The sequence below is a fragment of the Pseudomonas sp. 44 R 15 genome (assembly GCF_900004965.1).
Taxonomy (GTDB): Bacteria; Pseudomonadota; Gammaproteobacteria; order Pseudomonadales; family Pseudomonadaceae; genus Aquipseudomonas; species Aquipseudomonas orientalis_A.
On the sequence record NZ_CVTU01000110.1, the window covers coordinates 79,275 to 135,395 of the forward strand.

The 56,121-nt window shown below is 60.4% G+C and carries 55 protein-coding genes (2 of these 55 running past the window's edge); 35 read left to right on the top strand and 20 right to left on the bottom strand.

The window, feature by feature from the left end; all coding sequences use genetic code 11:
* The 12 genes from ccmB to BFP93_RS21015 all read left to right on the top strand — a co-directional run.
* A protein-coding gene (gene ccmB, locus BFP93_RS20960; protein ID WP_065885198.1) for a heme exporter protein CcmB crosses the window boundary here: on the top strand, positions 1-77 show its final stretch. The gene continues 592 nt to the left of window position 1, outside the view; the window shows 77 of its 669 coding nt (coding positions 593-669); its start codon lies beyond the left edge, outside the window; it ends in the stop codon at positions 75-77.
* 84 nt (positions 78-161) lie between these two features.
* A complete protein-coding gene (locus BFP93_RS20965) occupies positions 162-917 on the top strand; it encodes a heme ABC transporter permease (RefSeq protein WP_065894755.1) in 756 nt (251 codons plus the stop codon).
* Positions 914-1,090 carry a heme exporter protein CcmD gene (ccmD, locus tag BFP93_RS20970; protein WP_065894756.1) on the top strand — a complete coding sequence of 59 codons (177 nt, stop codon included), beginning with the start codon at positions 914-916 and terminating at the stop codon, positions 1,088-1,090. The genes BFP93_RS20965 and ccmD overlap by 4 nt, the downstream gene beginning before the upstream one ends.
* The gene (gene ccmE / locus BFP93_RS20975) at positions 1,087-1,542 is read left to right on the top strand and encodes a cytochrome c maturation protein CcmE (RefSeq protein WP_065894757.1); all 456 of its coding nucleotides are present in this window, start codon (positions 1,087-1,089) and stop codon (positions 1,540-1,542) included. The genes ccmD and ccmE overlap by 4 nt, the downstream gene beginning before the upstream one ends.
* Before the next feature lie 3 nt (positions 1,543-1,545).
* Positions 1,546-3,531, top strand: coding sequence for a heme lyase CcmF/NrfE family subunit (locus BFP93_RS20980; RefSeq protein ID WP_065894758.1), 1,986 nt, complete (start codon positions 1,546-1,548; stop codon positions 3,529-3,531).
* Positions 3,528-4,064, top strand: coding sequence for a DsbE family thiol:disulfide interchange protein (locus BFP93_RS20985; protein ID WP_065885177.1), 537 nt, complete (start codon positions 3,528-3,530; stop codon positions 4,062-4,064). Before BFP93_RS20980 ends, BFP93_RS20985 begins: the two co-directional genes overlap by 4 nt.
* The gene (locus BFP93_RS20990) at positions 4,061-4,534 is read left to right on the top strand and encodes a cytochrome c-type biogenesis protein (protein WP_057722736.1); all 474 of its coding nucleotides are present in this window, start codon (positions 4,061-4,063) and stop codon (positions 4,532-4,534) included. The genes BFP93_RS20985 and BFP93_RS20990 overlap by 4 nt, the downstream gene beginning before the upstream one ends.
* Positions 4,527-5,711 carry a c-type cytochrome biogenesis protein CcmI gene (gene ccmI / locus BFP93_RS20995; RefSeq protein ID WP_065894760.1) on the top strand — a complete coding sequence of 395 codons (1,185 nt, stop codon included), beginning with the start codon at positions 4,527-4,529 and terminating at the stop codon, positions 5,709-5,711. The genes BFP93_RS20990 and ccmI overlap by 8 nt, the downstream gene beginning before the upstream one ends.
* A gap of 15 nt (positions 5,712-5,726) precedes the next feature.
* Positions 5,727-6,122 carry a hypothetical protein gene (locus tag BFP93_RS21000; RefSeq protein ID WP_065894762.1) on the top strand — a complete coding sequence of 132 codons (396 nt, stop codon included), beginning with the start codon at positions 5,727-5,729 and terminating at the stop codon, positions 6,120-6,122.
* A 357-nt stretch (positions 6,123-6,479) separates the two neighbouring features.
* Entirely contained in the window at positions 6,480-7,046 is a 567-nt protein-coding gene (gene phnN / locus BFP93_RS21005) for a phosphonate metabolism protein/1,5-bisphosphokinase (PRPP-forming) PhnN (RefSeq protein WP_065894763.1), read from the top strand.
* A 128-nt stretch (positions 7,047-7,174) separates the two neighbouring features.
* The gene (locus BFP93_RS21010) at positions 7,175-7,363 is read left to right on the top strand and encodes a type II toxin-antitoxin system HicA family toxin (protein ID WP_065894764.1); all 189 of its coding nucleotides are present in this window, start codon (positions 7,175-7,177) and stop codon (positions 7,361-7,363) included.
* 11 nt (positions 7,364-7,374) lie between these two features.
* Entirely contained in the window at positions 7,375-7,779 is a 405-nt protein-coding gene (locus BFP93_RS21015) for a type II toxin-antitoxin system HicB family antitoxin (RefSeq protein WP_065894766.1), read from the top strand.
* On the opposite strand, the gene BFP93_RS21020 is transcribed toward BFP93_RS21015, so the two are convergent.
* The 9 genes from BFP93_RS21020 to gcl form a co-directional block, all read right to left on the bottom strand.
* Positions 7,776-8,972, bottom strand: coding sequence for an MFS transporter (locus BFP93_RS21020; RefSeq protein ID WP_065894768.1), 1,197 nt, complete (start codon positions 8,970-8,972; stop codon positions 7,776-7,778). The genes BFP93_RS21015 and BFP93_RS21020 overlap by 4 nt on opposite strands.
* 174 nt (positions 8,973-9,146) lie before the next feature.
* Entirely contained in the window at positions 9,147-10,151 is a 1,005-nt protein-coding gene (locus tag BFP93_RS21025) for a sulfate ABC transporter substrate-binding protein (RefSeq protein WP_065894770.1), read from the bottom strand.
* A 96-nt stretch (positions 10,152-10,247) separates the two neighbouring features.
* Positions 10,248-11,072, bottom strand: coding sequence for an ion transporter (locus BFP93_RS21030; protein ID WP_065885187.1), 825 nt, complete (start codon positions 11,070-11,072; stop codon positions 10,248-10,250).
* A gap of 31 nt (positions 11,073-11,103) precedes the next feature.
* A complete protein-coding gene (locus BFP93_RS21035; RefSeq protein ID WP_065894772.1) occupies positions 11,104-11,979 on the bottom strand; it encodes an urea transporter in 876 nt (291 codons plus the stop codon).
* 105 nt (positions 11,980-12,084) lie between these two features.
* The gene (gene pyk, locus BFP93_RS21040; RefSeq protein WP_065894774.1) at positions 12,085-13,500 is read right to left on the bottom strand and encodes a pyruvate kinase; all 1,416 of its coding nucleotides are present in this window, start codon (positions 13,498-13,500) and stop codon (positions 12,085-12,087) included.
* Positions 13,490-14,770: a glycerate kinase type-2 family protein gene (locus tag BFP93_RS21045; RefSeq protein ID WP_065894776.1), complete on the bottom strand. Its 1,281-nt coding sequence runs from the start codon at positions 14,768-14,770 to the stop codon at positions 13,490-13,492. Before BFP93_RS21045 ends, pyk begins: the two co-directional genes overlap by 11 nt.
* A gap of 117 nt (positions 14,771-14,887) precedes the next feature.
* Positions 14,888-15,778, bottom strand: a complete 891-nt coding sequence (locus BFP93_RS21050; protein WP_065894777.1) for a 2-hydroxy-3-oxopropionate reductase — start codon at positions 15,776-15,778, stop codon at positions 14,888-14,890.
* A 170-nt stretch (positions 15,779-15,948) separates the two neighbouring features.
* Positions 15,949-16,731, bottom strand: coding sequence for a hydroxypyruvate isomerase (gene hyi / locus BFP93_RS21055; protein WP_065894778.1), 783 nt, complete (start codon positions 16,729-16,731; stop codon positions 15,949-15,951).
* 10 nt (positions 16,732-16,741) lie between these two features.
* Positions 16,742-18,517, bottom strand: a complete 1,776-nt coding sequence (gene gcl / locus BFP93_RS21060; RefSeq protein ID WP_065894779.1) for a glyoxylate carboligase — start codon at positions 18,515-18,517, stop codon at positions 16,742-16,744.
* Positions 18,518-18,774: 257 nt separating this feature from the next.
* Here gcl and BFP93_RS21065 point away from each other — a divergent pair, with 257 nt between their 5' ends.
* Positions 18,775-19,215, top strand: a complete 441-nt coding sequence (locus tag BFP93_RS21065; protein WP_065885193.1) for a GlcG/HbpS family heme-binding protein — start codon at positions 18,775-18,777, stop codon at positions 19,213-19,215.
* Positions 19,216-19,342: 127 nt separating this feature from the next.
* Here the strand turns inward: BFP93_RS21065 and BFP93_RS21070 are convergent, their stop codons facing one another.
* Complete coding sequence (locus BFP93_RS21070) at positions 19,343-19,948, bottom strand: TetR/AcrR family transcriptional regulator (protein WP_065894780.1); 606 nt, start codon at positions 19,946-19,948, stop codon at positions 19,343-19,345.
* Positions 19,949-20,083: 135 nt separating this feature from the next.
* Here BFP93_RS21070 and BFP93_RS21075 point away from each other — a divergent pair, with 135 nt between their 5' ends.
* Both BFP93_RS21075 and BFP93_RS21080 read left to right on the top strand, forming a co-directional pair.
* Positions 20,084-20,998 (top strand): DUF808 domain-containing protein, encoded by a 915-nt coding sequence (locus BFP93_RS21075; protein WP_065894781.1) that lies wholly within the window; start codon positions 20,084-20,086, stop codon positions 20,996-20,998.
* Positions 20,999-21,134: 136 nt separating this feature from the next.
* Positions 21,135-21,503, top strand: coding sequence for a DUF805 domain-containing protein (locus BFP93_RS21080; RefSeq protein WP_083203316.1), 369 nt, complete (start codon positions 21,135-21,137; stop codon positions 21,501-21,503).
* A 217-nt stretch (positions 21,504-21,720) separates the two neighbouring features.
* Here BFP93_RS21080 and BFP93_RS21085 read toward each other — a convergent pair whose 3' ends face one another.
* Both BFP93_RS21085 and BFP93_RS21090 read right to left on the bottom strand, forming a co-directional pair.
* Positions 21,721-22,509, bottom strand: coding sequence for an MlaA family lipoprotein (locus BFP93_RS21085; RefSeq protein WP_065884221.1), 789 nt, complete (start codon positions 22,507-22,509; stop codon positions 21,721-21,723).
* Entirely contained in the window at positions 22,502-23,800 is a 1,299-nt protein-coding gene (locus tag BFP93_RS21090) for a serine/threonine protein kinase (protein WP_057722697.1), read from the bottom strand. Before BFP93_RS21090 ends, BFP93_RS21085 begins: the two co-directional genes overlap by 8 nt.
* A gap of 235 nt (positions 23,801-24,035) precedes the next feature.
* On the opposite strand from BFP93_RS21090, the gene BFP93_RS21095 reads away from it, so the two are divergent.
* Positions 24,036-24,416 (top strand): hypothetical protein, encoded by a 381-nt coding sequence (locus tag BFP93_RS21095; RefSeq protein ID WP_065894782.1) that lies wholly within the window; start codon positions 24,036-24,038, stop codon positions 24,414-24,416.
* Between the two features lie 75 nt (positions 24,417-24,491).
* Here BFP93_RS21095 and BFP93_RS21100 read toward each other — a convergent pair whose 3' ends face one another.
* Positions 24,492-26,045 carry a glycoside hydrolase family 17 protein gene (locus BFP93_RS21100; protein ID WP_065894783.1) on the bottom strand — a complete coding sequence of 518 codons (1,554 nt, stop codon included), beginning with the start codon at positions 26,043-26,045 and terminating at the stop codon, positions 24,492-24,494.
* A gap of 332 nt (positions 26,046-26,377) precedes the next feature.
* Between BFP93_RS21100 and BFP93_RS21105 the strand changes: the two genes are divergently transcribed.
* From BFP93_RS21105 to BFP93_RS21115, 3 genes are all read left to right on the top strand, one after another.
* Positions 26,378-27,229, top strand: coding sequence for a glycine betaine ABC transporter substrate-binding protein (locus BFP93_RS21105; protein ID WP_065894784.1), 852 nt, complete (start codon positions 26,378-26,380; stop codon positions 27,227-27,229).
* Between the two features lie 254 nt (positions 27,230-27,483).
* On the top strand, positions 27,484-27,795 hold the full coding sequence (locus BFP93_RS21110; protein WP_057014105.1) for a DUF485 domain-containing protein: 312 nt from the start codon (positions 27,484-27,486) through the stop codon (positions 27,793-27,795).
* On the top strand, positions 27,792-29,450 hold the full coding sequence (locus tag BFP93_RS21115) for a cation acetate symporter (protein WP_065884227.1): 1,659 nt from the start codon (positions 27,792-27,794) through the stop codon (positions 29,448-29,450). The genes BFP93_RS21110 and BFP93_RS21115 overlap by 4 nt, the downstream gene beginning before the upstream one ends.
* A 251-nt stretch (positions 29,451-29,701) precedes the next feature.
* On the opposite strand, the gene gltA is transcribed toward BFP93_RS21115, so the two are convergent.
* On the bottom strand, positions 29,702-30,991 hold the full coding sequence (gene gltA, locus BFP93_RS21120; RefSeq protein WP_012723087.1) for a citrate synthase: 1,290 nt from the start codon (positions 30,989-30,991) through the stop codon (positions 29,702-29,704).
* Between the two features lie 365 nt (positions 30,992-31,356).
* Between gltA and sdhC the strand changes: the two genes are divergently transcribed.
* From sdhC to BFP93_RS21175, 11 genes are all read left to right on the top strand, one after another.
* The gene (gene sdhC, locus BFP93_RS21125) at positions 31,357-31,731 is read left to right on the top strand and encodes a succinate dehydrogenase, cytochrome b556 subunit (protein WP_065884229.1); all 375 of its coding nucleotides are present in this window, start codon (positions 31,357-31,359) and stop codon (positions 31,729-31,731) included.
* Positions 31,725-32,093, top strand: coding sequence for a succinate dehydrogenase, hydrophobic membrane anchor protein (gene sdhD, locus BFP93_RS21130; protein ID WP_065884231.1), 369 nt, complete (start codon positions 31,725-31,727; stop codon positions 32,091-32,093). Before sdhC ends, sdhD begins: the two co-directional genes overlap by 7 nt.
* Positions 32,094-32,096: 3 nt before the next feature.
* Positions 32,097-33,869, top strand: a complete 1,773-nt coding sequence (gene sdhA, locus BFP93_RS21135) for a succinate dehydrogenase flavoprotein subunit (RefSeq protein WP_065884233.1) — start codon at positions 32,097-32,099, stop codon at positions 33,867-33,869.
* Between the two features lie 11 nt (positions 33,870-33,880).
* Complete coding sequence (locus BFP93_RS21140; protein ID WP_003172807.1) at positions 33,881-34,585, top strand: succinate dehydrogenase iron-sulfur subunit; 705 nt, start codon at positions 33,881-33,883, stop codon at positions 34,583-34,585.
* A gap of 261 nt (positions 34,586-34,846) precedes the next feature.
* Positions 34,847-37,678: a 2-oxoglutarate dehydrogenase E1 component gene (locus BFP93_RS21145; protein WP_065894785.1), complete on the top strand. Its 2,832-nt coding sequence runs from the start codon at positions 34,847-34,849 to the stop codon at positions 37,676-37,678.
* A 44-nt stretch (positions 37,679-37,722) separates the two neighbouring features.
* Positions 37,723-38,949: a 2-oxoglutarate dehydrogenase complex dihydrolipoyllysine-residue succinyltransferase gene (gene odhB, locus BFP93_RS21150; protein WP_065894786.1), complete on the top strand. Its 1,227-nt coding sequence runs from the start codon at positions 37,723-37,725 to the stop codon at positions 38,947-38,949.
* 99 nt (positions 38,950-39,048) lie between these two features.
* Entirely contained in the window at positions 39,049-40,485 is a 1,437-nt protein-coding gene (gene lpdA, locus BFP93_RS21155; protein ID WP_057722679.1) for a dihydrolipoyl dehydrogenase, read from the top strand.
* Positions 40,486-40,689: 204 nt separating this feature from the next.
* A complete protein-coding gene (sucC, locus tag BFP93_RS21160; RefSeq protein ID WP_003190011.1) occupies positions 40,690-41,856 on the top strand; it encodes an ADP-forming succinate--CoA ligase subunit beta in 1,167 nt (388 codons plus the stop codon).
* Positions 41,856-42,737: a succinate--CoA ligase subunit alpha gene (sucD, locus tag BFP93_RS21165; RefSeq protein ID WP_065884237.1), complete on the top strand. Its 882-nt coding sequence runs from the start codon at positions 41,856-41,858 to the stop codon at positions 42,735-42,737. The genes sucC and sucD overlap by 1 nt, the downstream gene beginning before the upstream one ends.
* Positions 42,738-43,174: 437 nt before the next feature.
* Positions 43,175-44,488 (top strand): branched-chain amino acid transport system II carrier protein, encoded by a 1,314-nt coding sequence (gene brnQ, locus BFP93_RS21170; RefSeq protein WP_065894787.1) that lies wholly within the window; start codon positions 43,175-43,177, stop codon positions 44,486-44,488.
* Positions 44,489-44,801: 313 nt separating this feature from the next.
* Entirely contained in the window at positions 44,802-45,542 is a 741-nt protein-coding gene (locus BFP93_RS21175) for a DUF599 domain-containing protein (protein ID WP_065894788.1), read from the top strand.
* An 83-nt stretch (positions 45,543-45,625) separates the two neighbouring features.
* Here BFP93_RS21175 and BFP93_RS21180 read toward each other — a convergent pair whose 3' ends face one another.
* Positions 45,626-45,895 (bottom strand): hypothetical protein, encoded by a 270-nt coding sequence (locus BFP93_RS21180; protein ID WP_065894789.1) that lies wholly within the window; start codon positions 45,893-45,895, stop codon positions 45,626-45,628.
* A 156-nt stretch (positions 45,896-46,051) separates the two neighbouring features.
* Between BFP93_RS21180 and BFP93_RS21185 the strand changes: the two genes are divergently transcribed.
* The 4 genes from BFP93_RS21185 (at position 46,052) to BFP93_RS21200 (ending at position 49,764) form a co-directional block, all read left to right on the top strand.
* A complete protein-coding gene (locus tag BFP93_RS21185; RefSeq protein WP_065894790.1) occupies positions 46,052-46,528 on the top strand; it encodes a PaaI family thioesterase in 477 nt (158 codons plus the stop codon).
* On the top strand, positions 46,525-46,989 hold the full coding sequence (locus tag BFP93_RS21190; protein ID WP_065894791.1) for a PaaI family thioesterase: 465 nt from the start codon (positions 46,525-46,527) through the stop codon (positions 46,987-46,989). Before BFP93_RS21185 ends, BFP93_RS21190 begins: the two co-directional genes overlap by 4 nt.
* 75 nt (positions 46,990-47,064) lie before the next feature.
* On the top strand, positions 47,065-48,969 hold the full coding sequence (gene htpG, locus BFP93_RS21195) for a molecular chaperone HtpG (protein ID WP_065894812.1): 1,905 nt from the start codon (positions 47,065-47,067) through the stop codon (positions 48,967-48,969).
* A gap of 66 nt (positions 48,970-49,035) precedes the next feature.
* Positions 49,036-49,764 carry a dienelactone hydrolase family protein gene (locus BFP93_RS21200; protein WP_065894792.1) on the top strand — a complete coding sequence of 243 codons (729 nt, stop codon included), beginning with the start codon at positions 49,036-49,038 and terminating at the stop codon, positions 49,762-49,764.
* 197 nt (positions 49,765-49,961) lie between these two features.
* Here BFP93_RS21200 and BFP93_RS21205 read toward each other — a convergent pair whose 3' ends face one another.
* The gene (locus tag BFP93_RS21205) at positions 49,962-50,378 is read right to left on the bottom strand and encodes an OsmC family protein (protein WP_065884248.1); all 417 of its coding nucleotides are present in this window, start codon (positions 50,376-50,378) and stop codon (positions 49,962-49,964) included.
* 169 nt (positions 50,379-50,547) lie between these two features.
* Between BFP93_RS21205 and BFP93_RS21210 the strand changes: the two genes are divergently transcribed.
* On the top strand, positions 50,548-51,540 hold the full coding sequence (locus tag BFP93_RS21210) for an amidohydrolase family protein (protein WP_065894813.1): 993 nt from the start codon (positions 50,548-50,550) through the stop codon (positions 51,538-51,540).
* 664 nt (positions 51,541-52,204) lie between these two features.
* Here the strand turns inward: BFP93_RS21210 and fabB are convergent.
* The 4 genes from fabB to BFP93_RS21230 all read right to left on the bottom strand — a co-directional run.
* Entirely contained in the window at positions 52,205-53,425 is a 1,221-nt protein-coding gene (gene fabB / locus BFP93_RS21215; RefSeq protein ID WP_065884250.1) for a beta-ketoacyl-ACP synthase I, read from the bottom strand.
* Between the two features lie 11 nt (positions 53,426-53,436).
* Complete coding sequence (gene fabA / locus BFP93_RS21220) at positions 53,437-53,952, bottom strand: 3-hydroxyacyl-[acyl-carrier-protein] dehydratase FabA (RefSeq protein WP_003210552.1); 516 nt, start codon at positions 53,950-53,952, stop codon at positions 53,437-53,439.
* 249 nt (positions 53,953-54,201) lie between these two features.
* Positions 54,202-56,103 carry an ATP-binding protein gene (locus BFP93_RS21225; protein ID WP_065894793.1) on the bottom strand — a complete coding sequence of 634 codons (1,902 nt, stop codon included), beginning with the start codon at positions 56,101-56,103 and terminating at the stop codon, positions 54,202-54,204.
* Positions 56,100-56,121, bottom strand: the 3' end of a protein-coding gene (locus BFP93_RS21230) for an ABC transporter substrate-binding protein (protein ID WP_065894794.1). It continues 908 nt past the right edge of the window; 22 of the gene's 930 nt are visible here — the last part of the coding sequence; its start codon lies off the right edge, out of view; its stop codon occupies positions 56,100-56,102. Before BFP93_RS21230 ends, BFP93_RS21225 begins: the two co-directional genes overlap by 4 nt.

Consider the following 56,121-nt stretch of genomic DNA (forward strand, 5'->3'; position numbering starts at 1 on the left):
GCAGCCTGGCCGCCCTGGCGGTAACCCTGACACCCTTTGCCATAGCGGCCGGCCTGAAGATCAGCGTCGGCGAATAATGAGGTCTGGCCAGGCGTTACACGCTTGGCCAGTAAAGACCCTACGCTTCTTGCCATGACAAGAAGCAACCGTGAGAAACAGCAATGAACTGGACCTGGTTTCACAAGCTCGGCTCGCCCAAATGGTTCTATGGCATCAGCGGCAAACTGCTGCCGTGGTTGAGCGTCGCCGCGGTGCTGCTGATCGGCATCGGCCTGGTCTGGGGCCTGGCCTTTGCGCCACCGGACTATCAGCAGGGCAACAGCTTTCGCATCATCTATATCCATGTGCCCGCCGCCATGCTGGCGCAGTCCTGCTACGTGATGCTGGCGGTTTGCGGCATCGTCGGCCTGGTGTGGAAGATGAAGCTTGCCGACGTCGCCCTGCAATGCGCTGCACCCATCGGTGCGTGGATGACCGCCGTGGCGCTGGTCACCGGCGCGATCTGGGGCAAACCCACCTGGGGTTCGTGGTGGGTGTGGGATGCGCGGCTCACGTCGATGTTGATCCTGCTGTTCCTGTACTTCGGCCTGATCGCCCTGGGCAATGCGATCAGCAACCGCGACAGCGCCGCCAAGGCCTGCGCGGTGCTGGCGATTGTCGGCGTGATCAACATCCCGATCATCAAATATTCGGTGGAGTGGTGGAACACCCTGCACCAGGGCGCCACCTTCACCCTCACCGAAAAACCGGCAATGCCGGTGGAAATGTGGGCACCGCTGCTGCTGATGGTGCTGGGCTTCTACTTTTTCTTTGGCGCCGTGCTGCTGCTGCGCATGCGCCTCGAAGTGCTCAAGCGTGAAGCCCGCGCCAGTTGGGTCAGGGCCGAAGTGCAAACCTGCCTGGGAGCGCGTGGATGAGTTTTGCTTCTTTCAGTGAATTTCTCGCCATGGGCCACCACGGCCTGTATGTCTGGACGGCCTATGGCATCTGCCTGGCGGTGCTGGCCCTCAACGTCGCCGCGCCGCTGCTGGCGCGCAAGCGTTACCTGCAACAAGAGGCGCGTCGTCTGCGCCGGGAGACCGAAAAGTGAATCCGCTGCGTAGAAAGCGTCTGTTGATCATTCTCGCCATCATGGCCGGCGTCGGCATTGCCGTGGGTCTGGCCTTGAGTGCCTTGCAGCAGAACATCAACCTGTTCTACACCCCGACCCAGATCGCCAATGGCGAAGCGCCGGTCGATACGCGCATCCGCGCCGGCGGCATGGTCGAAAAGGGCTCCTTGAAGCGTTCCGCAGACTCCCTGGATGTGAGTTTTGTGGTCACCGACTTCAGCAAATCCGTGACCATCACCTACCGTGGCATCCTCCCGGACCTGTTCCGCGAAGGCCAGGGCATCGTCGCCCTGGGCAAGCTCAACGCCAGTGGCGTGGTGGTGGCCGATGAAGTGCTGGCCAAGCACGATGAAAAATACATGCCGCCGGAGGTGACCAAAGCCCTCAAGGACAGCGGCCAATCCGCCCCAACCCCTGCCAAGGAGGGCTGAGTCATGAACGCCGCTTTGTTTATTCCCGAACTCGGCCAGTTGGCGATGATCCTCGCCCTGTGCTTTGCCATCGTCCAGGCCGTGGTGCCGTTGCTCGGTGCCTGGCGCGGTGACCGCCTGTGGATGAGCCTGGCGCAGCCGGCCGCCTGGGGGCAGTTCGCGTTCCTGCTGTTCGCCTTCGGTTGCCTGACCTACGCATTCATGACCGACGACTTTTCCGTCGCCTATGTCGCCAATAACTCCAACAGTGCACTGCCCTGGTACTACAAGTTCAGCGCCGTGTGGGGCGCCCACGAAGGTTCGCTGCTGCTGTGGGCGCTGATCCTCGGTGGCTGGACCTTCGCCGTGTCGGTGTTCTCCCGCCAGTTGCCGCAGGTCATGCTGGCGCGGGTGCTGGCGGTGATGGGCATGATCAGCATCGGTTTTTTGCTGTTCCTGATCATGACGTCCAACCCGTTCAGCCGCATCCTGCCGCAGATCCCCGTGGACGGGCATGACCTCAACCCACTGCTGCAAGACATCGGTCTGATCGTGCACCCGCCGATGCTCTACATGGGCTATGTCGGCTTTTCCGTGGCCTTTGCCTTCGCCATCGCCGCCTTGCTCGGCGGGCGTCTCGATGCGGCCTGGGCGCGCTGGTCGCGGCCATGGACCATCGTCGCCTGGGCCTTCCTCGGCATCGGCATCACGCTCGGTTCATGGTGGGCATATTACGAGCTCGGCTGGGGCGGCTGGTGGTTCTGGGACCCGGTGGAAAACGCCTCCTTCATGCCCTGGCTGGTCGGCACCGCGCTGATTCATTCGCTGGCCGTCACCGAAAAACGCGGCGTGTTCAAGAGCTGGACCGTGTTGCTGGCCATCGCGGCATTTTCCCTCAGCCTGCTCGGCACGTTCCTCGTGCGTTCGGGCGTGCTGACGTCGGTGCATGCGTTTGCTTCCGACCCTGCGCGCGGCGTATTCATCCTGATCTTCCTGCTGTTTGTCGTCGGCGGTTCGCTGACCCTGTTCGCCCTGCGCGCGCCAGTGGTCAAGAGCCAGGTCGGCTTTAACCTGTGGTCGCGGGAAACCTTGTTGCTGGGTAACAACCTGGTGCTGGTGGTGGCGGCGTCGATGATTCTGCTCGGCACCCTCTACCCCCTGGTGCTGGATGCCTTGAGCGGCGCCAAGCTGTCCGTCGGCCCGCCGTACTTCAACGCCTTGTTCATTCCGTTGATGGGCCTGTTGATGGTGGTGATGGCGGTCGGTGTGCTGGTGCGCTGGAAAGACACCCCGGTGAAATGGCTGGCCGGGATGCTGATGCCGGTGCTGCTGGGCAGTGTGGCCCTGGCCGTGATCGCCGGGGTTGCCTACGGCGACTTCAACTGGGCGGTGCTCGCCACCTTCCTGCTCGCGGCCTGGGTGTTGCTGGCCGGCGTGCGCGACATCGCCGACAAGACCCGCCACAAGGGCCTGATCAAAGGCCTGCCGACCTTGACCCGCAGCTACTGGGGCATGCAGATCGCCCATATCGGCATCGCCGTCTGCGCCCTGGGCGTGGTGTTGTCGAGCCAGAACAGCGCCGAGCGCGACCTGCGCCTGGCGCCCGGCGAGTCCATGGACCTGGGCGGTTACCAGTTCATCTTTGAAGGCGCCAGGCACTTCGAAGGACCGAATTTCACGTCAGACAAAGGCACCGTACGCGTGGTGCGCAACGGTAAGGAAATCGCCGTGCTGCACCCGGAAAAACGCCTGTACACCGTGCAGAGTTCGATGATGACCGAGGCGGGCATCGATGCCGGTTTCACCCGTGACCTGTACGTGGCGTTGGGTGAACCCCTGGGCGATGGCGCCTGGGCAGTGCGCGTACATGTCAAACCGTTCGTGCGCTGGATCTGGTTCGGCGGCTTGCTGACCGGGTTGGGTGGTTTGCTCGCAGCGCTGGACCGGCGGTATCGGGTCAAGGTCAAGAGCCGGGTGCGTGAAGCCCTCGGCATGGGAGCGGCGGTATGAAGCGTGGATTGATGGTGTTGCCGCTGGCAGCGTTCCTGGTGGTGGCAGTGTTCCTCTATCGCGGCTTGTACCTGGACCCGGCCGAGTTGCCGTCGGCCATGATCGGCAAGCCGTTCCCGGAATTCTCGCTGCCCACGGTGCAGGGCGACAAGCAACTGACCCGCGCCGACCTGCTGGGCAAGCCGGCGCTGGTCAACGTGTGGGGCACCTGGTGCATCTCCTGCCGCGTCGAACACCCGGTGTTGAACAAACTCGCTGAGAAAGGCGTGGTGATCTATGGCATCAACTACAAGGACGACAATGCAGCAGCCTTGAAGTGGCTGGCCGAATTTCACAACCCGTACCAGCTGGATATTCGCGATGAAGACGGCAACCTCGGCCTGAACCTCGGCGTCTATGGCGCTCCGGAAACCTTCTTTATCGACGCTAAAGGCGTGATCCGCGACAAGTACGTCGGCGTGATCGACGAGGTGGTGTGGCGCGAGCAACTGGCTGCCAAGTACCAGGCGCTGGTCGACGAGGCCAAACCATGAAGCGTCTGTTAGTCGCAGCTGTACTGGCGCTGGGCCTGGCCGGTGTGGCCCACGCCGCCATCGACACCTACGAATTTGCCAATGACGGTGATCGCGAGCGTTTCCGCGAGCTGACCAAGGAACTGCGCTGCCCCAAATGCCAGAACCAGGACATCGCCGACTCCAACGCGCCCATCGCCGCCGACCTGCGCAAGGAAATCTTCCGCATGCTGGGGGAGGGCAAGGACAACCAGCAGATCATCGACTTCATGGTCGACCGCTACGGTGATTTTGTGCGCTATAAACCGGCGCTTACCGGCAAGACCGCGCTGCTCTGGTTCGGCCCCGCCGGGCTGCTGCTGACCGGCGTGGTGGTGATGGCCGTCATTGTGCGTCGTCGCCGCGCCGCACCTGCCGATGGCAGCGACGCGCTGTCCCCCGAAGAGCGTAAACGCCTCGACCAACTGCTGGACACCAAGACCGATGATTGATTTCTGGCTCGCAGTCGGCCTGCTGCTGTTGATTGCCCTGAGTTTCCTGTTGATCCCTGTGCTGCGCGGCCGTCGTGCCCAGCGCGAGGAGGATCGCACCGCGCTGAACGTGGCGTTGTACCAAGAGCGCGTCGCCGAACTGCAAGTGCAGCGCGACGACGGCGTCCTGGATGCGGCGCAACTCGATACCGGCCGTGCCGAAGCTGCGCGTGAGTTGCTGGCCGATACCGAAGGCGTAGAAAAACCGCGCGAATCACGCCTGGGCAAGCCGCTGCCAGTGTTGGCGGCGTTTCTCGTGCCGGTGCTGGGCGTTGCGCTGTACCTGCATTACGGGGCGAGCGACAAGGTCGAGCTGACCCGCGAATTCTCCCAGCCGCCGGTGTCGATGGCCGACATGACGCAACGCCTGGAACGTGCCGCAGTGGCCCAACCGGATTCAGCTGAAGGCCTGTACTTCCTGGGCCGCGCCTACATGGCCCAGGATCGCTCCGCCGATGCCGCCAAGGTGTTTGAACGCAGCGTTGCATTGGCCGGTCGCCAGCCCGAGTTGCTCGGGCAGTGGGCCCAGGCGCAGTATTTTGCCGACAACAAACAGTGGTCGCCCAAGGTTCAGGCGCTGACCGACGAAGCCTTGAAGCTCGATCCAAAGGAAGTCACCAGCCTCGGCCTGCTCGGTATTGCCGCCTTTGAAGGCCAGCGCTATCAGGAGGCTATCGACTACTGGAATCGTCTGTTGGCGCAACTGCCGCCCGACGACAATTCCCGGGTGGCGCTGCAGGGCGGTATCGATCGCGCTGCGCAAAAGCTCCGGGAGAGCGGCGGCACTGTTGCGCAAAAGGCGGTGCTGAAAGTGCGCGTGGACCTGTCCGCCGACGTGAAAGCCAAGGCTCTGCCGGGTGACAGCGTGTTTATCTTCGCCCGCGCCGTCAGCGGCCCGCCTGCGCCGCTCGCGGCCAAACGGGTCACCGTTGCCGAACTGCCCGTCACCGTGGAACTGAGCGATGCCGACGCGATGATGCCGCAGTTGAAACTGTCCAACTTCCCTGAAGTCCAACTGGTTGCGCGCATATCCCGGGCAGGTGTTCCAACCGCTGGCGAGTGGATCGGCCGCAGCCAACCCTTGGCCAGCAGCATGACTGCGCTGCAGCAGCTGACCATCGACAGTCCGGATAATTAATTGGAGGAAAGGCCCATGAACGCATTTGCACGTATGACCCTGCTCAGCCTCGTCGTGGGGCTGAGCGCCTGTGCGGTTCACCGGCCACCTCCGGGCCCCACCGGCCCGACCATCCCGCCATCGGGCCCGTCGACCCAGCCCGACAGCAAACCCTCCGGCCCGGTAACCCCGCCGCCAAAACCGCTGCCGAGCAAATCGCCGACCTTCGCCCCACCCCCAGGCGCCGCCAGCCACTGGGACGGCAAGATGCAGGTGTACGTCCTCGACGACCAGCCCGACACGTTCTACCGCCAGCGCACCTACTACCGCTGGAGCAACGGCTGGAGCCGCTCCATCAGCCCGAACGGGCCGTGGGAAGAGACCAGCGTGCAAGGCGTGCCGCCTGGATTGAGCAAGCAATACGCGCAATGACAAAAGGCGACCTTCGGGTCGCCTTTTTCTTGCCTCTGATTGATCGTTCCCACGCTCGGCGTGGGAATGCATCCCGTGACGCTCCGCGTCACCAGTGCGCAAAAAGCAGGACGCGGAGCGTCCAGAGCGGCATTCCCACGCGGAGCGTGGGAACGATCCTGGCTGGCTCAGCCGTTGCGCCGTCTGAGTGGTGACGAGTAAGCAGCGCAGCCATCCACCGCTGTCACCGCTCACCCTTTCCCGGTAAGGTGACCACCGCCGGCCTGGTTGCCGGGCAATCGCTGGATATACTCTGCGGTACCAGGCAAACCGGGCCAGGGGCCAACCCGTGCGAAAACAAGCAAAGAGAGTGGTGTGATGGCAGGCAGGTTGATCTATCTCATCGGACCTTCAGGTTCGGGCAAGGACAGCCTGCTGGATGCCGCACGCCCCCGGTTGGCCGAGCGTGGTTGCCGCATTGTGCGCCGCGTGATTACGCGCTCGGCGGAAGCGGTGGGCGAGGCGGCGCAAGGCGTGAGCCCGGCGCAGTTTGCAGCGATGCAGGCGCAGGGCGCGTTTGCCCTCAGTTGGCAGGCCAATGGGTTGTCCTACGGCATTCCCAAGGAGATTGACGAGTGGCTGGCGGCCGGGGAGGACGTGCTGGTCAACGGCTCCCGTGCGTACCTGGTGCAAACCCGCGAGCGTTACCCGACGCTGCTGGTACTGCTGCTGACCGTTGATCAAGCCGTACTGCGCCAGCGCCTGGTCGCGCGCGGGCGTGAGGCCCTGGTGGACATCGAGGAACGCCTGGCGCGCAACGCGCAGTTCACCGAGGCGCTGATCGCCGCCAATGGCGCGGGTTTGTTCGTGCTGGATAACTCCGGCCCGCTGGAACACACGGTCGCGCGCTTGCTGTGTTGCCTGGACCACGCGCACTCGGCTTGAGCCTGAAGCGGCGCCGAACCTCTCATCAATATCCGGTAAAACAACCGTCAGTCAGCCCCGGCGATTCTGTGCTTGAATAAATATAACTCTAGGGTTACGTTTATTCAGTCCGAGCCAAGGAGGCGACGGTGCAAAGCAGGCTATTGATCAAGGAGTTGCTGGAAGCAGGCTGGGTGCTGGATAGGGTCACCGGCAGCCATCACCTTTTCACCCACCGCTATAACCCGTACACGATACCGGTGCCCCATCCGAAGAAGGATCTGCCTATGGGCACTGTGAGAAGCATCAGGAAACGCGCCGGGCTGTTTCAGTTTTAAGGAGAGCATGCATGCAATACCCAATCTGTATCGAATGGGGCGATGATTTCACCGCCACCGGTATCCAGATCCCCGATATTCCGGGCGCCGTCACCGCCGGGGACAGTTTCGAAGAGGCCTACAACGCGGCCGTGGAAGTGGCGCACCTCATGCTGCAGGAGATTGCCGCAGAGGGCGGGGTGATTCCAATGCCAACCTCGGTTGCCACTCATCACGCCCATGAAGACTACGCCGGTATGGGCTGGGGCATGTTGGAGCTGGATATCTCGCCCTATCTGGGCAAGACCGAGAAGGTCAATGTGACCTTGCCCGGTTATGTGATCCAACGCATCGACCGTTACGTGCGTGAACACAACGTCAAAAGCCGCTCGTCATTTCTGGCGGATGCGGCTTTGGAGAAGTTGGTGCGTTCTTAAGCGTTGGCGACCGCTACCTGCCGCGACGCACTGAGGAACCGCAACAACGCCACCAGCGGGAATGCACTGCCCACCAGCATCACGCCCAGCCAACCGCCGTGTTCGTACACGCTGCTGGCAATCGCCGAGCCGAAGGCACCGCCAATGAAGATGCTGGTCATGTACAGCGCGTTCAGGCGGCTGCGACTATGGGCGTCGAGGGCGTAGACGGCACGCTGGCCGAGGACCATGTTCATCTGCACGCAGAAGTCCAGCACGACGCCCGTTACCGCCAGGCCGATCACGCTGTACAGCGGGTGCACGAAGGCCGGCAGGAAACTCAGCGCACCCAGCAGCATCGCCAGCAACGAGGCGCGGTGGGTGTGACCGGCATCGGCCAGCCGCCCGGCGATAGGCGCAGCGATGGCACCGATGGCACCGACCAGGGCGAAGATCGCGATCTGGGTCTGGCTGAGGCCGTGGTTGCGCACCAGTTCCAGTGGCGCGGCGGTCCAGAACAGGCTGAACGCGGCAAACATGCAACCTTGATAAAACGCACGCTGGCGTAACACCGGCTGCTCACGCAGCAAGGTACCCAGCGAACCCAGCAACTGACCGTAACTGGCGCTGTGCGTCGGTTGGCGCTTGGGAATGGTCAGCATCAACACCACGCTGATAAACGCCATCAATGCCGCCGCCGCCATGAACATCGCCCGCCAGCCGAAGTGGTCCGCCACCACGCTGGACACCGGTCGCGCCAGCAGAATGCCCAGCAGCAGGCCGCCCATGATGCTGCCGACCACCCGGCCACGGGATTCGGCAGGCGCCAAGTGTGCGGCCAACGGGATCAGGATCTGCACCGACACCGAACTGAAGCCGATCAGCAGCGACACCAGCAAAAACAGGTTGGGCTGCTCGGTGAACGCGGCGCCCAACAAGCTGGCGATGGCCACCACCGTGGTGATGATCATCAGCCTGCGATTTTCCAGCAGGTCCCCCAGCGGCACCAGGAAGAACAGGCCCAGGGCGTAGCCGATCTGCGTGAGCGACACGATCAGGCTGGCCATTGCCGGCGTGAGGCCGATGTCCGGCGCGATCAGTTCGATAATCGGCTGCGCGTAGTAGATGTTGGCGACGATGGCGCCGCAGCAAAACGCAAACAGCATGACCATGCCTCGGGTCATGGTGCCGGCAGCGTGGGGGGTAGCATTCATGGGGTTCTCATGCAGGCGAAGGACGATGGGATGAGAGAGTAAAGACATCGGCCGGCGCTGAGTAGGCCGCTTGTGGTGATAACGGTCATGCCGCGAAATAATGATTCAACGCCAAACCAATGTGGGAGGGGCCCCCCTCCCACAGTTCTGACTGTGTTTATTCAGCCCGAACGTTTATTGGCCGGTGTAAATCTGGTCAAACACCCCGCCATCGTTGAAGTGGGTTTTCTGCACGGTGCGCCAGTCACCAAAGGTCTTCTCCACCGACAGGAAGTCGACTTTCGGGAAACGGTCGGTGTACTTGGCCAGCACGTTCGGGTCACGCGGGCGCAGGTAGTTGTTGGCGGCGATTTCCTGGCCTTGCGGCGACCACAGGTACTTCAGGTAGTCTTCGGCGGCGGCGCGGGTGCCTTTCTTCTCGACCACTTTGTCCACCACCGACACCGGCGGCTCTGCCTCGGCGGACACGCTTGGGTAGATCACTTCGAACTGATCACGACCGAATTCACGGGCGATCATTTCCGCTTCGTTCTCAAAGGTCACCAGCACGTCGCCGATCTGGTTGGTCATGAAGGTGGTCGTCGCGGCCCGGCCACCGGTGTCGAGTACCGGCGCTTGTTTGAACAGCTTGCCGACAAAGGCCTTGGCTTTTTCTTCGTCGCCGCCGTTCTTCAGCACATAGCCCCAGGCCGACAGGTAGGTGTAGCGGCCGTTACCCGAGGTCTTCGGGTTGGGTACGATCACTTGCACGCCGTCCTTGAGCAGATCCGGCCAATCTTTCAGGGCTTTCGGGTTGCCCTTGCGCACGATAAAGACAGTGGCCGAGGTGAACGGCGCACTGTTGTTCGGCAGGCGGGTGACCCAGTTGTCCGGTACGAGCTTGCCGTTGTCGGCCAGGGCGTTGATGTCGGTCGCCATGTTCATGGTAATCACGTCCGCCGGCAGGCCGTCGATCACCGAGCGCGCTTGTTTGCTGGAGCCGCCGAAGGACATCTGCAGGGTCAGCTTGTCATTCGGGTGCTCGGCGTCCCAATGCTTCTGGAAGGCCGCGTTGTAGTCTTTGTAGAAATCACGCATCACGTCGTAGGAGACGTTGAGCAGAGTGACCGGAGCCGCCTGGACGGCGCCGGCCAGGGCCAGGCCGGCGGCCAGGAGGGAGGCGCTGAGGATGTTTTTCACTGCTCATTCCTTGTTGTTCGAGAGGAGGGGGGAGGCACAATGCCAGCGACTATAGCCGGGGCTGCATAGTCGCTTAAAGATTAAAAAGAACTTTGCTTATTCCACTTTCTTAAACAGGTTGCTGCCACAGCGTGAACAAAACGCCGCATTCGGCTCATGGCTGTTCTTCTTGCACACCGGACAGTCGGTCTGCAGCTGTTCACCGCGCATGGCACTGGCCAGCTCGGCGGTGAATATCCCGGTCGGCACGGCAATAATCGAGTAGCCGGTAATCATCACCAGCGAGGAAATCACCTGGCCCAGCGGGGTCTTGGGCACGATATCGCCAAAGCCCACGGTGGTGAGCGTCACGATCGCCCAATAGATGCCCTTGGGAATGCTGGTAAACCCGTGCTCCGGGCCCTCGATCACGTACATCAGGGTGCCGAACACTGTCACCAGGGTGCACACGCTGACCAGGAACACCACGATCTTCTGTTTGCTGCCGCGCAGCGCCGCCATCAGGTAGTTGGCCTGCTTGAGGTAAGGACTGAGCTTGAGGACGCGGAAGATCCGCAGCATGCGGATGATGCGGATAATCAGCAGGTACTGCGCGTCGCTGTAGTACAACGCGAGGATGCCGGGCACGATGGCGAGCAGATCCACCAGCCCGTAAAAACTGAAGGCGTAGCGCAACGGCTTGGGCGAGCAGTACAGGCGCAGGCCGTACTCGATGGCGAAGATCAGCGTGAAGCCCCACTCGATATAGGCCAGCACGTCAGCGTAGTTCTGGTGAATTTCGTCGATGCTGTCGAGCATCACGATCACCAGGCTGGCGAGGATGATCAACAACAGGATGCCGTCAAAGCGCCGCCCGGCGACGGTATCGCTTTGGAAAACCATCACGTAGAGCCGCTGGCGCCAGTCGTTGTTGCTGTCCATAAATCCCGCTCGAATTGAATATCGGCAAAGCCTAGGGGGATTCGTACGGACTGTCCATGCGCGGCTTGCGCAGTATTCGCTGGCTGGCGCGCACCAGCCAGCAGGTCAGAATGAAGGGCGCCGTCAGCGCCGGCAGGTGCAGGGCGGCGAAGCCGGGGGTGAGCATGATTGCCAGGACGATGCCGATCAGCGGCAACCAGGGCTCGCGGCGTGCCTGGCTCAGTGCCAAGGCGGCGAGCGCCGGGTTATAGCTGTGCAGGCCGAGCAGGGCGCCGCTGGTTTCGCCCAGCAGCAAGGCGACCGGCACGCCGGCGATGGCGCCGGTGAGTGCCCATAAGGCGGCGCGCCGATCAGCCAGCAGCAGGCCGAGCGCAATCAAGGCTCCGGCCAGGGGCTGGTCCAACAGCATCACTTGCGCCAGGCCGGTGAATGGCGCAGCGATTACCGTCAGGGGCTCGGGCTCGCTCAGGGCCAAGGTCGCGGGCGCGATGTTGCCCAGCGACAACCAGCCCAGGCCGACAAAGGGTGTGGTGTAGGCGGGCAGAGCCTGGGGGTGGGCGGCGTATTTCGACCACTGCCGCACCAGCATTGCGCTCAAGCCGCCACAGGCCAGGATCAGCGGCACCACCAGGGCCGACCAGGCAAGGTGCTGGCTGATCAACACACCCAGCAATACGCCGTTGTAGCTGTACAGCCCGGCCTGGCGTTCAGCCTTGGGGTAGCCCCGGCGCTGCGCCGTGAGCAAGCCTGCGACGCCACCCAGCAATGCGCCGCCGAGCAACCCCGGCGCGCCGATCAGGATCGCCAACAGGCACAGCAGGCCGCACAGCGGATGGCGCTGGAGAAAGATCTGGCTGAAGCCGTTGAGCAGGGCTTCGGCCCAGTCGGGGCAGGTTGGATTGTGCATGGCAACTCCCTGTAGGAGCGAGCTTGCTCGCGAAAAACCTAAAGGCGCCGCGTGCATTCAGGATGCCTGCGTCAGCGTTGACGTTCTTCGCGAGCAAGCTCGCTCCTACAGTAGGGTTTCGATACGCAAGGAATTGGTCGACCCCAACTGCCCAAATGGCACCCCCGCAGTAATCACCAACGTATCCCCACGCTGCGCCATGCCCTGAGCCTGGGCGATCTCAAGCGCGGTGGAACACACCTCATCCACCTGCCGAAGCCGATCATTGACCACCGAGTGCACCCCCCACGCCACGCTCAAGCGCCGCGCCGTGGACAGGTTTGGCGTGAGCGTGAGGATCGGCGCCACCGGCCGCTCCCGTGCCGCGCGCAGGCTGGAGGCGCCCGACTCGCTGTAGTTCACCAGCACCGCCACCGGCAGGATGCTGCTGATGCGGCGGATCGCGCAGCTGATGGCGTCCGACACCGTGGCATCCGCCCCGGGCCGGCTGACATCCAGCTGGGCCTGGTAATCCGGGCCGTGTTCCACCTGGCGGATGATCTTGCTCATCATCTGCACGGCTTCCAGAGGGTATTCGCCCGAGGCCGTTTCGGCCGACAGCATCAGCGCATCCGCCCCTTCGGCCACCGCATTGGCCACGTCGGTGACTTCGGCGCGGGTCGGTGCCGGAGAGAAACGCATGGACTCGAGCATCTGGGTCGCTACCACCACCGGTTTACCCAGTTGGCGGCAGGTCTTGATGATGTCCTTCTGGATGTGCGGCACGCTTTCGGCCGGCACTTCCACGCCCAGGTCGCCACGGGCCACCATGATCGCATCACTCAATTCGGCGATTTCGCGCAGTTGTTGCACCGCCGAGGGCTTCTCGATCTTGGCCATCAGGAAGGCCCGGTCGCCGATCAGTGCGCGGGCTTCGCGGATATCTTCCGGGCGCTGCACGAACGACAGCGCCACCCAGTCCACGCCCAGCTCCAGGCCGAAGCTCAGGTCGCGACGGTCCTTGGCGGTCAGCGGGCTGAGTTGCAACAGTGCCTGGGGCACATTCACACCTTTGCGGTCGGACAGCTCGCCACCATTGAGCACGGTGGTGTCGATGGCGTCGGCGTGCCGGGTGATGACGCGCAGGCGCAGCTTGCCGTCGTCCAGCAACAGGTCCATGCCGGGCTCCAGTGCCGCGATGATTTCCGGGTGGGGCAGGTTGACCCGGCGTTGATCGCCCGGTGTTTCATCCAGGTCCAGGCGCAGCGCCTGGCCGCGCACCAGTTGCACCTTGCCCTCGGCAAAGCGCCCGACGCGCAGCTTGGGCCCTTGCAGGTCCATGAGGATGCCCAGCGGGTAATTCAGTTGGCGCTCTACCTGGCGAATCCACTCATAGCGCTGCGCGTGATCGGCGTGGTCGCCGTGGCTGAAATTGAGGCGAAAGATGTTCACCCCGGCCTGCACCAGCTCGCGGATGTCATCGATCCCAGCGGTGGCCGGGCCCAGGGTGGCGAGGATTTTGACCTTCTTGTCAGGCGTCATGTTTGGCGGTCTCAAGGATCAGGATGGCGCGGAAGTCGTTGACGTTGGTGCGGGTCGGCTCGGTGACGATCAAGTCGCCCAGGGCGGCGAAATAGCCGTACCCGTTGTTGTTATCCAACTCGTCGCTGGCGCTCAGGCCCAGGGCTTCGGCACGGCGGTAGCTGCACGGGGTCATGAGCGCGCCGGCGTTGTCTTCCGAGCCGTCGATGCCGTCGGTGTCGCCGGCCAGGGCGTAGACGCCGGGCAGGCCCTTGAGGCTGTCGGTGAGGCTGAGCAAAAATTCCGCGTTGCGCCCGCCACGGCCATTGCCGCGCACGGTGACGGTGGTTTCGCCGCCGGAGAGGATCACGCACGGTGCCGCCAACGGCTGGCCGTGCTGCACGATTTGCCGGGCGATGCCGGCGTGCACCTTGGCCACCTCGCGCGCTTCACCTTCGAGGTCGCCGAGGATCAGCGGGCTGAAACCGGCCTGGCGCACTTTAACCGCCACCGCTTCCAGGGATTGCTGCGGCCGGGCGATCAATTGGAAGTGGCTGCGCGCCAGCAGCGGGTCGCCGGGTTTGACGGTTTCCGAGGCGGGGTCTTGCAGCCAACTGCGCACCGAGGCCGGGATGTCGATGCCGTAGCGCTTGAGGATCGCCAGGGCCTGTTGCGAGGTGCTGGGGTCGCCGACGGTGGGGCCGGAAGCGATTACCGTGGCCAGGTCGCCCGGCACATCGGAAATCGCGTAGGTGTAGACCGTGGCGGGCCACGCGGCCTTCGCCAACCGTCCACCCTTGATCGCTGACAGGTGCTTGCGCACGCAATTCATCTCGCCAATGGTGGCGCCGGACTTGAGCAGGGCTTTGTTGAGGCTTTGCTTGTCGGCCAGGGTGATGCCGTCGGCGGGCAGGGCGAGCAAGGCGGAGCCGCCACCGGAGAGCAGGAAGATCACGCGATCGTCTTCGTTCAGGTCACTGATCAGGTCCAGCACGCGTTTGGCCACGGCCAGGCCGGCAGCGTCGGGCACGGGATGCGCGGCCTCGACCACTTCGATTTTCTTGCACGGTGCACCGTGGCCGTAGCGGGTGACGACCAGGCCGCTGACCTCGCCCTGCCAGCAGTGCTCCACGACCAGCGCCATGGCGGCGGCGGCCTTGCCGGCGCCGATCACGATCACACGGCCGCTGCGGTCGGCGGGCAGGTAAGGTTCAAGGACTTGCCGGGGGTGGGCGGCGTCGATGGCTGTGGCAAACAGCTCGCGAAGCAGGTGTTGCGGATCGACCGACATAAGCGGGCTCCCGGGGGAATTCTTGTTATTAGAGGTGCAACAATCGAGCTATGAAATGAGGGCCCAGTGTGGGAGGGGGCAAGCCCCCTCCCACACTGATTTGCATTTCATTGCAGCTTATTTATCGCGAATCGAGAAATTCGCCATATGCTCCAGGCCCTTGATCAGCGCCGAATGGTCCCAGTTGCCGCCACCAAGCGCGGCGCAGGTGCTGAACACTTGCTGGGTGCCGGCGGTGTTTGGCAGGTTGATCCCCAACTCCTTGGCTCCGGCCAGGGCCAGGTTCAAGTCCTTCTGGTGCAGGTTGATGCGGAAACCCGGGTCGAAGGTGCCCTTGATCATGCGTTCGCCATGCACTTCGAGAATCTTCGACGACGCAAAACCGCCCATCAGCGCTTCACGCACCTTGGCCGGGTCCGCGCCATTTTTCGAGGCGAACAGCAGCGCTTCGGCCACCGCCTGGATGTTCAGCGCGACAATGATCTGGTTGGCGACCTTGGCGGTCTGGCCATCGCCGTTGCCGCCGACCAGGGTGATGTTCTTGCCCATGGCCTGGAACAGCGGCAGGGCGCGCTCGAAGGTCTGCGGCTCGCCACCGATCATGATGCTCAGCGTGCCGGCCTTGGCGCCGACTTCACCACCGGACACCGGGGCATCCAGGTACTGCGCGCCGGTCTCGTTGACCTTGGCCGCGAACGCCTTGGTGGCGGTGGGGGAGATCGAACTCATGTCGATCACCACTTTATGGGGCGACAGCCCGGCGGCCACGCCGTCAGCCCGGAACAGCACGTCTTCGACCTGAGGGGTGTCGGGCACCATGACGATGATGAACTCGGCTTCCTGGGCCACTTGCTGCGGGTTGGCCAGCGCCACCGCGCCGGCAGCGATCAGCTCGGCGGGCGCGTTGCCGTGATGCTCGGAAAGAAACAATTGATGACCTGCTTTCTGCAGGTTGGCGGCCATGGGTTGGCCCATGATGCCGGTGCCGATAAATCCGATTTTAGCCATGATCAAAATCCTCTTTTTATTCGATAGCAGACTTGCTGAGGCCTGCCAGACACTGCCGGTCCAATGTGGGAGGGGGCTTGCCCCCGATTGCGGTGTGTCAGGTGTAGATGATGTGACTGAACCACTGCTATCGGGGGCAAGCCCCCTCCCACATAAGCTGCCGGTGTCTGTTAGATGGCGTTATGGGTTTTGAGCCAACCCAAACCCGCTTCGGTAGTGGTCAGCGGCTTGTATTCGCAACCGACCCAACCCGTGTAGCCAATCCGATCCAAATGCTCGAACAGGAACCGGTAATTGATCTCCCCCGTCCCCGGCTCATTACGCCCCGGGTTGTCCGCCAGCTGGATATGGTTGATGACCTCCAGGTGCGTCGCCATGGTTCGGGCCAAATCGCCTTCCATGATTTGCATGTGATAGATGTCGTACTGCAGGAACAGATTGTCACTGCCCACCTGCTCGCGAATCGACAGGGCCTGGGCGGTGTTGTTCAGGTAGAACCCGGGGATGTCGCGGGTGTTGATCATCTCCATCACCAGCTTGATGCCCGCCGCCTGCAACGCGTTGGCGGCGTACTTGAGGTTGGCGACGAAAGTCTTTTCCACGGTTTCGTTATCCACGCCTTGCGGCGCAATACCCGCCAGGCAGTTGACCTGGGTATTGCCCAGGACCTGGGCGTAGGCGATGGCCAGCTTGACCCCGGCGCGGAATTCTTCGACCCGGTCGGGGTGGCAGGCCAGGCCGCGCTCGCCTTTGGCCCAGTCCCCGGCGGGCAGGTTGAACAGCACCTGGGTCAGGCCGTTGGCGTCGAGCTGCGCCTTGATGTCGGCTGAACTGAACTCATACGGGAACAGGTATTCCACACCTTCGAAGCCCGCATCGGCGGCCGCTTTGAAGCGGGCAAGGAATTCCTGTTCGGTAAACAGCATGGACAGGTTGGCGGCAAAGCGCGGCATAGGGTTCTCCTTAATCGAGCAGGGAAATGGCGGTCGGTGCGTCGTTGCCGACCAGGGCCAGGTCTTCGAATTCGTTGACGGCGTTGATCTCGGTGCCCATGGAAATATTGGTCACCCGTTCCAGAATAATCTCAACGATCACCGGCACCTTGAATTCTTCGATCATTTCCTGGGCGCGGCGCAGCGCCGGCTGGATCTGGCTCGGCTCGAACACACGCAGCGCCTTGCAACCCAGGCCCTCGGCGACGGCCACATGGTCGACGCCATAGCCGTTGAGTTCCGGGGCGTTGAGGTTGTCGAAAGACAACTGCACGCAGTAGTCCATTTCAAAACCGCGTTGTGCCTGGCGGATCAGCCCCAGATACGAGTTGTTCACCACCACGTGGATATACGGCAGCTTGAACTGCGCGCCGACGGCCAGCTCTTCGATCATGAACTGGAAGTCGTAGTCGCCAGAGAGCGCCACCACCTTGCGGCTCGGGTCGGCCTTGACCACCCCGAGCGCCGCCGGAATGGTCCAGCCCAGTGGGCCCGCTTGGCCGCAGTTGATCCAGTGGCGTGGTTTGTAGACGTGGAGGAACTGCGCGCCGGCAATTTGCGACAGGCCGATGGTGCTGACGTAGCAGGTGTCTTTGCCGAACACCTGGTTCATCTCTTCGTACACCCGTTGCGGCTTGACCGGTACGTTGTCGAAGTGAGTCTTGCGGTGCAGGGTGGCCTTGCGCTGCTGGCAGTCATGCAGCCAGGCGCTGCGGTCCTTGAGCTTGCCGGCGGCTTTCCACTCGCGGGCCACTTCGATGAACATCGTCAGCGCGGAACCGGCGTCGGACACGATGCCCAGGTCCGGGGTGAACACGCGGCCGATCTGCGTGGGTTCGATGTCGACATGGATGAACTTGCGGCCTTCGGTGTACACCTCCACCGAACCGGTGTGGCGGTTGGCCCAGCGGTTACCGATACCCAGGACCACGTCGGACTTGAGCATCGTCGCGTTGCCGTAACGATGGGACGTCTGCAGGCCGACCATGCCCACCATCAGCGGGTGATCGTCGGGGATGGTGCCCCAGCCCATCAGGGTCGGGATCACCGGGATGCCCGTCAGTTCGGCGAATTCCACCAGCAACTCGCTGGCGTCGGCGTTGATCACGCCGCCGCCGCTGACCAGCAAAGGGCGCTCTGCCTGGTCGAGCAGGGCCAGGGCCTTCTCCACCTGGATGCGGGTGGCCAAAGGCTTGGCCAGGGGCAGCGGTTGGTAGGCATCGATGTCGAATTCGATCTCGGCCATTTGTACGTCGAACGGCAAGTCGATCAAGACCGGGCCGGGGCGGCCGGAGCGCATCTCATAAAAAGCTTTTTGAAACGCGTAGGGCACTTGGCCGGGCTCCAGGACGGTGGTCGCCCACTTGGTCACCGGCTTCACGATGCTGGTGATGTCCACGGCCTGGAAATCTTCCTTGTGCATCCGGGCGCGCGGCGCTTGCCCGGTGATGCACAGGATCGGGATCGAATCGGCCGAGGCGCTGTACAGGCCGGTGACCATGTCGGTGCCTGCCGGGCCCGAGGTGCCGATGCACACGCCGATGTTGCCGGCCTTGGTGCGGGTGTAGCCCTCGGCCATGTGTGAGGCGCCTTCAACGTGGCGAGCAAGGACGTGATCGATGCCACCCACCTTCTGCAAGGCCGAATACAGCGGGTTGATCGCGGCGCCCGGGATACCGAAGGCGGTGTCCACCCCTTCACGGCGCATCACCAGGACGGCGGCTTCGATTGCTCTCATTTTGCTCATGGTTTTGGTGCCTCTTGCGTTTTGTAATTGTATACAAGTGGTGTCTGTACAAAGTGTATTCACGGCGAGCGGCGTAGGTCAATGCATTTCATAAACTGAGCTTTGCGTTCGTCTGAATCACTTTTTTCGACGTATGGAAGTTTTGTTTGGAAATATTGTATACAAAAACAAATGTCATTGTGTTCTATTTGTTCGATCCGGCATCTGATCAAACAGACGCTCCAACGTATTCCCAATAACAAAAGAAGGACGGCACCATGAGCGCTTTAACCTTGAAGATTGCCACCCAACTGGCCAGCCAGGCCCTCGCTGCGGGCCGCACCATTGCCGCCGCGCCGTTGACCATCGCGGTGCTCGACAGTGGCGGGCACCTGGTCGCCCTGCAACGCGAAGACGGCGCGAGCCTGCTGCGCCCGCAGATCGCCATCGGCAAGGCCTGGGGCGCGATTGCCCTGGGCAAAGGCTCACGCCTGCTGGCGCTCGATGCGCAGCAGCGGCCGGCGTTTATCGCGGCGCTGAACAGCCTGGGGCAGGGCAGTGTGGTGCCGGCGCCGGGTGGGGTGTTGATTCGCAATCAGGACGGCGTGGTGCTGGGGGCGATCGGGATCAGCGGGGATACGTCGGATATTGACGAGCAGTGCGCGATCACGGCGATTGAAGGGGTGGGGTTGATGGCGGATGCCGGGGTGTCCGCTTAAGTATTGAGTGACTGTCAGGGCCTCATCGGGGGCAAGCCCCCTCTCACACTTCACCGATGTTCACTTTGAGAATGCGGTCAAATGTGGGAGGGGGCTTGCCCCCGATTGGCACAGGCACTGCGGTCTATCAGTCCGGCTCACACCCCTTGAGCACCAACCGAATAATGGTCTGCGCCGCCGCCTCATAATCGGCCTCATCCAACTTGGCCTTGCCGGTCACCGCCGAGATCTGCCAGTCGAAATCCGCGTAGGTCTGGGTCGCTGCCCAGATACTGAACATCAGGTGATTAGGCTCGATCTTCGCGATGAGGCCGCGCTCCACCCAGCTCTGAATGCAGTCGATATTGTGCCTGGCCTGGGCATTGAGCTGTTCGACCTGTTCGGCGCTGAGGTGCGGCGCGCCGTGCATGATTTCACTGGCGAACACCTTGGAAGCAAACGGCAGGTCGCGGGAGATACGGATTTTCGAGCGGATATAGTTGCTCAACACTTCCTTGGGGTCGCCCTCGGGATTGAACGGCGTGGAAGCGGCCAGGATCGGTTCGATGATGCTCTCAAGCACCTCGCGGTAGAGGTTGTCCTTGGACTTGAAGTAATAGTAGACGTTGGGCTTGGGCAGCCCGGCCTTGGCGGCGATGTCGCTGGTTTTGGTCGCGGCGAAGCCCTTGTCGGCAAACTCCTCGCTCGCCGCCCGCAGGATTTTTTCTTTGTTGCGCTCGCGAATGCTGCTCATAAACCGGACGTTTCCTTGCCATGACAGGCGGTGGCGCATGGTAGCACCGGCCATCCGCGCGCCTCAACAATGTGCCCGCTCAGCAGTGCGCCGCGCTATGCTCGCCTCATCTCTCACTTAACGGATACCCGATTCATGGCAGGAAGCAGCTTGTTGGTTTTGCTCGACGATATCGCCGCGGTACTCGATGACGTTGCACTGATGACAAAAATGGCGGCGAAGAAGACTTCGGGTGTACTCGGCGATGACCTGGCGCTCAATGCCCAGCAAGTCTCCGGCGTGCGCGCCGAGCGGGAAATTCCCGTGGTGTGGGCGGTGGCCAAGGGCTCGTTCGTCAACAAGTTGATCCTGGTGCCGACCGCACTGTTGATCAGCGCCTTCGCCCCCTGGGCGGTGACGCCACTATTGATGCTGGGCGGCGCCTACCTGTGTTTCGAAGGGTTCGAAAAACTTGCGCACAAATTTCTGCACAGCAAGGCTGAAGATCAGGCCGGACACGCGCAGTTGACCGAAGCGGTGGCCGACCCGGCGACCGACCTGGTGGCCTTCGAAAAGGACAAGATCAAGGGCGCGATCCGTACCGACTTCATTCTGTCGGCCGAAATCATCGCCATCACCCTCGGCATCGTGGCCGATGCGGCGTTGACGCAGCAGGTGATCGTGCTGTCGGGCATCGCCATCGTCATGACCGCCGGCGTTTACGGGCTGGTGGCGGGTATCGTCAAACTCGATGACTTGGGGCTGTGGCTGACACAGAAACCGGGCCAAGTGGCACGCACTATCGGCGGCGCCATCCTCAGTGCAGCGCCTTACATGATGAAGAGCCTGTCGGTGATCGGTACGGCGGCGATGTTCATGGTCGGCGGCGGCATCCTCACCCATGGCGTGCCGGTGGTGCATCACTGGATCGAAACCGTGAGCCAGAACAGCGGGGCGCTGGCGTGGTTGATGCCGACGTTGTTGAATGCGGTGGCGGGGATTATTGCAGGGGCTGTGGTGTTGGTCGTAGTTCAGGCACTTGGCAAGCTATGGCGAGTCGCCAAGCGCTGATTAGTTCGCATCGAGTACCGTTTGAAAAGCTGTTTAAGCTTAGTCCTACAGTTCGGTTTTCCAAGCATTTATAGGATGCGTCACGCTTTTTCATGTGAAGGGGCGCGATAAAATATGGATCGACAGGGGGTTAGGGATGAACTGGTGTTTTCAAGCGGTGAAAAACTATATCAAGTTCAGTGGGCGAGCCTGTAGAAGAGAGTACTGGGCGTTTGTAATGATGGACATCGTGGTGATGTGGGGCTCTATTTTGATAGCGTACCTGGCAGATGTTTCTTCGAGCCCTTGGTTTATCGTCTCATTTGGCTTTTATGTGCTCTTTATGATCCCCCCAGCGGTGTCAGTGACATTCCGGAGGCTTCATGATGTGAACATCACCGGGGCGTATGCACTTTGGCTTTTGATACCGGTCGTTGGTTTTATAATGGTGTCCATCCAGTTGTTCACTCAGGGCGATAAGGGGGATAACGATTACGGTGTGCCTCCTGGTAAAAATGTCAGCTGAGTAACTGAGTAAAGCCAGTGCAATAAAAAAGGCCATTCGATTGAATGGCCTTTTTTGTGGTCAGGAGATGATCGTTCCCTCGCTCCGCGTGGGAATGCATCCCGTGACGCTCCGCGTCACCATTGCGCAGATGCTGGGTTTTGCGCTGAAAGCGGGACGCGGAGCGTCCTGGTTGGCATTCCCACGCGGAGCGTGGGAACGATCTAAGGGGCGCTGTTTACTCGGCAATCTGCAACTTGCGCGACTCGGTGTAGATGTAGCGCACCTTCTCATACTCGAACGGCGAGTTCATCTGCCCATAGCGGAAGCTGGTCTGGTAGCGCCTGTCCACGGCGCGCAGGGCCCAGATTTCCGGGTGGTTGGAGCTGACTTCGGAGACGTTGAGGAAGTTGATCTGCGACTCGGCGGTGTAGTCCACCAGCAGGCCGCCGGTGTCGCGCAGGTTCGACGGGCCGAAGATCGGCAATACCACATAAGCGCCGCCGGGCACGCCGTAGAAGCCCAAGGTCTGACCGAAGTCTTCGCTCTGGCGCGGCAGGCCCATGGCGGTGGCCGGGTCCCACAGGCCGGCGATGCCGATGGTGGTGTTGACGAGCAGGCGTCCGGTGGTCTCCAGGGAGCGATGGCCCTTGAGTTGCAGCAGGCTGTTCAACAGGTTGGGCACGTCGCCCAGGTTGTTGAAGAAGTTGCTTACGCCGGTGCGCAGGAAGCTTGGGGTGACGTAGCGGTAACCGTCCACCACCGGCAGGAACACCCACTGGTCGAAGCGATAGTTGAAGTGGTATACGCGGCGGTTCCACGACTCCAGCGGGTCATACACGTTGAGCGCGGTCAGCGACGAACGTTCGAATTCACGCTGGTCGAGGCCTGCGTTGAACTTGAGTTTGGTCAGCGGCTCCTTGAAGCCGTCGGCATCGACCTTGACCGGTTCGTGGGCCTTGCTGTTGTCGGCATTGGCCACGCCTGCGCACATTAGTGCGGCAAGCAGCAGAAGATATTTAGCCACGGAAGAACTCCAGCATGGCGTCGGCGTTGACGCGGTAATTGAGGTTGCCGCAGTGGCCGCCCAGCGGGTAGACGGTCAAGCGATCGCCGAAGGTTTTACGCAGGAAACCCAGGTCGCCCGGGCCAAGGATCACGTCGTCGGCGTTGTGCATCACGGCGATCTTCGGGCTGGCATGCAGGTAGTCCTTGAGCGCATACAGGCTCACCTGGTCCACCAGTTGCAGCAGACTGCCGCCGTCGGAACGGGCGCGCCACATCGGGATTACCTGTTCGGTGAGGTAGCAGTCGAAGTCGCACTGCAGGGCACGCTTGAGGAACGGCGTGAGGCTGGTGCCTTCGGTGATCGGGTATTTGGGCGGGATGATCAGGCCGCGGCGGTTGATCAGGTCCGAGGTAAAGGCGATATCGGCAGCCGAGAAGCGGAACGAGGTGCCGATCAGCATGGCCATCTGTTCGTTGGTCAGGTGCTGCTTGGACTGTTGGAAGTCGTAGAGCAGGGCGTCATTGAGGTCAATGTAGCCCTTTTGCTGGAAGTAGCGGGTCAGCTTGCTCAACACCAGTTCATAGAAGGTGGTGGTGTTGTTGATGCCCTTGACCTCGGTCTGGACCAGCTTGTCGAGGTTGGTGATCGACGTGTAGAGGTTGACCGGAGGGTTTAGCAGCAGCACTTTCTTGAAGTTGAAGCTGCGACGGGTTTCGTCGAGCTTGCTGACAAAGGCAGCATCCAGGGCGCCCAGGCTGTACCCGGTGAGGTAGAAATCAGTCACCGGCAACGAAGCGTTCTGCGCACGCACGGCCTGCATCACGCGGTACATGTCTTCGGCGTCTTCCTGGGTGATACCCGGAGTGGCGAAGCGCGATGCGGCGCTGATGAAGTCGAAGCTGGTCGGCGATGACAGCTGCACCACGTGGTAGCCGGCCTGGTAATACAGCTTCTTGAGGTATTCGTTGATGCTGCTGTCGAAGCGCGCACCGGTACCGGCGATCAGAAAGATCAATGGCGCGGCGCGGTCCTGCTTGGCGATGCGGTAGGTGAGTTTCTTCACCGCCCAGAAATTGTCCGGCAGGCTGAACTCGCGCTCGGGACGCATGTTCAAGGTGTAATCGGATTGATTGATCTCGTCGTCGGTCGGCAACGTGGGCCGAAGATCAGGTGGAGTGGTGGCAATGGTCGCTTCGAACGGGTTCGTCAAAGGGTAGCCATAGCTGGCTTGGTCGATATCGACGGCCAGTGCTGACGCACTCAAAAAAAGGCTGCCCAGCAAGGCAGCACAGCGCAAGGAACGGAGCATGACTTAATCCCTAAGAGGAAAGGTGCTGAATGAAATTCGCAGGCTATGACCACCGCGTTGCCACCGAAGTGCCAGCCTTCGGCACGAAAAGTCGGAAAAAAACGTCGGAATCGGAGTAATAGCTGGCAGACGATACACTTTGCCACGCATTGATGAACAGATATCTGCGCAGACACCTTGCTAACGGCCGCCGGGGGATTAAGCTGAGCGCCGTTTTTGCCTATCGGAGTGCCCTATGTCCCGTCGTTTGCCATTGATCCTGCTGCTTATCGCCCTGCCATTATGGTTGGCGGCCAGTTATGCCGCGCGGTATGGCTTCATGGAGGATGGGCAGTGGGTCGGCATTTGTGCTGATGAAGCCAGCCGCTGGGAATGCCAGGTGCGTTCGAACCTGGGGTTGATGATTCATTTCAAGGTGCTGGGTTGGGCGGCGTTGATCACGTCGGTGCTGGGGTTTTGCGTGCCGGGCCGTGCGGGGTGGGGCCTGGCGGTGTTGGGGTTGGTGTTCGGGTTGCCGGCGTTGGCGTTGTACAACACTACGTTTGCGGTGTTTGCCGTGGTGATTGCGGGGTTGCGGTTGGTCCGTAGGAGCGAGCTTGCTCGCGAGAATCGTTAATGATAACGCGGGGAGTCTGAGGCCCCGCGTTGCACTGGCGTTCTTCGCGAGCAAGCTCGCTCCTACAGGGGGGGGTTAAGCCTTGCGCACCCGCAAGCAACGCCACAAAGCCACAACCATAAGCACACTCACCACCGCCCACCCCCAAGCCTGCTGATTCAACAAGCCTTCACGGTACAACTGCGGCGCAATGCCGGCACCGATGATAAAGGCCAGCAGCGCGATCTCCCGACGCGGCCCGGTGACCGGGCGCACCAGGTACACCAGGGCCGGCAGTACCAGCGCCGCGCTCGGGAAGCTGCGATAACGCGGATCGAACACCAACGCGAGCATCATCACAGCGCCGGCAAACCCGGCAATCGCCACCAGCCAGCCCGCCCGTTGCTCCAGCCAGTTGAACGCCCGCTCACGCCAGCCATCACGGGCGCCGAGCGCCAGTGCGGCGTGGGCCAGTACCAGCAGGTTCAATACCAGCAACAAGCCGGCCCACACCCACTCATCATTAAAACGAGCAGTCACGCGAGTCAGTTCAGCCCAGGTGCCGATGGAGCACGCCGCGATCGCACCGAGCCATGGCAGTGCAAGGGCCGCGCGGGTTGTACGGACTCGTCCGCCCAGTACCAACGTCCCCAACAGAATCATCCCGCCGACGCCCAGCCATAGCGGCCAGTACGGCACATTGGTCACCGGCCCTGCGAGGATGCCCTTGTCCTGGCGGTCTGCATCGAACAGCCCCCAGTAACCGCCCACGGCCCCTTCACTGGCGCGTTTCCATGGCTGGTCAAAGGCTTCAATCAGGTTGTAGCGCCAGCCATTGGCTTCGGCCATGGCGACAAACCCACGCATGAACCTGGCTTCATTGGCCCGGCTCGGCACGGCGGTTTCGCGCTGGCGTCCTTCACTGGGCCAGCCGGTTTCGCCGATCAGAATGTCCTTGGGCGCGAACTTGTGGCCGAAGGTCTGGCGTACATCGCCTACATGCTTGAGCGCCTGGTCGATGCCGGATGGCTCATCTTCCCAGTACGGCAGCAGGTGGATGGTCAGGAAGTCCACCGCCGGGGCGATTTCCGGGTGCTGCAGCCAGAATTCCCACACATCGGCGTAGGTGACCGGCTGCTTGATCTGGCGTTTGACGGTCTGGATCAGCGTCACCAGCTGTTTAGCGGTGACCTCTTTACGCAACAGCGCTTCGTTGCCGACGATGACCGAGGTCACCACGTCCGGGTTGGCATTGGCGGCCGTGATCAACTCGTCGATTTCCTTTTGAGTTGCCACCGGGTCGCTGCTCACCCAGGCCCCGGCCATCACCTTCAGGCCATGCTTGCGCGCCATCTGCGGCAACGCTTCGAGGCCGGTCATGGAGTACGTGCGAATGCATTCAAAGCGTGTGGCCAGCAGGGCCAGGTCGGCGTCCATGCGCTCGGGACGCAGCTGGAAGGGCTGGTCGAACGGCGATTGGTCCTTGTCGAACGGCGTATAGGACGCACATTGCAGCTTGTGGCTGGCGCTCGCCACATCCGGCAGCACCACCGGCCGGCCAAGGCCATACCAGTAGCCGACAAGGGCGAGCACACCCAGGATCAAAGCAAGAAAATAGGGCAGGGCGGGGAAGCGGGCAGTCGCGGGCATGGTCGGCTTATCTGGGAGAGCAAAGGCGCGCATCTTACCCGGATTTGGCGCGTGCCAGTGCGGCTGCATAATTTTGACATGCAAACTTCGGGCGTGATTCTGACGATAACTCCTACAAAACGTCCTGCTGGCGATGTGATGTCGTTTCCTGCTCAACCAAGGTCGCTGACAGAGCAGGGTAAAGGCCTCGGCAGGTTGATGATAAAACCGTCAGTACTCCACTGATGCCTCAGCGACCGGATCGATGCGCGTGAAGGGGGCGCGGTGCACCGTATAAAAACAGGTTGACGTCGCTCGGCATTCGTCGGGCGCAGCACTTTCGGGGAAGTAATATGAAGATGCGACGACTCTTGGGCGCAGCTGCCACTCTGGTAGTTGCGATGGGCTCCACACTGGCCAGTGCCGACAGCAAAACCCTGAGCATCGGCTATGTGGATGGCTGGTCCGACAGCGTGGCCACCACCCATGTGGCGGCTGAAGTGATCAAGCAAAAGCTCGGCTATGACGTGAAGTTGCAAGCGGTCGCCACCGGGATCATGTGGCAGGGTGTGGCCACCGGCAAGCTCGATGCCATGCTGTCCGCCTGGCTGCCGGTGACCCACGGCGAATACTGGACCAAGAACAAGGACAAGGTGGTCGACTACGGCCCCAACTTCAAGGATGCGAAAATTGGCTTGATCGTGCCGGAGTACGTCAAGGCCAAGTCCATCGAAGACCTCAAGACCGACACCACCTTCAAAAACAAGATCGTCGGCATCGACGCCGGTTCAGGCGTGATGCTCAAGACCGACGAGGCCATCAAGCAATACGGGCTCGACTACAAACTGCAAGCCAGCTCGGGCGCCGCAATGATCGCCGAACTGACCCGCGCCGAAGACAAGCAGGATTCCATTGCGGTCACCGGTTGGGTGCCGCACTGGATGTTCGCCAAGTGGAAACTGCGTTTCCTGGATGACCCAAAAGGCGTTTATGGTGCTGCCGAAACCGTCAACAGCATCGGCAGCAAGGGCCTGGAGGCGAAAGCGCCGGAAGTGGCGGCGTTCCTGAAGAAATTCCAGTGGGCCTCCAAGGATGAAATCGGTGAAGTCATGCTGGCGATCCAGGAAGGTGCCAAGCCGGACGCAGCGGCCAAGGATTGGGTCGCCAAGCACCCTGAGCGTGTAGCCGAGTGGCTCGCTAAGTAAATTCCCCGATGTACCTTGTGGGAGGGGGCTTGCCCCCGATGGCGGCATGTCAGTCACAGCTATTTTGACTGACCCACCGCTATCGGGGGCAAGCCCCCTCCCACATTGATTTTTGTCCCCCGCAAATCTTCCTGTGTTCTCACAATCCCTCGCTACACTCGATCTAAGACTAAGGTCGTCTGGAACCTGTTCCGCAGCCGCATACAGTGGCCATGTTCCAATAATAAAAAAGCTGTGCTGCGAGGATAAAAACAATGAACGACAGCATTTACCTCTCGATTCAAAACAGCCCGCGTTTCAAGGAGCTGGTCAGGAAAAGGGAAAGGTTCGCCTGGATTCTCTCGGCGATCATGCTAGGGCTTTACTCCGGATTCATCCTGTTGATCGCCTACGGGCCCCAAGTGCTGGGGGCCAAGCTCAGCCCTGGCTCATCCATTACCTGGGGCATCCCCATCGGGGTCGGGCTGATTGTCTCGGCCTTCATCCTCACCGGCATCTATGTACGACGCGCCAACGGCGAATTCGACGACCTGAACAATGCGATTCTCAAGGAGGCTGCGCAATGATCCGTCGTCTATTGGCTGTATTCGGCGCTTCAGTCTTTGCGCCCGCCGTTTGGGCGGCCGATGCATTGACCGGTGAAGTGCACAAGCAACCGCTGAATATTGCAGCGATCCTGATGTTCGTGGCCTTTGTCGGCGCGACGTTGTGCATCACCTACTGGGCCTCCAAGCGCAACAACTCGGCGGCCGACTACTATGCGGCCGGCGGCAAGATCACCGGTTTCCAGAACGGCCTGGCGATTGCCGGCGACTATATGTCGGCCGCGTCCTTCCTGGGGATTTCCGCGCTGGTGTTCACCTCCGGCTATGACGGACTGATCTACTCGATCGGCTTCCTGGTGGGCTGGCCGATCATTCTGTTCCTGATCGCCGAGCGCCTGCGTAATCTGGGCAAGTACACCTTTGCCGACGTGGCGTCCTATCGCCTGGGCCAAACCCAGATCCGCAGCCTGTCGGCCTGTGGCTCGCTGGTGGTGGTGGCGTTCTACCTGATCGCGCAGATGGTCGGCGCGGGCAAACTGATCCAGCTGCTGTTCGGCCTCGATTACCATGTAGCGGTGATCCTGGTGGGCATCCTGATGTGCCTCTATGTGCTGTTCGGCGGCATGCTGGCGACCACCTGGGTACAGATCATCAAGGCAGTGCTGCTGCTGTCCGGCGCCTCGTTCATGGCGCTGATGGTGATGAAGCACGTCAACTTCGACTTCAACATGCTGTTCTCCGAGGCGATCAAGGTTCACCCTAAAGGTGAAGCGATCATGAGCCCCGGCGGCCTGGTGAAAGACCCGATCTCGGCGTTCTCCCTGGGGCTTGCCCTGATGTTCGGGACTGCTGGCCTGCCGCACATCCTGATGCGCTTCTTCACGGTGAGTGACGCCAAGGAAGCGCGTAAGAGCGTGCTGTATGCCACCGGCTTTATCGGTTACTTCTATATCCTGACGTTCATCATCGGTTTTGGCGCGATCCTGCTGGTCAGCACCAACCCGGCGTTCAAGGACGCGGCCGGTGCTCTGCTCGGCGGCAACAACATGGCGGCGGTGCACCTGGCCAACGCGGTGGGTGGCAGTATCTTCCTGGGCTTCATCTCGGCCGTGGCCTTCGCCACCATCCTTGCGGTGGTTGCCGGCTTGACGCTCGCAGGTGCCTCGGCGGTGTCCCACGACCTGTACGCCAGCGTGATTAAGAAAGGCAAGGCCAACGAGAAGGACGAGATTCGCGTGTCGAAGATCACCACCATCGCCCTGGCGGTGTTGGCTATCGGCCTGGGGATTCTGTTCGAAAGCCAGAACATTGCGTTCATGGTCGGCCTGGCGTTCTCGATTGCCGCCAGCTGTAACTTCCCCGTGCTGCTGCTTTCCATGTACTGGAAAAACCTCACCACCCGTGGCGCCATGATTGGTGGCTGGCTGGGCTTGGTCAGTGCCGTGGGCCTGATGGTGCTGGGTCCGACCATCTGGGTCTCGATCCTGCACCATGAAAAAGCCATCTTCCCGTACGAGTACCCGGCGCTGTTCTCGATGATCATTGCGTTCGTCGGTATCTGGTTCTTCTCCATCACCGACAAGTCGGCGGCGGCAGAGAAAGAGCGTGCGCTGTACTTCCCGCAGTTTGTGCGTTCGCAGACGGGGTTGGGGGCGAGTGGGGCGGTTAATCACTAAGCTTTTAGAGGGATAAGAAATGCCCCGGTCGAAAGGCTGGGGTATTTTTTTGTCTGGGGGTTTGTGGTGTCTGGTCTGGCCTCATCGGGGGCAAGCCCCCTCCCACATTTGACTGCATCCACACGTTCAGATGTGTGAACCCACTCCAGTGTGGGAGGGGGCTTGCCCCCGATGAGGCCAGCTCAGACGACACAAATAAAAACGGCCTCCACTAAGGGAGGCCGTTCTCAGTACAGCTTGCAGCTAAATGCTTACTTGCGATCTTCCAGCTTGGTGATATCACGCGACTCGTAGCCGGTGTACAACTGACGCGGGCGGCCAATCTTGTACGGGCTCGAGAGCATTTCCTTCCAGTGGGAGATCCAGCCCACGGTCCGCGCCAGGGCGAAGATCACGGTGAACATGCTGGTTGGAATGCCGATCGCCTTGAGGATGATCCCCGAGTAGAAGTCGACGTTCGGGTACAGCGAGCGTTCGATGAAGTACGGGTCGGTCAGGGCGATCTCTTCCAGGCGCATGGCCAGTTCGAGTTGCGGATCGTTTTTGATGCCCAGTTCCTTCAACACTTCGTCGCAGGTCTGCTTCATGACGGTGGCGCGCGGGTCGCGGTTCTTGTAGACCCGGTGACCGAAGCCCATCAACTTGAACGGGTCGTTCTTGTCCTTGGCCTTGGCGATGAATTTGTCGATGTTCGAGACATCGCCGATTTCATCGAGCATGGTCAATACGGCTTCGTTCGCACCGCCGTGGGCAGGGCCCCACAGTGCGGCGATACCGGCGGCGATACAGGCGAACGGGTTGGCACCCGAAGAGCCCGCCAGACGTACGGTAGAGGTCGAGGCGTTCTGTTCGTGGTCGGCGTGAAGGATGAAGATCCGATCCATGGCCTTGGCCAGCACCGGGCTGATCGGTTTGATCTCGCACGGCGTGTTGAACATCATGTGCAGGAAGTTTTCCGCGTACGTCAGGTCGTTGCGCGGGTACATCATGGGTTGGCCCATGGAGTACTTGTAAACCATTGCGGCCAGGGTCGGCATCTTGGCAACCAGGCGGATCGCGGAAATTTCGCGATGCTGCGGGTTATTGATGTCCAGGGAGTCGTGATAGAAGGCCGACAGGGCGCCGACCACACCGCACATGACGGCCATCGGGTGGGCGTCGCGACGGAAGCCGTTGAAGAAGGTCTTCAACTGCTCGTGAACCATGGTGTGGTTCTTCACGGTGCTGACGAACTGGGCTTTCTGCTCGGCTGTTGGCAATTCGCCATTTAGCAGCAGGTAGCAGGTTTCCAGATAGTCCGACTGTTCGGCGAGTTGCTCGATCGGGTAGCCGCGGTGAAGCAGAATGCCATTATCGCCATCGATATAGGTGATCTTCGACTCGCAAGAGGCGGTCGACATGAAGCCTGGGTCGAAAGTGAAACGGCCCGTGGCCGTCAGGCCCCGTACGTCGATAACATCGGGACCAACGGTGCCGGTTAAAATGGGCAGCTCGACGGGGGCTGCGCCCTCGATGATCAACTGCGCTTTTTTGTCAGCCATGTGGCCTCCTATTTATGCTTCAAATCATCAGACAGACCCCCCACGCAGGGCCCGCACCACTATAGTGAGATAAATTCAGATGTCAATTTGCCTAAAGTCTTGCTCCAGAAGGCTTTAACCGTACTTTTTCGTCGAAATTGCCTGCCATTTACGCCTTTTATCCCGTCAGCGCAATCAGCTATTAGGGTGAGGTGTGCGCGTTGTCATTAGTAACCTAACTGTCTATACTCGGCCACCGACCGCCAAGGGCTTTTGGGCTTGCTTTCATTGGGGGTCGCACTCCCTGGGTGGTGCTTACCTGACCAGTCGCACTCCCCAACAACTTTGCCCTGATTGTTAGGGGCTCTTCAGTGTGAAAAAAAGCCGTGAATAGCCAACGACCTGTAAACCTAGACCTAAGGACCATCAAACTCCCCATCACCGGCGTTACGTCGTTCCTGCACCGTGTTTCCGGCATCATCCTGTTCCTGGGCCTGGGCATCATGCTTTACGCATTGAGCAAATCCCTGGGTTCCGAGGAAGGTTTTGCCGAGGTGAAGGCAACCTTGACCAGCCCGCTGGCCAAGTTCGTAGCATGGGGCCTCCTGTCCGCTCTGCTGTATCACCTGGTAGCCGGCGTGCGCCACTTGATCATGGATGCGGGTATCGGTGAGACGCTCGAAGGCGGCCGCCTGGGCTCGAAAATCATCATCGCCATTTCCGTGGTGCTGATCGTTCTGGCAGGAGTTTGGATATGGTAACCAGCGTAACGAATCTGTCGCGTTCGGGCCTCTATGACTGGATGGCACAGCGTGTGTCTGCGGTCGTTCTCGCGGCTTATTTCATTTTCCTGATCGGATACCTCGTCGCAAACCCGGGCATCGGCTTTGAGCAGTGGCACGGCCTGTTCGCCCACAATGCGATGCGAATCTTCAGCCTGCTGGCCCTTGTCGCCCTGGGCGCTCACGCCTGGGTCGGCATGTGGACCATCGCGACCGACTACCTGACGCCAATGGCGCTGGGCAAGTCCGCGACCGCAGTCCGTTTCCTCTTCCAGGCAGTATGCGGCATCGCGATGTTCGCTTACTTCGTCTGGGGTGTGCAGATTCTTTGGGGTATCTGATTCATGGCTAACATTCCAACTATTTCATTCGACGCCATCATTATTGGTGGCGGCGGTGCCGGCATGCGCGCTGCGCTGCAGCTGGCCCAGGGTGGCCACAAGACCGCCGTGATCACCAAGGTGTTCCCGACGCGTTCGCACACTGTATCGGCCCAGGGTGGCATCACCTGCGCCATCGCTTCCGCCGATCCGAACGATGACTGGCGCTGGCACATGTACGATACCGTCAAGGGTTCCGATTACATCGGTGACCAGGACGCTATCGAATACATGTGTCAGGAAGGCCCGGCTGCGGTGTTCGAGCTGGACCACATGGGTCTGCCGTTCTCCCGTACCGAGCAAGGCCGTATCTACCAGCGTCCATTCGGCGGCCAGTCGAAGGATTACGGTAAAGGCGGGCAGGCTGCCCGTACCTGCGCCGCGTCCGACCGTACCGGTCACGCGCTGCTGCACACCCTTTATCAGGGCAACCTGAAAGCCGGTACCACGTTCCTGAACGAGTACTACGCTGTCGATCTGGTGAAGAACGGCAAGGGCGAGTTCGTCGGCGTGATCGCCATCTGCATCGAAACCGGTGAAACCACCTACATCCGCGCCAAGGCGACTGTCCTGGCGACCGGCGGTGCAGGCCGTATCTACGCGTCCACCACCAATGCCCTGATCAACACCGGTGACGGCGTCGGCATGGCCCTGCGTGCAGGCGTGCCGGTACAGGACATCGAAATGTGGCAGTTCCACCCGACCGGCATCGCCGGCGCCGGTGTACTGGTGACCGAAGGTTGCCGTGGTGAAGGTGGCTACCTGATCAACAAGCACGGCGAGCGTTTCATGGAGCGTTATGCTCCGAACGCGAAAGACCTTGCCGGTCGCGACGTTGTGGCCCGTTCTATGGTTAAAGAGATCATCGCCGGCAACGGCTGTGGCCCGAACGGCGACCACGTACTGCTCAAGCTTGATCACCTGGGCGAAGAAGTGCTGCACAGCCGTCTGCCAGGTATCTGCGAGCTGTCCAAGACCTTTGCTCACGTTGACCCGGTGGTTGCTCCGGTTCCGGTGGTTCCGACCTGCCACTATATGATGGGCGGCGTGCCGACCAACATTCATGGCCAGGCCATCACCCAGAATGCCGAAGGCGTGGACGAGATCATTCACGGCCTGTTCGCGGTAGGCGAAGTGGCTTGCGTATCGGTTCACGGTGCCAACCGCCTGGGCGGCAACTCGCTGCTCGACCTGGTGGTATTCGGCCGCGCTGCCGGCCTGCACCTGGAAAAAGCCCTGACCGACGGCATCGAATACGATGACGCCACCGACGCCAACATCGAAGCCGCCCTGGCGCGCCTGAACGCTCTGAACGAGCGCACTGATGGCGAAGACGTGGCAACCCTGCGTCGCGAGCTGCAAAGCTGCATGCAGAACTACTTCGGTGTGTTCCGTACCGGCGAATACATGCAGAAGGGTATCGCCCAGTTGGCCGACCTGCGCGCACGCATCGCCAACGTCAAGATCAACGACAAGAGCCAGGCGTTCAACACCGCTCGGATCGAAGCCCTTGAGCTGCAGAACCTGCTGGAAGTGGCTGAAGCGACGGCGATCGCCGCCGAGGTTCGCAAGGAATCCCGTGGTGCTCACGCCCGTGAAGACTTTGAAGACCGCGACGACGAGAACTGGTTGTGCCACACCCTGTACTTCCCGGGTGACAAGCGCGTGACCAAGCGTGCCGTGAACTTCTCGCCGAAGACGGTGCCGACGTTTGAACCGAAGATTCGGACTTACTAAGGGTGGCTGCCATGTTGAAAGTCAGTGTTTATCGCTACAACCCTGATCAGGACGCCGCGCCGTTCATGCAGGAATTCCAGGTCGATACCGGCGGTAAAGACCTGATGGTGCTGGATGTATTGGCACTGATCAAAGAGCAGGACGAAGGTTTCTCCTATCGTCGCTCTTGCCGTGAAGGTGTGTGCGGTTCCGACGGCATGAATATCAACGGCAAAAACGGTCTGGCGTGCATCACGCCGCTGTCGGCCGTGGTCAAGGGCAACAAGCTGATCGTTCGTCCACTGCCAGGTTTGCCGGTTATCCGTGACCTGGTCGTCGATATGAGCATCTTCTACAAGCAATACGAGAAAGTTAAGCCGTTCCTGCAGAACGACACGCCGGCTCCGGCCATCGAGCGTCTGCAGTCCCCGGAAGAGCGCGAAAAACTCGACGGCCTGTACGAGTGCATCCTGTGCGCTTGCTGCTCGACGTCGTGCCCGTCCTTCTGGTGGAACCCGGACAAGTTCCTGGGCCCGGCTGCGCTGCTGCAAGCCTACCGCTTCCTGGCAGACAGCCGTGACACCAAGACGTCCGAGCGTCTGGCTTCGCTGGATGACCCGTTCAGCGTATTCCGCTGCCGCGGGATCATGAACTGCGTCAACGTATGTCCCAAAGGCCTGAACCCGACTAAGGCCATTGGTCACATCCGTAACATGCTGCTGCAGAGCGGCGTGTAACTGACGTTGCAGTAAAAGCAGGACCGTTGTGCCCGTAAATGCTGCGGCGCAGGCTTCAACCGGCGCCGTAGTTTTAACTTGAGCAGCGACTTACAAAGCCGCGGCTCTTATTTTGAAGAAATGAGACAAGCAGGGGCATTCGGGTTGGTACCCGAACTATCAGCGTGATCCTAGTGGCTTGTTCTGGTCGCTGCACTTGGCCTTTTGCAAGCAAACTCGGTGTTTTCGCCGGTGGTGTCCCCAAATCGAGGGTGACCAAGCATGCAAGAAAGCGTGATGCAGCGCATGTGGAACAGCGGCTATCTTTCAGGTGGTAACGCTGCCTATGTGGAAGAGCTTTATGAGCTCTACCTGCACGACCCTAACGCTGTGCCAGAAGAATGGCGCACCAAATTTCAGACGTTGTCTTCAGACGGCAACGCTGCCACCGATGTATCGCATGCTGCGATTCGCGATCATTTCGTGTTGCTGGCAAAGAACCAGCGCCGCGCCCAACCGGTTTCCGCCGGCAGCGTGAGCAGTGAGCACGAGAAGAAGCAAGTTGAAGTGCTGCGACTGATCCAGGCTTACCGGATGCGCGGCCACCAGGCGGCCCAGCTTGACCCGCTGGGGCTCTGGCAGCGTCCTGCACCTGCTGACCTGTCGATCAATCATTACGGCTTGACCAATGCCGATCTTGATACGACCTTCCGTGCCGGCGACCTGTTCATCGGCAAAGAGGAAGCGAGCCTACGCGAAATTCACGAAGCGTTGCAGCAGACATATTGCCGCACCATCGGCGCCGAGTTCACGCACATCACCGATTCCGAGCAGCGCCATTGGTTCCAGCATCGCCTGGAAGGCGTGCGTGGCCGTCCGGTCCTGTCCGCCGATGTGCGCAGCCATCTGCTTGAGCGCGTGACCGCCGCTGAAGGCCTCGAAAAATACCTGGGTACCAAATACCCGGGCACCAAGCGTTTCGGCCTGGAAGGCGGCGAAAGCCTGATTCCGATGCTCGACGAGCTGATCCAGCGTTCCGGTTCCTATGGCACCAAGGAAGTCGTGATCGGCATGGCCCACCGTGGTCGCCTGAACGTGTTGGTCAACACCTTCGGCAAGAACCCGCGCGAGCTGTTCGACGAGTTCGAAGGCAAGAAGAAGGTCGAGCTGGGTTCCGGTGACGTTAAATATCACCAGGGCTTCTCGTCCAACGTGATGACCACCGGCGGTGAAGTTCACCTGGCCATGGCATTCAACCCATCCCACCTGGAAATCGTTTCCCCGGTGGTCGAGGGGTCGGTGCGTGCGCGCCAGGATCGTCGTAACGACGCTACCGGCGAGAAGGTCCTGCCGATTTCCATCCACGGTGACGCGGCATTCGCCGGTCAAGGCGTGGTCCTGGAAACGTTCCAGATGTCGCAGACCCGCGGCTTCAAGACCGGCGGCACGGTTCATATCGTCATCAACAACCAGGTTGGCTTCACCATCAGCAACCCGCTGGATGCGCGCTCTACCGAGTACGCTACCGACGTTGCCAAGATGATCCAGGCGCCGATCCTGCACGTGAATGGCGATGATCCGGAAGCCGTACTGTTCGTGACCCAACTGGCTGTCGACTACCGCATGCAATTCAAGCGTGACGTGGTCATCGACCTGGTGTGCTACCGCCGTCGCGGTCACAACGAAGCGGACGAGCCAAGCGGCACCCAGCCGTTGATGTACCAGCAGATCACCAAGCAGCGCACCACCCGTGAGCTGTACGCCGAAAGCCTGACCAAGGCCGGCGTGCTGGATGATGCGCGCGTCCAGGCGAAGATCGACGAATACCGCAATGCGCTGGATAACGGCCTGCATGTGGTGAAAAGCCTGGTCAAGGAACCGAACAAAGAGCTGTTCGTTGACTGGCGTCCGTACCTGGGCCACACCTGGACTGCGCGCCATGACACCAGCTTCGACTTGAAGACGTTGCAGGAGTTGTCTGCCAAGTTGCTGGAAATCCCTGAAGGGTTTGTGGTTCAGCGCCAGGTTGCGAAGATCTACGAAGACCGTCAGAAAATGCAAGCCGGCGGCCTGCCGATCAACTGGGGTTACGCCGAAACCATGGCGTACGCGACCCTGGCGTTCGAAGGTCACCCGATCCGCATGACCGGCCAGGACATCGGCCGCGGTACGTTCTCGCACCGTCATGCTGTATTGCACAACCAGAAAGACGCGGGCACCTACATCCCGTTGCAGAACCTGTACGAAGGCCAGCCACGTTTCGACCTGTACGATTCGTTCCTGTCCGAAGAAGCCGTGCTGGCGTTCGAATACGGCTATTCCACCACCACGCCTAACGCGCTGGTGATCTGGGAAGCCCAGTTCGGCGACTTCGCCAACGGTGCCCAGGTGGTTATCGACCAGTTCATCACCAGCGGCGAGCACAAGTGGGGCCGTCTGTGCGGTCTGACCATGCTGCTGCCACACGGTTATGAAGGTCAGGGCCCCGAGCACTCCTCGGCCCGTCTGGAGCGTTACCTGCAGCTGTGCGCCGAGCACAACATCCAGGTGTGCGTGCCGACGACCCCGGCGCAGATCTACCACTTGCTGCGTCGCCAGGTGATCCGCCCGCTGCGCAAGCCACTGGTCGTGCTGACTCCGAAATCGCTGTTGCGTCACAAACTGGCCGTTTCGACCCTGGAAGATCTGGCCGAAGGTTCGTTCCAGACCGTTATTCCGGAAATCGATACGCTGGACGCCGCCAAGGTCACTCGCCTGATCCTGTGCAGCGGCAAGGTCTATTACGATCTGCTGGAAAAACGCCGTGCCGAAGGCCGCGAAGACATCGCCATCGTGCGTATCGAGCAGCTTTACCCGTTCCCGGAAGATGACCTCATGGAGATCATCGCGCCTTACACCAACCTCACGAATGTGGTGTGGTGTCAGGAAGAACCGATGAACCAGGGCGCGTGGTACAGCAGCCAGCATCACTTGCGTCGCAGCATCGGCAACCACAACAAGGCCCTGGGCCTGGAGTATGCCGGTCGTGATGCGTCTGCTGCACCTGCCTGTGGTTATGCGTCGATGCACGCCGAGCAGCAGGAAAAACTGCTGCAAGCTGCTTTCACTGTTTAACGCCTTCGCGCTGACTGAAACCGAATTTTAAGGACCTACAGATAATGGCTATCGAAATCAAAGCCCCGTCATTCCCGGAATCGGTTGCCGATGGCACCGTTGCCACCTGGCACAAGAAACCAGGCGAGGCCGTCAAGCGTGACGACCTGATCGTCGACATCGAGACTGACAAAGTCGTGCTGGAAGTGCTTGCCGAAGCCGACGGCGTGCTGGGCGCAATCGTGGCCGAAGAGGGCGCTACCGTCCTGTCGAACCAGGTATTGGGCTCGATCGAAGAGGGCAGCGCTGCTGCTCCTGCTCCTGCCGCCGCCGCTGCACCGGCTGCCGCTTCCGCACCTGCCGCCGCTCCGGCTGCGGGTGGTGAAGATCCAATCGCTGCACCGGCTGCTCGCCAGCTGGCTGAAGAAAACGGTATCAACCTGGCGTCCATCAAGGGTACCGGCAAAGACGGCCGTGTCACCAAGGAAGACGTGGTGGCTGCGGTTGAAGCGAAGAAAAACGCTCCGGCTGCCGCACCCGCCAAGGCCGCCGCTCCGGCTGCCGCCGCGCCTGTGTTCGCTGCCGGCGACCGCACCGAGAAGCGCGTACCGATGACCCGTGTGCGTGCCACCGTGGCCAAGCGCCTGGTTGAAGCACAATCGAACATGGCGATGCTGACCACGTTCAACGAAGTCGACATGACTGAAGTCATGGCGCTGCGTTCGAAGTACAAGGACCTCTTTGAGAAGTCCCACAACGGCGTGCGTTTGGGCTTCATGTCGTTCTTCGTGAAGGCGGCCACCGAAGCGCTGAAACGCTTCCCGGCAGTCAACGCTTCCATCGATGGCGCCGACATCGTCTACCATGGCTATGCAGACATCGGCGTTGCCGTGTCCAGCGACCGTGGCCTGGTGGTTCCGGTTCTGCGTAACGCCGAGCTGATGAGCCTGGCCGAAATCGAAGGCGGCATCGCCGGCTTCGGCAAGAAAGCCCGTGACGGCAAGCTGACCATCGACGAGATGACCGGCGGTACGTTCACCATCACCAACGGTGGTACCTTCGGTTCGATGATGTCGACGCCGATCGTCAACCCACCGCAAGCCGCGATCCTGGGCATGCACAACATCATCCAGCGTCCAATGGCCATCAACGGCCAGGTCGTGATCCGCCCAATGATGTACCTGGCGCTGTCTTACGATCACCGCCTGATCGATGGTAAAGAAGCCGTGACGTTCCTGGTGACCATCAAGAACCTGCTGGAAGACCCGGCTCGCCTGCTGCTGGATATCTGATTGAAGCAGCCCCAGGTTGCGAGCTACAAGCTGTAGGAAAAAGCAGCTTGGCTTGCAGCTTGGGGCTAGAAGCTTGTCGCAAATAGAGGATCTATTTTCATGACACAGAAATTTGACGTTGTAGTGATTGGTGCAGGCCCTGGCGGCTATGTTGCCGCCATCAAGGCTGCACAACTGGGCCTCTCGACTGCTTGCATCGAAAAATACACCGACAAGGAAGGCAAACTGGCGCTGGGCGGTACCTGCCTGAACGTTGGTTGCATTCCTTCCAAGGCGCTGCTGGACAGCTCCTGGAAATTCCACGAAGCCCAGGATGGTTTCGCGATCCACGGTATCAACCATGCCGGCGTGACCATGGACGTGCCCGCGATGGTCGGCCGTAAAGCCAACATCGTCAAAGGCCTGACTTCCGGCGTTGCCACCTTGTTCAAGGCCAATGGCGTGACTTCCCTGCAAGGCCACGGCAAGCTGCTGGCCGGCAAGAAAGTTGAAATCACCAAGCCGGACGGCTCGGTTGAAGTCATCGAAGCCGAAAACGTGATCCTGGCACCCGGTTCGCGTCCAATCGACATTCCACCGGCTCCAGTCGATCAGAACGTGATCGTCGATTCGACCGGCGCCCTGGAATTCCAGGCCGTGCCTAAGCGCCTGGGTGTGATCGGTGCCGGCGTCATCGGTCTGGAGCTGGGTTCGGTATGGTCCCGCCTGGGTTCGCAAGTAACCGTGCTCGAAGCCCTGGACACCTTCCTGCTGGCCGCCGACACCGCCGTGTCCAAGGAAGCCTACAAGACCCTGACCAAACAGGGTCTGGACATCAAGCTGGGCGCGCGCGTTACCGGTTCCAAGGTCAACGGCGAAGAAGTTGTCGTGACCTACACCGACAAGGAAGGTGAGCAGACCATCACCTTCGACAAGCTGATCGTAGCTGTTGGTCGTCGCCCCGTGACCACCGACCTGCTGGCTTCCGACAGCGGCGTGAGCATCGATGAGCGTGGTTTCATCCACGTTGACGATCATTGCGCAACCACCGTACCGGGCGTTTACGCGATCGGCGACGTGGTTCGTGGCATGATGCTGGCCCACAAGGCTTCCGAAGAAGGCATCATGGTTGTCGAGCGCATCAAGGGTCACAAGACCCAGATGAACTACGACCTGATTCCATCGGTTATCTACACCCACCCGGAAATCGCATGGGTCGGCAAGAACGAACAGCAGTTGAAAGCTGAAGGCGTTGAAGTTAACGTCGGCACCTTCCCGTTCGCCGCTTCTGGCCGTGCCATGGCAGCCAACGACACCGGTGGTTTTGTCAAAGTCATCGCTGATGCCAAGACTGACCGCGTATTGGGCGTCCACGTGATTGGTCCAAGCGCTGCAGAACTGGTTCAGCAAGGCGCTATCGGTATGGAATTCGGCACCAGTGCCGAGGACCTGGGCATGATGGTCTTCTCCCATCCAACCCTGTCCGAAGCGTTGCACGAAGCAGCGTTGGCAGTGAATGGCGGCGCCATCCACATTGCCAACCGCAAGAAGCGCTAAGCGAGATAATAAGAAACCACGGCGGAGTTGCCCGTCGTGAGCCTTGCGCGCAAGACTCACCGCGGAATATCCGCTGGACGCAGCCTTGTGCAGCTTTACGGGCCATAAGCCCCGCAGGTTGCGCAAGCAGCAGTCACAGGTGGTGCGGCACTCATAATGAGCGCAGCGCCGAATGCGCAGTACCTAACGAAGACGGTAAAAAGCATGAATCTTCACGAGTATCAGGGTAAGCAGCTGTTCGCTGAATACGGCCTGCCAGTTTCCAAGGGCTACGCAGTAGACACCCCGGAAGCAGCAGCAGAAGCTTGCGACAAAATCGGCGGCAGCGAGTGGGTTGTCAAAGCCCAGGTCCACGCCGGTGGTCGCGGTAAAGCGGGCGGCGTTAAGCTGGTTCGCAGCAAAGAAGACGCCAAGGCCTTCGCACAGCAGTGGCTGGGCAAGCGTCTGGTGACTTACCAGACTGATGCCAATGGCCAGCCAGTCACCAAGATCCTGGTTGAATCGTGCACTGATATCGCTAAAGAGCTGTACCTGGGCGCTGTCGTTGACCGTTCGAGCCGTCGCATCGTGTTCATGGCGTCCACCGAAGGTGGCGTGGACATCGAGAAAATCGCTCACGAAACCCCAGAAAAAATTCTGAAGGCCACTATCGATCCACTGGTTGGCGCTCAGCCATTCCAGGGTCGCGAGCTGGCTTTCCAGCTGGGTCTGGAAGGCAAGCAAGTTGCCCAGTTCGCCAAGATCTTCGTCGGTCTGGCCAAACTGTTCCAGGATCACGATCTGGCCCTGCTGGAAGTGAACCCGCTGGTGATCAAGGCTGACGGCGATCTGCACTGCCTCGACGCCAAGATCAACATCGACGCCAACGCCATGTACCGTCAGCCAAAGCTGAAGACTTTCCACGATCCGTCGCAAGACGATCCGCGCGAAGCGCACGCTGCCAAGTTCGAACTGAACTACGTAGCGCTGGAAGGTAACATCGGCTGCATGGTCAACGGTGCCGGTCTGGCCATGGGTACCATGGACATCGTCAACCTGCATGGCGGCAAGCCAGCCAACTTCCTCGACGTAGGCGGTGGCGCTACCAAGGAACGCGTAACCGAAGCGTTCAAGATCATCCTGTCCGACTCCAACGTCGCAGCAGTACTGGTCAACATCTTCGGCGGCATCGTTCGTTGCGACATGATTGCCGAAGGCATCATCGGTGCAGTGAAAGAAGTCGGCGTTAAAATCCCGGTTGTTGTTCGCCTTGAAGGTAACAACGCTGAACTGGGCGCTAAAGTACTGGCAGAAAGCGGTTTGAACATCATCGCGGCTACCAGCCTGACCGACGCTGCTCAACAAGTTGTCAAAGCTGCGGAGGGCAAGTAATGAGCGTCCTGATCAATAAAGACACCAAAGTTATCTGCCAGGGTATTACCGGTTCGCAAGGTAGTTTCCACACCCAGCAAGCCATCGAGTACGGCACCCAGATGGTTGGCGGCGTAACGCCGGGCAAAGGCGGCACCGAGCACCTGGGCCTGCCAGTGTTCAACACCGTGAAAGAAGCAGTAGAAGCCACTGGCGCCACCGCCAGCGTGATCTACGTTCCAGCTCCTTTCTGCAAGGACTCGATCCTGGAAGCGGCCTTCGGCGGCATCAAGCTGATCGTGTGCATCACCGAAGGCATTCCTACCCTGGACATGCTGGACGCCAAGGTTAAGTGCGACGAACTGGGTATCACCCTGATCGGCCCTAACTGCCCAGGCGTGATCACCCCAGGCGAATGCAAGATCGGCATCATGCCGGGTCACATTCACTTGCCAGGTAAAGTCGGTATCGTTTCCCGTTCCGGCACCCTGACCTACGAAGCTGTGAAGCAGACCACTGACGCCGGTTTCGGTCAGTCGACTTGCGTCGGCATCGGCGGTGACCCGATTCCGGGCTCCAACTTCATCGACATCCTGAAGCTGTTCCAGGAAGACCCGAAGACCGAGGCGATCGTGATGATCGGTGAGATCGGCGGTTCGGCTGAAGAAGAAGCGGCTGCCTACATCAAGGCACACGTGACCAAGCCGGTTGTTTCCTACATCGCTGGTGTGACTGCCCCTGCGGGCAAGCGCATGGGCCATGCTGGCGCAATCATCTCCGGCGGCAAAGGCACTGCAGACGAGAAATTCGCTGCGCTGCAAGACGCAGGTGTGAAAACCGTGCGTTCGCTGGCAGACATCGGCAAGGCCTTGGCCGAGCTGACCGGTTGGGCCGTCAAGTAAGCCTCGCGCTTAGCTGACGCTTCACCCCACAAAGGCCACCTTCGGGTGGCCTTTGTGCATTCTGGGCTCAGCAACGTATCTGAGGTTGGTAGAGATCCAAATGTGGGAGGGGGCTTGCCCCCGATTGCGGGGTGTCGGTCATGATGACGTGGCTGAACCACCGCTATCGGGGGCAAGCCCCCTCCCACATTTTTTTGTGTGTATGGCTAGATTAAGTATGAAAACGCGACATTTGAATGTCGCTTATCGGACAGTACGCCCCGCAACAGTGCGTTTGTCGGTCTAATTCTGTACTCTAGCCGCCTCTTTATGCGCCCGTATCCCAAAAGGAAGCTGCGCGCCAGACCGGTCGGCCCCCATAAGGGCCGGCGGTATTTCCCTCATTCACAGGGAATCCCCCTCTAAATTCCGATTCAGTAGTGTGGTATTTCCTCAAAATGAAAGTGTTGAAAAGCCAGGATATCCTGGCGTTGGGCTTTATGACCTTTGCCCTGTTCGTGGGCGCCGGCAACATCATCTTCCCGCCTATCGTTGGTTTGCAGTCCGGGCCTCACGTGTGGATGGCGGCCCTGGGGTTCCTGATTACGGCTGTCGGCCTGCCGGTCGTCACCGTGATCGCGTTGGCCAAGGTCGGCGGCGGTATGGATGCGTTGAGCAGCCCGATCGGCAAGATCGCCGGTGGCCTGCTGGCGGCTGCGGCGTACCTGGCGGTAGGGCCGCTGTTCGCCACGCCGCGCACGGCCACCGTCTCGTTCGAAGTGGGCCTGGCGCCGCTGACCGGGGAAAGCCCGCTGGCGCTGTTCCTCTACAGTTCGGTGTACTTCCTGGTGGTGTTCTTTGTCTCCCTGTATCCGGGTCGACTGTTGGATACCGTCGGCCGTTTTCTCGCGCCGCTGAAGATCATCGCGTTGGCCATCCTCGGCGTTGCCGCGTTTGCCTTGCCGGCCGGTGAGGTCGGTGTCGCCACGCCGGAATACGTCGCTGCGCCGTTCTCCCAGGGCTTTATCAATGGCTACCTGACCATGGATACCCTCGGCGCGCTGGTATTTGGCATCGTCATCGTCAACGCGATTCGCTCCCGTGGCGTTGAGTCGCCCAAGCTGATCACGCGTTACGCGATCATTGCCGGGCTGATTGCCGGCGTGGGCCTGGCGCTGGTGTATGTCAGCCTGTTCCGTCTGGGTTCGGGCAGCCATGAAGTCGCCGCCGGGGCGGCCAACGGTGCCGCTGTATTGCACGCCTATGTGCAACATACCTTCGGTTCCCTGGGCAGCGGCTTCCTCGCTGTGCTGATCTCCCTGGCGTGCCTGGTGACCGCTGTGGGCCTGACCTGTGCCTGTGCCGAGTACTTCAGCAAAGTCCTGCCGCTGTCCTACAAGACCCTGGTGGTGATCCTCGCGCTGTTCTCGTTGTTCGTGTCCAACCTGGGCCTGACCAAGCTGATCGCGTTTTCCATTCCGGTGCTTACTGCGATCTACCCGCCGTGCATCGTGTTGGTGGCTTTGAGCTTCTGTAAAGACTTCTGGCAGGAGCAGGGCCGTATAGTTGGTCCAGTGATGCTGGTGTCCTTTATCTTTGGCTGCATTGATGCACTCAAGGGCGCGGGCCTGGCCGATTGGATGCCGGCGCAGATGGCTAATTTGCCATTGAGCGAGCAAGGCCTGGCGTGGCTGGTGCCGTCGGTGATGGTGCTGGTTGTAGCGGTGGTGGTTGATCGCATGTTGGGCAAGCGCAGCGAAGCCATCGCATAACGACCGGCTTGGCGCAGTATCGAAATGCCCCGTATCAATCAATACGGGGCATTTTTTATGCTTGAAAGGCTACGACCTTCTAAAGTTGGAATGCTTAAAAATGTGGGAGGGGGCTGGCCCTAATGCCAGTCAGGTAGGAGCGAGCTTGCTCGCGAAAAACTCACAGCCACCGCGTTCATTCAGAAAGCACGCTTTATCGTTGACGTTTTTCGCGAGCAAGCTCGCTCCTACAGACGGCGAGCAGCAAGCTATCGGGGCCCCCTCCCACATTTTGAAAGCATTCAGTTATCCAACACCGTGTAAAAGGACCCGCATGTCGTTCGTCGAAACCAATCAAATCCACCTGCTCGCCGCCCTATGGTTCATTCTTTGCTGGGGCGGCTATACCCGTTACGCCACCTGGAAGGCCCGGGACACCGCCTGCCTGGCCAGCGTGTTGCACCTGTATCGCGAAGACTGGATGCGTCGCATGCTGCTGCGCGATAACCGCATCGCCGATGCCAGTGTGATCGGTAACCTGGAGCGTAACGCCTCGTTCTTCGCCTCCAGCACGTTGATTATCCTCGCCGGCATTCTGACCGTGCTGGGCGCTTCGGAGCGAGCGGTGTCATTGCTGGCGGATATCCCCTTGGTACAGCAGGCCTCCCAGGGCATGTCGGAAATCAAGTTGCTGTGCCTGGCGCTGGTGTTTGTCTACGCGTTCTTCACCTTCAGCTGGTGCATGCGCCAATACAACTTCGCCGCCGTGCTGGTGGGCTCGGCACCGATGATTGGTGAGCGGCATGTGTCGGAGCAGGAGCGCAACGCCTTTGCCTTGCGCGCGGCGCGGGTGATTTCGATGGCGGCCAACCAGTTCAACTTCGGCTTGCGGGCGTATTACTTCGGCATGACCATGTTGGCCTGGTTCGTCAGCCCCTGGTTGTTCATGTTGATGAGCAGCGGGGTGGTGCTGGTGCTGTACCGTCGTGAGTTTCACTCCGACGTTTTGCAGGTGATGGTGTATACGCCGACGAATATGCACGCCCCGGACCCGTCAAAAGAGAGCGTGACTTAAAAGCCTGCATAAACAGCAGACAAAGAAAAGCCCGCTCTATAAGCGGGCTATCTTTTACAGCACTACAGCTTTACGCCATGCAATTACTGCTTGGCAGGGTCTGCAGTTGTAGTAGTAGTTGCGGCAGGAGCAGCTTCTTTAGCGGCGGCAGCATTCGATTCAGCCTGAGCTTTGGCAGCTTCAGCGTTTTCTTTTGCAGCGTCGTTCACTTTATCCTGTGCTTTCGCCATGTCTTGCTGAGCTTGCTCAGAATGTGCGGCGGCGTCTTGGGCTTTGTCTTCGGATTTCTTGTCGCAGGCAGCCAGGCCGAGGGCAGCGGCCAGCATCATGGAAATAGCTAATGTGTTGCGCATGGGTGTTTCTCCTTATTGAAGATATCTACTGGCCTTTCGAACTCAAGGGGCCAGCATTAGTTCCTTTTGTTCCACAGATATATAAAGCTTTTTCGCCAGGAACTTTCCAAATTATTACCTATCCTGCTCCCCCACACTAATAAGAATTTAAAAACCATGACCCAGACCCCCTTGTTAGACCGAGCCACCCGCTTTGTTTCGGCGCTTCGCCACTGCCATGTACTGGGGATAACCGTCCACGCAGCCACGGGGGAGGGCATGACGCTGGTGTTGCCCTATGGCGCGCACATAGTGGGTGATCCCCGCAGCGGCATCATCCACGGTGGTGCGCTGACGTCATTGATGGACACCGCCTGCGGCCTGGCCACGCTGTGCGTACTGCCCGAGTTCGAGGTCTGCCCGACCCTGGATTTGCGCATCGACTACATGCATCCCGCCGAGCCGCATAAGCCGGTGTATGGCTTTGCCCAATGCTACCGGGTAACCACCGATGTAATCTTCACCCGCGGCTTTGCCTACCAGGACGACCAGCAGCAGCCCATTGCCCATGTGGTGGGCACATTCATGCGCATGGGCAAGCATCTCAAGGGCAGCCAGGGAATGGACAGCGCGATCAAGGGAGGGCAGGCATGAGCCATCGATTCAAGACGCATCTGGAGCAAGCACTTGAGCGCGGCGATTACGCGGCACTGCTCGATCTGGTTCCCTACGCAAAGCTGATTGGCGTCGAATGCACACGCTCGGGGGACGAACTGTTGTTTCGCCTGCCGGCCAACAAAGACAATATTGGTAACCCTATATTACCGGCGCTGCACGGCGGGGTAATCGCCGGCTTCATGGAGCTGTCGGCGGCCTTGCACTTGCTGGTATTCACCGGCGCCCCTGGCCTGCCGAAAATCATCGATTTTTCCCTGGATTACCTGCGCGCCGGCCAGTTTCGCGACACCTACGCCACCTGCCAGGTGTGCCGCCAGGGCAGGCGTGTCGCCAATGTGGCGGTCACCGCCTGGCAAACGGCCCCCACTGAACCGATTGCCACCGCTCGCGCCCATTTCAAGATCGAGGAATTGCCGCTCTTGAAATCCCGGTCTTAGCCCCCAACTTTGATGACAACCCGCCGCCAACCCTTTCGGGCGCGGCCACTGCCATCCAATTGGAGTTTGATGACCATGAGTGTGGAAACTCAAAAGGAAACCCTGGGCTTCCAGACCGAGGTGAAGCAACTGCTGCACCTCATGATCCATTCGCTGTATTCCAACAAGGAAATTTTCCTTCGCGAATTGATCTCGAACGCCTCTGACGCTGTCGACAAATTACGTTTCGAAGCCCTGTCCAAGCCTGAGTTGCTGGAAGGTGGCGCCGAACTGAAAATCCGTGTGAGCTACGACAAAGACGCCAAGACCGTCACCCTCGAAGACAACGGTATCGGCATGAGCCGTGAGGACGCGATCACCCACCTGGGCACCATCGCCAAATCCGGCACCGCAGATTTCATGAAGAACCTGTCGGGCGACCAGAAAAAAGATTCGCACCTGATCGGCCAATTCGGCGTGGGTTTCTATTCGGCTTTCATCGTCGCCGACAAGGTTGAAGTGTTCAGCCGTCGTGCCGGCCTCGACGCCAGCGAAGGCGTGCACTGGGCGTCCAAAGGTGAGGGCGAGTTTGAAATCGCCACCCTCGACAAGCCTGACCGTGGCACCCGTATCGTGCTGCACCTCAAGGATGGCGAAGACGAATTCGCCGATGGCTGGCGCCTGCGCAACATCATCAAGAAGTACTCCGACCACATCGCCTTGCCGATCGAGCTGCCCAAAGAACAGGCGGCCGGCGAAGGTGAGGAGAAGCCGGCCGAGGAATGGGAAACCGTCAACCGCGCCAGTGCCCTGTGGACCCGTCCGCGTACCGAGATCAAGGACGAGGAATACCAGGAGTTCTACAAGCACATCGGTCACGACTACGAAAACCCGCTGAGCTGGAGCCACAACAAGGTCGAAGGCAAGCTGGAATACAGCTCGCTGCTCTACGTGCCGGCGCGTGTGCCGTTTGACCTGTACCAGCGCGAAGCGCCGAAGGGCCTGAAGCTTTACGTACAGCGTGTGTTCGTGATGGACCAGGCAGAATCGTTCCTGCCGCTGTACCTGCGCTTTATCAAGGGTGTGGTCGACTCCAACGACCTGTCGCTGAACGTGTCGCGGGAGATCCTGCAGAAAGACCCGATCATCGATTCCATGAAGTCGGCGCTGACCAAGCGCGTACTCGACATGCTGGAAAAACTGGCGAAGAACGAGCCTGAGAAATACCAGGGCTTCTGGAAAAACTTCGGCCAGGTCATGAAAGAAGGCCCGGCGGAAGATTTTGCCAACAAGGAAAAAATTGCCGGCCTGCTGCGTTTTGCTTCCACTCAAGGTGAAGACGGCGAACAGGCTGTGTCGCTGGCCGACTACCTGGCACGCGCCAAGGAAGGTCAGGACAAGATCTACTACCTCACCGGCGAAACCTACGCTCAGGTCAAGAACAGCCCGCACCTGGAAGTCTTCCGCAAGAAAGGCATCGAGGTCCTGCTGCTGACCGACCGTATCGATGAGTGGCTGATGAGCTACCTCACCGAGTTCGACGGCAAATCCTTTGTGGACGTGGCACGCGGCGACCTGGACCTGGGCAACCTGGACTCCGAGGAAGACAAGAAAGCCGCCGAGGAAGTCGCCAAGTCCAAGGAAGGCCTGGTTGAGCGGATCAAGGCATCCCTGGGTGAGGCGGTCAGCGAAGTGCGGGTTTCCCATCGCCTGACCGATTCTCCGGCGATCCTGGCCATTGGCGAGCAGGACCTGGGCATGCAGATGCGTCAGATCCTTGAAGCCAGCGGCCAGAAGGTGCCGGATTCCAAGCCGATCTTCGAATTCAACCCGGCTCACCCACTGATCGAGAAACTCGACGGTGAGCAGAGCGAGGAGCGTTTTGGCGACCTGTCGCATATCCTCTTTGACCAGGCGGCCCTGGCCGCTGGCGACAGCCTCAAGGACCCGGCCGCTTATGTGCGCCGACTGAACAAGCTGTTGGTTGAACTGTCGGTTTAACACCGTTGTAGAAAAAACCCGCTTCGGCGGGTTTTTTCGTTCAATCCCTCCCAACTGGAGAAAATGATGAGCCAAGTCACAGTACGTTCCGTGGTCTATCAGATTGATGGCCAGTCTTATGAAAGCCGCCTGGCGTTCGATGCCAGCCACCAGGGCCCGCTGCCGGGGCTGCTGATGGCGCCGAACTGGATGGGCGTGAGCGCGGGCGCCGAAGAAATCGCCAAGAGCGTTGCCGGCAAAGGCTACGTGGTGCTGATTGCCGACTTGTATGGGCAAACGGTGCGGCCGACCAATGGCGATGAAGCTGGCGCGGCGATGATGCCGTTGAAAAATGATCGTGCGTTGTTGAACAAGCGTATGCACGCGGCCTTTGAACAACTGCAAGGCCAGACCGAGGCAGCGGTGGATACGTCGAAACTGGCGACCTTCGGTTTCTGCTTCGGTGGCTGCTGCTCCCTGGAATTGGCCCGTACCGGTGCGCCGGTGAAAGCGGCTATCTCGTTCCACGGTACCCTCGACACGCCGAACCCGGCGGATGCGAAGAACATCAAGGGTTCAGTGCTGGTGCTGCATGGCGCCTCCGACCCTCTGGTACCGAAAGAACAACTGCCGGCGTTCGAAGATGAAATGAACGCAGCAGGTGTGGATTGGCAGCTGCTCAGCTACGGTGGCGCCGTGCATTCCTTCACGGACCCCCATGCCAATGTGCCGGGCAAGATGATGTACGACGCCAAGACTGCTGCGCGGGCGTTCCAGTCGATGCACAACTTGCTGGATGAAGTGTTCAAGGGCTGATTCTTCGGCGCCTGTCCGGGCCTCATCGGGGGCAAGCCCCCTCCCACATTTTGGATGTATTCACAATTCAAGTGTGGGAGGGGGCTTGCCCCCGATGAGGCCCGAACAGGCAGCTCAATCCTTTCTGACTCCCCCGCCACAGTGAGCCAATCCCCAGCCGCCCATCATTGCCGCGCCTGCGCGACCGGAAGTTCGCGTTACTGGCTGAAGGCGCCTTCCGAAAGTGTTGTCTCAATGCTGACTTCGGCCGTGGTCATCAGTTTATGTACCGGGCACTTGTCGGCGACGCGGTGCAGCTCATCACGCTGAGCGTCGGTGAGCACGCCTTTGAGGGTCAACTTGACGTTGAGCGTGTATTTACCTTTTTGCTCTTCGGCGGCGTCGTGGGTAACTTCTACCGTTACGCCGGTGAGCGGAATGTCTTTCTTCTGTGCGTAGAGCCTGACGGTCAAGGCTTTGCACGACGCCAGCGCGGCATCGAAATAGTCGTGAGGAGAGGGGGCGGAGTCGTCACCGCCCAGGCTCTTGGGCAGGTCGGTAAACAGCTCGTGGTTGTTAATAGCGACGCTGTGACGGAAATTTTCGGCGTTCAGCGTATTGACGGTAACAGGCATGGCGAACCTCACAAGGTTTGGATGACGGTCATGCAGTAATAGAGCATGCCGGCACCTGGGGGTTCCAGGTTTTTGTCCTTGCTGAACCCTGATGCGCGGGGCAGGGTCTACCCGTATCAGTTCCTATCGAGGTATTACCGTGCTCTGGACCCGTGTGAGTTTTGCCCTGATGCTCGCCGCCAGCAGTCTTGCCGTGCAGGCCCGCGACTATGCCTACAGCGACGCCCACCTGCATTACGTAGACTTTTTCCAGGAAACTGCGGGCATGGACAAGCTGCTCAAGGCCATGACGGAAAATCGCATCGAGCATGTGATGATTTCCGGCATTCCCGTGGCCAAGAAATGGCACGAGGACGAACCCAAGCGCCCGCGCTATTACGCGGGCGACGATGCCGATGCCTACTGGTACAGCGCCACCGATGTGATCGTCGCCGCTGCGGTCAATAAGCTCGCCCCGGAACAGCGCCAGCACTTTCATCCGTTCCTGGCCGGTTTCAATCCCAACGACAAAAACTCTGCCGCTCACATCCAGCGCATGCTCGACCTCAACCCAGGGCTGTGGCAGGGCATTGGCGAAGTGTTTACCCGCCACGACGATCTCACCGCGCTGACCTCGGGTGATACGCCGCGCGCCAACAACGAGGCCATGACGCGCATCTATCACTTGGCGGCGGAGAACGACCTGCCGGTGATGCTGCACTCCAACATCACCTCCAAGCGCGAGCGCAACCCGTTGTACCTGGCCGAAGTCGAGCAGCCGTTGCGCAACCACCCGCATACGCGCTTTATCTGGGCCCACGCCGGTACCAGCAAGGAGATTCACCGGCATCAGGTGCAAATGGGTTTCCTGCTGCCTACCCTGAGCCGCCTGCTCGAGGCTTACCCCAACCTGTATATCGACCTGTCCTGGAGCGTGCTCACGCCCTATCTGCTGGATGACGCGGGCAAGCCCAGGCGAGAGTGGGTCAAGCTGGTGGAGCGCTTCCCTGATCGCTTCATGCTGGGCTCTGACGTGGTAGGGCGTTTCAACAAGCTGGGTAAGGAAATGCGCGGTTTTGACCCTTTCCTCGACGCTTTACCTGAAGACGTTGCCCACAAGGTCGCGCGGGATAACTTTCTGGCCATCCTGCCCAAGTCGACCCGCAATGAGGGCGCGCATTGAGGTCGGGTTTTGGTGTTGCGTAATTGAGGTGATCCTATCGCGCATAGGTATCTTCAAAACTGTGTAACACCCAACGCAAACCACGATGCGAAACGAGCCGCTCTTGATCTTGATCTGCTTTTGATCTTAGGCGCCCCGTTAAACCACGCTGGCCGAACGCAGGCTTGAATCCGTGGGTAACCCGGCAGGACGCCGGGTTAGCCGCACTGGGCCAGGGATGGCCCATTGCGGCGGCCCACGGATTCAAGCCTGCGTTCGGGCACACCGAGCCTAGGCGAGGTGCCGAGTGGTGGGGCAAGAGCGTTTTGCTTACTTTTGCGCTTTTCAAAAGTGAGCCGCCGTAAGGGCGGAACCCTAAGTGGCCGTGACCGCAGAAACGGATATGTACTCGGTCTGATCCGGCATCCTGGTCGGTCCAGAGGCCGCCATCGGGGGCAAGCCCCCTCCCACATTTGAACCTCGGAGCGTCAGGTAGATACGCGTTGGCTGTGCGGCCGTCACGGCAGCAAGCCCCACCACATTCGACCGAGTTCTTTGGGCCAACTCGGTCAAATGTGAGAGGGGCGACTCGACTTGCCCCCGATGCACGTGACTCGGTCTCATTCAATCGCCCATAAAAAAGCCCCGAACCAGTCGGGGCTTTTCATCGCTCAAGCGCCAGGCCTTACTTACCCTGCCAGCGTTTCAGCACCAGGGTGGCGTTGGTGCCACCAAAGCCGAAGCTGTTGCTCATCACGGTGTCGATTTTCACATCTTCAACGGTCTTGGTCAGGATCGGCATATCGGCGACGACCGGGTCGATTTCGTCGATGTTGGCCGAGCCGGCCATGAAGTTGCCTTCCATCATCAGCAGGCAGTAGATCGCTTCGTGAACGCCGGCGGCGCCCAGGGAGTGACCCGACAGGCTCTTGGTGGAGCTGATTTTCGGCGCGTTGTCACCGAATACCGCACGCACGCCTTCCATCTCCTTGGCATCGCCGACCGGAGTCGAAGTGCCGTGGGTGTTCAGGTAGTCGATCGGGGTATCGACGGTGGACATGGCCATCTGCATGCAACGGATGGCGCCTTCACCGCTTGGCGCAACCATGTCGTAGCCGTCGGACGTCGCGCCGTAGCCAACGATTTCCGCGTAGATTTTCGCGCCACGGGCCAGAGCGTGTTCCAGCTCCTCGACCACCACCATGCCGCCGCCGCCGGCGATGACGAAACCGTCACGCTTGGCGTCGTAGGCACGGGAGGCCTTTTCCGGGGTTTCGTTGTACTGGGTGGACAGCGCGCCCATGGCGTCGAACAGGAACGACTGGCTCCAGTGTTCTTCTTCACCGCCGCCGGCGAATACGATGTCCTGCTTGCCCAATTGGATCTGCTCAACGGCAGTCCCGATGCAATGGGCGCTGGTGGCGCAGGCGGAGGAGATCGAGTAGTTCACACCCTTGATCGCGAACGGCGTGGCCAGGCACGCCGAAACGGTGCTGCCCATGGTCCGCGTTACACGGTACGGGCCAACGCGTTTCACGCCTTTTTCGCGCAGGATGTCCAGCGCTTCCATCTGGTTCAGGGTGGATGCGCCGCCGGAGCCGGCGATCAGGCCGGTACGTACGTTCGACACCTGGTCTTCGCTCAGGCCGGAGTCGGCGATTGCGTCTTTCATGGCCAGGTAGGCGTAGGCGGCAGCGTGGCCGACGAAGCGATAGATCTTGCGATCGATCAGTTCTTCGAGGGGCAGGTCAATGGAGCCGGAAACCTGGCTACGCAGACCCATTTCGGCATATTCCGGGTTGAAACGGATGCCAGGGCGACTTGCACGCAGGTTAGCGGTGACGGTCTCTTTGTCATTGCCCAGGCAAGAAACGATGCCCAGACCAGTGATAACGACGCGGCGCATGCGGATAACCCTTAAAAGTTGTCAGTGGAAGTGAATACGCCGACCCGAAGGCCTTCGGCAGTATAGATCTCGCGACCGTCGACAGTCACCGAACCGTCGGCGATGGCCAGGTTCAGCTTGCCCTTGAGGACGCGCTTGATTTGAATGTTGTAGGTGACTTTCTTGGCGGTCGGCAGGACCTGGCCAAAGAACTTCACTTCGCCCGAACCCAGGGCGCGACCGCGGCCCGGCAGGCCTTGCCAGCCCAGGTAGAAGCCGACGAGTTGCCACATGGCATCAAGGCCCAGGCAGCCCGGCATCACCGGATCGCCTTCGAAGTGGCAGGCAAAGAACCACAGGTCAGGGGTGATATCCAGCTCGGCGACCAATTCACCTTTGCCGTACTTGCCACCTTCTTCGCTGATATGGGTGATGCGATCCACCATCAGCATGTTCGGGGCGGGCAGTTGCGCGTTACCTGGGCCGAACAGCTCACCGCGACTGCAGCGCAGCAGGTCTTCCCGGGTAAAGGCGTTTTGTTTGGTCATGCGAGCTCCTCAATAATCCCATGCGGCAGGGTAGGGCAAATCTTCCCGAACCGGATGAAGCGTTCATGCCTCATAGCGGCAGCCTACACATAGACTATTGCGTTGTAGTGAAAGTCACAGCGTCAAGGTACTCAATGTACACTTGTTCACTGAAATGTTAAACCGGACCTGTTTATCGGCCCGTTCGGGTGCCTAAGACTGCCGCACTTTCGTCCTCCACGCCAGTCGGACTTGGCTTGGCCACGACAGCTAGTGCACCCAGCGCTGGAGGATTTGCTGCAAATCCGCGCGTTTGAACGGTTTGGCCAGGTAATCGTTCATTCCGGCTGCAAGACAGGCTTCGCGGTCGCCCTGCAAGGCGTTGGCGGTCAGGGCGATAATCGGTAAATCGGCGCAGCCCGGCAGTCGGCGAATTTGCCGAGTGGCCTCGTAGCCGTCGATCAATGGCAGGCGGCAGTCCATCAGGATCGCGGTAAAGATCAGGCTTTCGGCGCTGCGGATCGCCTCGGCGCCATCGGTGGCCAGGCTGACTTCAAAACCCAGGCTGCGCAGCATGGCTTCGACCACGGTACGGTTAACCGGGTTGTCTTCCACCAGCAGTATGTGCCGCCCGTCGCCGGCACTGGTCTTGCCCACGGCGTCCGGGGCGATGGCGGGCAGGCTTTGCTGATCGATGGCCAACGGAATTTCCAGGGTGAACACCGAGCCCCGGCCCTCTTCGCTTTGGGCGCGCAGGGTGCCGCCCATGCGTTCGGCCAGGGTGCGGGCGATCGGCAGGCCGAGGCCGGTGCCTCCGTAACGTCTTGAAATAGAGCTGTCGGCCTGCTGGAACGCATCGAACATCAGTTCCAGCCGCTCGGCGCAAATACCGATACCGCTGTCGCGCACGGTGCAGGTGAACCACACCAGTTCATGGTCCAGGGTTTGCCAGTGGGCCTCCACGTGCACGGTACCGTGCTCGGTGAACTTCAAGGCGTTGCCGATCAGGTTTACCAGGATCTGCCGGATACGGGTCGGGTCACCGCACACCCGCAGGGCCTCCATGCCCGAGGGAATCGACAGCTCCAGGGCCAGCCCGCGCTGCTGCGCGCTGTGCTGGAACGCTTGGGCGCAACTGCTGATCAGGTCGGCCAGGTTGAAGGCAATATGTTCCAGCTCCAGCGCGGCCCGTTCGATGCGCGAGAAGTCGAGGATGTCGTTGATGACTTTGAGCAGGTGCTCGGTGGACTCGGAGGCCAGCGCCGCGTACTCGGCCTGCTCTTCGGTCATCTCGGTAGTTTCCAGCAGTTGCAGCATGCCCAGCACACCGTTCATCGGCGTGCGCAGCTCATGGCTCATCATCGCCAGGAATTCGGACTTGGCATTGTTCGCCCGCTCGGCTTCCTCGCGGGTCTGGATCAACTGCGCCATGGCCTGCTGCTGTTCGCGGCTGGCCTGATTGAGGCCCGCGGCCAGGTTATTGATGTGCCGTGCCAGGTCGCCCAGTTCGGAGTCGTCGACAATCGGCAGCGGTGTCTTGTAGTCGCCCTGCTGGATCGCCTTCACCGCATGCCCCATGGCGCTGATCGGTTGCGACAGGCTGGCGGCCAGGCGTCGCGCCAGCAGGAAGGTAAACAGCAGGGCGAACAGCGCCAGAATGCCGGCCTTGAACAGGATTTCCTGCTGGCGCTGACTGAACGCGTCATTGGACATACCGACAATCACCCGGCCCAGGTAGTCCGCTCGCGGCGCCTTGGGTTCGTTGAGGTTGTCCTGGAAGAAATCATTGCCCAGCTGGATATGCTGCAGGCGGATCGGCGCCTGGAACACTTTTACCGAGAGTGAACGGTCGTGCTTCTCCGACGGCTGCTCGACGTACACCAGAATGTTCTCGGCGCTGTCCTGGATCTCCAGGAAGCGCACGTGGGGCGTGGCCAGCGTCGCCCGCAGCAAGGCGTCGAGCACATCGTTGTTGCCGGAAATAACGCCGTATTCGGTGGCAGGCGCCAGTTGGTTGGCGATCAACTGGCCGGTGTGGTCCAGCTCCTGGCGCAAGTCCTGGATACGCACGAAGGTAAAGAAGCTGATCAACAGTAAGGTCAGCAGCAGCGCAGGCCCCAGGGTGATGAGTTGGGTGCGGGTGTTGATGTCCCAGCGACGGCGCAAGGTCATGGGCGTTCATCTCCTTCG

Excerpts from the sequence above, each read along its gene's own strand:
- BFP93_RS20965 (WP_065894755.1), top strand. The coding sequence starts at position 162 with ATGAACTGGACCTGGTTTCACAAGCTCGGCTCGCCCAAATGGTTCTAT.
- ccmD (WP_065894756.1), top strand. The coding sequence starts at position 914 with ATGAGTTTTGCTTCTTTCAGTGAATTTCTCGCCATGGGCCACCACGGC.
- BFP93_RS20980 (WP_065894758.1), top strand. The coding sequence starts at position 1,546 with ATGAACGCCGCTTTGTTTATTCCCGAACTCGGCCAGTTGGCGATGATC.
- BFP93_RS20985 (WP_065885177.1), top strand. The coding sequence starts at position 3,528 with ATGAAGCGTGGATTGATGGTGTTGCCGCTGGCAGCGTTCCTGGTGGTG.
- BFP93_RS20990 (WP_057722736.1), top strand. The coding sequence starts at position 4,061 with ATGAAGCGTCTGTTAGTCGCAGCTGTACTGGCGCTGGGCCTGGCCGGT.
- ccmI (WP_065894760.1), top strand. The coding sequence starts at position 4,527 with ATGATTGATTTCTGGCTCGCAGTCGGCCTGCTGCTGTTGATTGCCCTG.
- BFP93_RS21000 (WP_065894762.1), top strand. The coding sequence starts at position 5,727 with ATGAACGCATTTGCACGTATGACCCTGCTCAGCCTCGTCGTGGGGCTG.
- phnN (WP_065894763.1), top strand. The coding sequence starts at position 6,480 with ATGGCAGGCAGGTTGATCTATCTCATCGGACCTTCAGGTTCGGGCAAG.
- BFP93_RS21015 (WP_065894766.1), top strand. The coding sequence starts at position 7,375 with ATGCAATACCCAATCTGTATCGAATGGGGCGATGATTTCACCGCCACC.
- BFP93_RS21020 (WP_065894768.1), bottom strand. The coding sequence starts at position 8,972 with ATGAATGCTACCCCCCACGCTGCCGGCACCATGACCCGAGGCATGGTC.
- BFP93_RS21030 (WP_065885187.1), bottom strand. The coding sequence starts at position 11,072 with ATGGACAGCAACAACGACTGGCGCCAGCGGCTCTACGTGATGGTTTTC.
- BFP93_RS21035 (WP_065894772.1), bottom strand. The coding sequence starts at position 11,979 with ATGCACAATCCAACCTGCCCCGACTGGGCCGAAGCCCTGCTCAACGGC.
- pyk (WP_065894774.1), bottom strand. The coding sequence starts at position 13,500 with ATGACGCCTGACAAGAAGGTCAAAATCCTCGCCACCCTGGGCCCGGCC.
- BFP93_RS21045 (WP_065894776.1), bottom strand. The coding sequence starts at position 14,770 with ATGTCGGTCGATCCGCAACACCTGCTTCGCGAGCTGTTTGCCACAGCC.
- BFP93_RS21050 (WP_065894777.1), bottom strand. The coding sequence starts at position 15,778 with ATGGCTAAAATCGGATTTATCGGCACCGGCATCATGGGCCAACCCATG.
- hyi (WP_065894778.1), bottom strand. The coding sequence starts at position 16,731 with ATGCCGCGCTTTGCCGCCAACCTGTCCATGCTGTTTACCGAACAGGAA.
- gcl (WP_065894779.1), bottom strand. The coding sequence starts at position 18,517 with ATGAGCAAAATGAGAGCAATCGAAGCCGCCGTCCTGGTGATGCGCCGT.
- BFP93_RS21065 (WP_065885193.1), top strand. The coding sequence starts at position 18,775 with ATGAGCGCTTTAACCTTGAAGATTGCCACCCAACTGGCCAGCCAGGCC.
- BFP93_RS21070 (WP_065894780.1), bottom strand. The coding sequence starts at position 19,948 with ATGAGCAGCATTCGCGAGCGCAACAAAGAAAAAATCCTGCGGGCGGCG.
- BFP93_RS21075 (WP_065894781.1), top strand. The coding sequence starts at position 20,084 with ATGGCAGGAAGCAGCTTGTTGGTTTTGCTCGACGATATCGCCGCGGTA.
- BFP93_RS21080 (WP_083203316.1), top strand. The coding sequence starts at position 21,135 with ATGAACTGGTGTTTTCAAGCGGTGAAAAACTATATCAAGTTCAGTGGG.
- BFP93_RS21090 (WP_057722697.1), bottom strand. The coding sequence starts at position 23,800 with ATGCTCCGTTCCTTGCGCTGTGCTGCCTTGCTGGGCAGCCTTTTTTTG.
- BFP93_RS21095 (WP_065894782.1), top strand. The coding sequence starts at position 24,036 with ATGTCCCGTCGTTTGCCATTGATCCTGCTGCTTATCGCCCTGCCATTA.
- BFP93_RS21100 (WP_065894783.1), bottom strand. The coding sequence starts at position 26,045 with ATGCCCGCGACTGCCCGCTTCCCCGCCCTGCCCTATTTTCTTGCTTTG.
- BFP93_RS21105 (WP_065894784.1), top strand. The coding sequence starts at position 26,378 with ATGAAGATGCGACGACTCTTGGGCGCAGCTGCCACTCTGGTAGTTGCG.
- BFP93_RS21110 (WP_057014105.1), top strand. The coding sequence starts at position 27,484 with ATGAACGACAGCATTTACCTCTCGATTCAAAACAGCCCGCGTTTCAAG.
- BFP93_RS21115 (WP_065884227.1), top strand. The coding sequence starts at position 27,792 with ATGATCCGTCGTCTATTGGCTGTATTCGGCGCTTCAGTCTTTGCGCCC.
- gltA (WP_012723087.1), bottom strand. The coding sequence starts at position 30,991 with ATGGCTGACAAAAAAGCGCAGTTGATCATCGAGGGCGCAGCCCCCGTC.
- sdhD (WP_065884231.1), top strand. The coding sequence starts at position 31,725 with ATGGTAACCAGCGTAACGAATCTGTCGCGTTCGGGCCTCTATGACTGG.
- sdhA (WP_065884233.1), top strand. The coding sequence starts at position 32,097 with ATGGCTAACATTCCAACTATTTCATTCGACGCCATCATTATTGGTGGC.
- BFP93_RS21140 (WP_003172807.1), top strand. The coding sequence starts at position 33,881 with ATGTTGAAAGTCAGTGTTTATCGCTACAACCCTGATCAGGACGCCGCG.
- BFP93_RS21145 (WP_065894785.1), top strand. The coding sequence starts at position 34,847 with ATGCAAGAAAGCGTGATGCAGCGCATGTGGAACAGCGGCTATCTTTCA.
- odhB (WP_065894786.1), top strand. The coding sequence starts at position 37,723 with ATGGCTATCGAAATCAAAGCCCCGTCATTCCCGGAATCGGTTGCCGAT.
- lpdA (WP_057722679.1), top strand. The coding sequence starts at position 39,049 with ATGACACAGAAATTTGACGTTGTAGTGATTGGTGCAGGCCCTGGCGGC.
- sucC (WP_003190011.1), top strand. The coding sequence starts at position 40,690 with ATGAATCTTCACGAGTATCAGGGTAAGCAGCTGTTCGCTGAATACGGC.
- sucD (WP_065884237.1), top strand. The coding sequence starts at position 41,856 with ATGAGCGTCCTGATCAATAAAGACACCAAAGTTATCTGCCAGGGTATT.
- brnQ (WP_065894787.1), top strand. The coding sequence starts at position 43,175 with ATGAAAGTGTTGAAAAGCCAGGATATCCTGGCGTTGGGCTTTATGACC.
- BFP93_RS21175 (WP_065894788.1), top strand. The coding sequence starts at position 44,802 with ATGTCGTTCGTCGAAACCAATCAAATCCACCTGCTCGCCGCCCTATGG.
- BFP93_RS21180 (WP_065894789.1), bottom strand. The coding sequence starts at position 45,895 with ATGCGCAACACATTAGCTATTTCCATGATGCTGGCCGCTGCCCTCGGC.
- BFP93_RS21185 (WP_065894790.1), top strand. The coding sequence starts at position 46,052 with ATGACCCAGACCCCCTTGTTAGACCGAGCCACCCGCTTTGTTTCGGCG.
- BFP93_RS21190 (WP_065894791.1), top strand. The coding sequence starts at position 46,525 with ATGAGCCATCGATTCAAGACGCATCTGGAGCAAGCACTTGAGCGCGGC.
- htpG (WP_065894812.1), top strand. The coding sequence starts at position 47,065 with ATGAGTGTGGAAACTCAAAAGGAAACCCTGGGCTTCCAGACCGAGGTG.
- BFP93_RS21200 (WP_065894792.1), top strand. The coding sequence starts at position 49,036 with ATGAGCCAAGTCACAGTACGTTCCGTGGTCTATCAGATTGATGGCCAG.
- BFP93_RS21205 (WP_065884248.1), bottom strand. The coding sequence starts at position 50,378 with ATGCCTGTTACCGTCAATACGCTGAACGCCGAAAATTTCCGTCACAGC.
- BFP93_RS21210 (WP_065894813.1), top strand. The coding sequence starts at position 50,548 with ATGCTCGCCGCCAGCAGTCTTGCCGTGCAGGCCCGCGACTATGCCTAC.
- fabB (WP_065884250.1), bottom strand. The coding sequence starts at position 53,425 with ATGCGCCGCGTCGTTATCACTGGTCTGGGCATCGTTTCTTGCCTGGGC.
- fabA (WP_003210552.1), bottom strand. The coding sequence starts at position 53,952 with ATGACCAAACAAAACGCCTTTACCCGGGAAGACCTGCTGCGCTGCAGT.
- BFP93_RS21225 (WP_065894793.1), bottom strand. The coding sequence starts at position 56,103 with ATGACCTTGCGCCGTCGCTGGGACATCAACACCCGCACCCAACTCATC.